Genomic DNA, 56,205 nt, shown 5'->3' on the forward strand with positions numbered 1-56,205 from the left:
GACCCCTTGCTCCCCCATCACCCGCCGTCCGTGAAGGCCTCCTTGCCTACCCTGAAGGTAGTGAAGGAGGCCTTCACGGACTCTGGGTCCCTCAAGGGGGCCTTCACGGCACGGGACCGACTGCACGACCGACCAGAAGACCTCAGTGCGGCACCCAAAGCGTCACCCGAGTCCCGCGCCCCGGATGCGAATCGATCGTCCCCCGCCCGCCGACCTCCGCCAGCCGCGCCATGATCGACTGGCTGATCCCGAAGCCCGGCGGCCGGTCCAGCATGCTGAAGCCGGTCCCCTGATCCCGCGCGATGACCGCGACGCCGCCTTCGCACTCCTCGACGCGAAGCACGACCTGTTTCGTTCCGGCGTGCTTCACGGTGTTTCGGAGCGCTTCGCGGACGGCGTCGCGGATGGCGGTCCGGCGCGCGTGCGAGAGGCGGTAGTTCTCTTCGGTCTCGGCGGCGACGAGCTGGGTGCGGAGGCCGTCGCGCGCCATTTCGGTGGCGACCTCAGCGAGGTCCGCCGCGAGGCCGCGGGCCGACGGCGCGTCGGGGCCGGTCAGCTCGCGCCGTAATTCGGCGGCTTGCGCCCGGGCCGTCGCGCGCATCTCCGCGAGCCGTTGCGCGGCCGCGGAATCGTCGTCCGGTGCCTCGAGACCCATCGCTTCCAGCGTCTGCAGAACGGAATCGTGCATGACCCGCTGGGTCCGCAGGCGTTCGGCGCGCTGCCCCCGGCGCATCCCGATGCCCAGCGCGAACCGGGTCCCGACCCCGAGCAGGATCAGGATCCCGGCCGTGGTCACCATCGCCACCACGAGCGCGACCATGCACCCCACCGACCGGCTCACCGCGAGCGGATGGTCGAGCGGGAGCCCGCCGATCCAGGTCAGGAACGCCCGGAACGGCAACGCCGCGATCAGCAGCAGGCAAGCGGTGGGCAGGCCGAACGACAGCGTCCACAACGCCACCGTCCCGACCATCCACGTCCACGCGACGTCGATGGCGAACGGCTGGATCTCGGCGGGCGCCGCGGCGGCCACGATCGTCGTGAGCACCACGCCCACGGCGAGATCGGCGTACATCAGCCGTCCGGACGTCTTCGCCCGGATCCCGCGGCCCCGCACCACCCACCAGACCGCGAAGACGTTGAGCAGCATCCCGATGATCGCCGTGCTCAGCACCGGCACGATCCCCGTCGACCCGTTCGCGACCAGGAAACCGATGTACACCTTCGGAAACGCGGCCACGCGGTAGAAGATCGGGCCGAGCGCGGAGTAGCGGATCGCGCGCATCAGCAGCGTGTCCGCGGAGTCCTCGCGATAGCGCCAGTCGGGTACGGAATCGGGGTCGGGTGCTTCGTCGGCCGGGCTGGCGCCCAGTACCGAAGAGCCCTTTCGCAACATCGCGCGCACGAAGGCGACCGATTGAGACTCGGACATCCGCCGCCCTCCCCGCGTCCGATGTGTCGAGCCTGGCAAAGCGGACTTCCCGCGTCAAGACGGCCGAATGCGCAGTTCCGCGACGAGAAGTTTGACGAGCGCGCCGAGCCGCTGACGTTCGGGCTGGACGGTCGGTACCCCGGCGGCGTCCAACGGTGCCGCGGTCACCGGTCCGACGCACGCGCACAGCACCGGACCTCGCAGTGCGGCAAGGAGTTCCTCACGGCGCGGACCCGCCAGCGTGAGCAGGTTAGCCGCCGCCGGAGCGGAGGTGAAGGCCAAAGCGTCCACGCGTCCGGCGATCACGCTTTCGACGAGTTCGTGCACAGGTGCGACGTCCGCGGGCGAAAGCCAGCGATACGGCTGTGCCTGGACGACGTCCGCGCCCGCGTCCCGCAGCGACGCGGTGAGTTCGGGCAGCAGGGTTCCGTGCAATTGGACCGCGACCCGTTCGCCACGAACCCCGGCGTCGCGCAATCCTTCGAACAGTTCGGCGTTGCTCTCCTCGGGAGCGGAAAATTCCTCCCGGAGGCCGAAACCACGCACTGCGCCCACCGCCTTCGGCCCGCGCGCGAAGATCCGCGACGCCGCCAGCCGGTCCAGCAGTCGTTCGCGCACTCCCCAGCCTTCGGCCGCCGAAAGCCAGCCGCGGAACCCGGCGCCGGTGGTGACGGCGGTGAACCCGATCGGGCCGGCCAGCACGGCGTCCGTCGCCGCACGCAGTTCGGTGTCGTCGGGCAGCGGGACGATCCTGATGGTGGGCGCGTGCAGCACCGTCGCGCCCTGCCGGGTCAGCGCGCCGATGAAGTCGTCGGCCCGCCGCTCCGCGGTGATCCCGATCGTGATGCCGTCCAGGTCAGCCATAAACCGCGCCCATCTTCCTGATCTCCTCCGCCAGCCGCTCGCGCAGCTCCGGCGGTTCGAGCACTTCGAGGTTCCCGCCGAACCGCAGCAGTTCGCCGACGGCCGATTCTCCCGGTTCCACGGGTAGTTCCATCGTCAGCCAGCCGTTTTCGTCCGGCTCCGCGGCCGCTTCCCGCACCGCCCGCGCTCCGACGGCGCCGAGGTAGAACGGCAGCAGTATGCGGGCGAACTCGTTCAGCCGCACCACCGCCGTCCGCGAGTACATCCGCTTTTCGAACTGCACCGACCATTCCCGCCAATAGCGCGCGAGGTCGAAGTCCGACGGCCGTTCGAAGGTCTCGCCGAGATCTTCGAGCTCTTCGACGCGGGAGACGCGGTAAGTCCGGTCGGTCCCGTCGCACCGCGCGGCGAGATACCAGTTCCCGGCCTTGAGGATCAGGCCCAGCGGATCGAGGACGCGGTCGACCTTCCGCTGCCCCCAGCGTTCGTACCGGACCCGGACGCGCCGCCCGTGCCAGACCGCGTCGGCCAGCTGGGACAGTCGTGGCAGGCTTTCGATCCCGCGATGCCAGCCGGGGACGTCCAGGTAGAACCGTTCGGAGATCTTGCTCGCGCCGGCACGCAGTTCCGCGGGCATGGCCGCGTGCAGTTTGAGCTGCGCGGCGGCGAGGACCGTGCCCAGGCCGAGTTCGGTGGCCGCGCCGGGCAGGCCCGCCAGCGAAAGCGCTTGCGCCTCCTCCTCGGTCAGCCCGGTCAGCCGCGTGCGATAGCCGTCGACCAGCTGATATCCGCCCGTGCGCCCGCGATCGGCGTACACCGGCACGCCGGCCGCGGACAGCGCCTCGACGTCGCGGTAGACCGTCCGGACCGACACCTCCAGCTCGGTCGCCAGCTCTTCGGCCGTCATCCGGCCGCGGTTCTGCAGCAGGAGGAGGACCGACAGGAGTCTGCTCGCGCGCATGATTCCAGTATCCCTTAAAACCTGACACAACCTGACAGGTATGGCTGACAGGGTGAACCCATGAACACGTTCGCCATGAAGAACTGGGAAGAAGCCATCGTCAGCGGCACGGACGGCGCGCCGCGAGTCGCCCACGCGCACGCCACGCTCGCCTACAGCGGGCTGATCGAAGGCGAGTCGGTCATCGACTACCTGCTGTACTACGCGGGTGAGGGCTACGACGGCGGCGACACGACGTCTCCCGGCCTCGAACGGATCGAAGGCAGCGTGGACGGACGCAAGGGAAGCTTCGTGATCAAGCACGACACCGGATTCGACGCGAAGGGCATCACGTCGGCGTTCGAGGTCGCCAAGGGTTCCGGAACGGGTGAACTCGCCGGGATCACCGGCACCGGTACCACCACGGGCGTCCTCGGCGAGCCGACGATGTCGTACACGCTCGAATACGAACTCTGAGGAGGACCAGTGCTCGAGGTCGATCGCGAGCAGGTGCTGGCGTACCGGATCGCGGCGCACGGGCTGCACCGTGAGGAGACCGATCCGGCCGCGGCGGCCGTGTTCGACCTCGGGCTGCAGGATTCCGTGCGGGACACCGCCCTGCTGGGCCTCGCCGCCCGGATCGACGGCGGCATCACACCCGCGGTCTGGGACGACGAGCGTTTCGTGCTCGCGTGGACGCATCGCGGCGCGCCGCATTTCCACCGTCGCGCGGAGCTGGACGGGATCCGGGCCGCCCTCGTGCCGCTCGACGAGAAGGACGCGATGGCCCGGATCCTGTGGCAGCGCAAGCAGGTCGAGGACGCGGGCATGTCCGCGACGGACGCGCTGTTCACCGCGGCGAAGGCGATCCGCGAGGTCGTCACCGGCACACAGACCAAGGGCACGGTGAGCGGCGCGGTCACGAAACTGATCCCCGACGGCTTGTCGTATGCCTGCCGCGGCTGCGCTGTCGTGCACATCTACGAGCAGTTGATGCGGGTCGCGACGATCCACGCCGGGGTCCGGCTGGAGGCGGGCGCGACCCCGGCGACGTTGGCACCGCTGGAAAAGCGCGGCCGGCTCAAGACGTCGCCGGACGCCAAGGCGGCCACCCGGGTCGTCGAGGGTTACCTCCGGATCAACGGTCCCGCCGCTCCTGGCGACGCCGCCGCGTACGTCGGGACGACCCGCTCCGGGGTCGACGCGATGTGGCCCGACGGTCTGGCCGAGGTCCGCGTGGACGGCAGGAAGGCCTTCCTTCCGGAAGACCGGGTACCGCTGCTGGAGAATCCGCCCGAGCCGGACGTGGTGCGTCTGCTGCCGCCGCTGGACCCGTTCGTCCAGGCGCGCGATCGTGCCGTGCTGGTGCCGGACAAGGCCAGGCAGAAGGAGGTCTGGAAGATCCTCGGCAGCCCCGGCGCGCTGCTGGCGGACGGCGAGCTCGCCGGCGTGTGGCGGGCCAAGGCGAGCGGGAAGAAACGGCTCGACTTCACCGTCACCCCGTTCGACGCCCTGCGCCCGGCCGTGCGGAAAGCGGCCGAGGAGGAGGCGGCCCGCGTCGCCGCCGCCCGGGAGTTCCCCGACCACCGCGTCACCTGGTCCTGACCACGGGGGCTGAAGGACGCCTTCACCGCATGTCACGCGGTGAAGGGCGCTTTCACCGCATGACATGCGGTGAAAGTCCCCTTCAGCCCCCGTCGACGGCCAGGCGGTAGCCGCGTTTCACCACCGTCTGGACGAATTTCGGCGACCCCAAAGAGCTCCGCAGGCGGCCGATGGCGGTCTCGACGGCGTGTTCCTCGCCGCCGTCGGGCAACGCGGAGACCAGCTCCCGCCGGGAGAACACGCGCCCCGGCGATTCCGCCAGCGCCCGCAGCACGGCCATCGGCGCGGGCGCGATGTCGCACCACTGCCCGTCGACCAGCGCCGCCTGACCCCGTAGTTCGATGCTCCGCCCGCCCGCGGTCAGTCGCGGCGAACGGGATTCGAGCGCGTCGGACACCGTCCGCGCCAGCGCCCCGATCCGCGACCGCGCGGGCTGGACCGTCGGGATCCCGAGCGCGGCCAGCGGCGCCGCGGTGATCGGCCCGACGCAGGCCGCCACGACCCGCTTCTCCAACGCTCGCACGACTCCCGGCAGCCTTCCGGTCCGCTTCGCCACCGCCAGCATCGACGCCGCCGCGGGTGCGCTGGTGAACGGCAACGCGTCCACCGAACCGTCGATCACACTGTCCAGTAGCCGGTCCAGCGGCCCGGGATCGGCAGGGCCGACCCACCGGTACACCGGCACTTCGATCACCTCGGCACCGGCGCCGCGCAGACTGTCCACAAAGTACGGAAGCGGCTCGCCGTGCAGCTGCACCGCGATCCGTTGACCGTCCACACCGGAATCGAGCAGATGCCGCAGCACCTCGGCGTTGCTCTCCGAGGCGGGCGAGTAGTCCTCCGAAAGCCCGGCCGCGCGGATCGCCCCTTTGGCCTTCGGGCCGCGTGCGAGCAGCGCCGACTTCCCCAGCCTGTCCAGCAGCTCCTCGCCCAGTCCCCAGCCTTCGGCCGCCTCGACCCAGCCGCGGAAGCCGATCCCGGTCGTCGCGACGACCACGTCGACCCGATCTTCGAGGAGACGCTGAGTGGCCGCCCGCAGTTCGGTGTCGTCCGCGAGCGGCACGATCCGGATCGCCGGGCCGTAGCGCACGGTCGCACCCTTACGCACGAACAGCGCGCCGAGCTCGTCAGCCCGTCGCGCCGCCGTGATCCCGATGACGAATCCCGCCAGGGGAAGGACTTCTGTCACGGTGAGAATTCCACCTCCACCACACCCCCGGCGACCCGGACCCGATAGGCCGCGACCGAAACCCCTTCGGCGTCGAGGCAGGCGCCGGTCCGCAGATCGAAGCGCTCCTTGTACACCGGCGAAGCCACCACGGGGACGCCGCCCGCGTCACCGACGATTCCCCGCGAAAGCACCGCCGCACCGCTGATCGGGTCCACATTGGACAGCGCGTACCATCGGTCGCCGGGAAGCCGGAAGATCGCCACCTGCGTCCCGCCTTCGAGCAGGGCCGCGACGCCGGACCATTCGGGGACGGCGCCCGCCGCGCAGACGGCGGTCCAGGTGCGCTCGATCGACGTCGTCACTGTTTCACCTCCGGGATGCCCAGCAGCACGGGCACTTTCTGGTCGCGTTCGGTACGGAACGAGATCGTCGGGTCCGGTGTGCCCGGCGCGTTCACGAACGAGCTGAACTTCGCCAGCTTCTCCGGGTCTTCCAGCACGCCGCGCCATTCGTCCGCGTAGTCGCCGACGTGTTTGGCCATCGCCGCGTCGAGGTCCTCGCAGATACCGAGCTTGTCGTCGACGATCACCGCGCGCAGGTGATCGAGACCGCCCTCCATCTCCTCGACCCACGGCGCGGTGCGCTGCAGGCGGTCGGCCGTACGGACGTAGAACATCAGGAACCGGTCGATCGTGCGGATCAGGGTCTCGGTGTCCACTTCGGGCACCAGCAGATCCGCGTGCCGCGGGGTCGCGCCACCGTTGCCGCCGACGTAAAGGTTCCAGCCCTTGTCGGTGGCGATCACGCCGAAGTCCTTGCTCCGCGCTTCGGCGCATTCCCGCGCGCAGCCCGACACCGCGGACTTCAGCTTGTGCGGCGAGCGCAGGCCGCGATAGCGCAGCTCCAGCTCGATCGCGAGTCCGACACTGTCCTGAACGCCGTAGCGGCACCACGTCGAACCGACACAGGATTTGACCGTGCGCAACGACTTCCCGTACGCGTGCCCCGACTCGAACCCGGCGTCGACGAGCCGCCGCCAGATCAGCGGGAGCTGGTCGACGGTGGCGCCGAACAGGTCGATCCGCTGCCCGCCGGTGATCTTGGTGTACAGCCCGAAGTCCATCGCCACCTGCGCGATCACCATGAGCTTCTCCGGCGTGACCTCGCCGCCGGGGATGCGCGGGACCACCGAGTACGTGCCGTTGCGCTGCAGGTTCGCGAGGAACTTGTCGTTGGTGTCCTGCAGCGTCGCCTGCTCGCCGGCGAGGATATGCCCGTTGCCCAGAGTGGCCAGGATGGACGCGATCGCCGGTTTGCAGATGGCGCAGCCGGTTCCGGTGCCGTAGCGGTCGATCATCTCGCTGAACGTGGTGATCCGGGTGGCCTGGAGGATCTGGAACAGCTCCGCGCGCGACTGCGTGAAGTGCTCGCACAACGCCTTCGACTGCTCGACACCGCAAGCCGTCAGCAGCTTGCCCAGCAGCGGGACACAGGAGCCGCACGCCGTACCCGCCCGGGTGCAGCCCTTGATCTTGGCGACCGAATCGCAGCCCTCTTCGGTGATCGCGTGCGTGATCGCGCCCTTGGAAACCGCGTTGCACGAACAGATCTGCGCCGCGTCGGGCAGCGCGTCGACGCCGACCGCCGCACCGCCACCGGCCGGGGCAAGGATTGCGCCCGGTTCGGCGGGCAGTGGCCTGCCGACCATCGCGCGCAGCGTGTTGAACTCGCTCGCGTCGCCGACCAGCACCCCGCCGAGCAGCGTCTTCGAGTCGTCCGAGACGACGAGCTTCTTGTACGTCCCGGCGACGGCGTCGTTGAACGCGACTTCCAGCGCGCCCTCGGTCGCCGCGTGCGCGTCACCGAAGCTGGCGACGTCGACGCCCATGAGCTTGAGTTTCGTGGACATGTCCGGCTCGGGGAACGTGCCCTCGCCGCCGGTCAGCCGCGCCGCGACGATCTCCGCCATCGCGTAGCCGGGCGCCACGATGCCGTACACCTTGCCGTCCACGGCCGCGCATTCGCCGATCGCGAAGACGTCGGGGTCGGACGTCCGGCAGGTGTCGTCGACCAGGATCCCGCCCCGCGCACCGACTTCCAGCCCGGACGAACGCGCCAGATCGTCGCGCGGCCGGATCCCGGCGGAGAACACGACCAGGTCGACGTCGAGTTCCGTGCCGTTGCCGAGCCGCGCGATGTAGCGTTCGCCGTCCGGCTCGATGGCATCGGTCGACGTTCCCGTGTGGACGGTCACGTCGAGGTCGGTGATCAGCCGCCGGAGCAGACCGCCGCCGCCCTCGTCGACCTGCAGCGGCATCAGGCGCGGCGCCATCTCGACCACGTGCGGTGAAAGACCCATGTCCCGCAACGCCTTCGCGGCTTCCAGGCCCAGGAGACCGCCACCGATGACGACCGCCGAACGACGCCCGCGGCCGGGCCGCTGAGCGGCTTCCCGGATGGCGTCGAGGTCCTCGATCGTCCGATAGACGAAGCAGCCGGCGAGATCGTGGCCCGGCACCGGCGGGACGAAGGGCCGCGACCCGGTGGCCAGGACGAGCGTGTCGTACGGCTGCTCGTGTCCGGCCTCGGTGACGACGACCTTGCGGTCCCGGTCCACCGAAGCGACCGCGTCACCGAGCCGCAGTTCGACCGCCGGGTCGTCCGCGTAATCCGCGCCTTCCAGAGCGAGAGACGCCGGATCCCAGGTGTCCACATAGGACGTCAGCGCGACCCGGTCGTACGCGGGGCGCGCCTCTTCGGCGAGCACCACGACCTGCCACTGGCCGTCCTTGTCCTCCGCGCGCACGGCTTCGACGAGCCGGTGCGCGACCATGCCGTGTCCGACGACGACGAGTTTCCGCATCAGACCTCCGCTCCGGCGAGCGCCAGGCCTCGGGTGCTCGCCACCTCCGACTGCTGTTTGCGCAGGTACACCGCCCACGTGACGGCGAAGCACAGCCCGTAGAAGACCAGGAAGGCGATGAACGCCGGCACCCCGCTCTTGGTGTCCGCGAACGACTGGCGGAAGGCCAGGTTGATGAACAACCCGCCGAGCGCGCCGATCGCCCCGGCCAGCCCGATAAGCGCGCCGGAGAGCTTGCGTGCCTTCAGCAGTTCGAGTGCCTCGTCCGCGCCCTCGCTGATCGCGACCTTCGCCTTGGCACGGAAGATCGCCGGGATCATCTTGTACGTCGAGCCGTTGCCGATGCCGGTGAGCACGAACAACACGATGAACGCGACGGTGAACAGCGCCAGCGAGTTCGACGTCGAGGCGAGGATCAGCACCGCGGTCGCCACGGCCATGCCGACGAAGGTCGCGAAGGTGATCTTCCCGCCGCCGATCCGGTCGGCCAGCCAGCCGCCCGCCGGGCGCGAGAACGAACCGAGCAGCGGCCCGAGGAACGTCACCGCGGCCGCCTGCAGCGGGGTGCGGCCGAACTGGTTCTGCAGCACCAGGCCGAAGGCGAAGCTGTAGCCGATGAACGAACCGAACGTGCCGACGTAGAGGAACGACATCACCCAGGTGTGCGGATCCTTGACGATCTCGCGCATCGCCTTGGTGTCGCCCTTCATCGAGGCGAGGTTGTCCATGTAGAAGTACGCGCAGACCGCCGCGACCACGATCAGCGGGATGTAGATCGAGAGCACCACCCGCGGCGCGGTCGCGCCGACGGTGCCGATCACCAGCAGCCCGATCAGCTGGATCGCCGCCACGCCGAGGTTTCCGCCGCCCGCGTTGAGCCCGAGCGCCCAGCCCTTGTGCTTCTCGGGGTAGAACGCGTTGATGTTGGTCATCGACGACGCGAAGTTGCCGCCGCCGACCCCGCCGAGCGCGGCGATCACCAGGAACGTGCCGAGCGAGGTACCCGGTTGCATCACGATCGCCGCGAGGATCGTCGGCGCCAGCAGCAGCAACGCGCTGACGATCGTCCAGTTCCGGCCGCCGAACCGCGCCACCGCGAAGGTGTACAGCGGCCGCATCAGCGCGCCGATCAGCGTCGGCGTCGAGACCAGCAGGAACTTGTCGGCGGCGGAGAAGCCGCACTGCGGTCCCATGAACAGGACCATGACCGACCACAGTGTCCAGACGGAGAAGCCGATGTGCTCGGCCAGGATGGAGAACCAGAGGTTCCGCCGGGCGATCTTCTTCCCAGTCTCTTCCCAGAACTGCTCGTTCTCGGGATCCCAGTGCTCGATCCAGCGCTTGCCACGAGCGTGCATGAGGTCCTCCTTGGTGGATGCGTTCGGGTTCACTGGGCGGCCAGCCATTTCGCGACCCCGCCGACGGCGTCCTTGCAACCACCGCAGCCGGTCGTCGCGCGGGTCGCCCCGGCGAGGGCGGGGACGTCGGTGGCGCCGGCGCGCCAGGCCTCGACGAGCCGCCCCTTCGTCACCGCGTTGCAGCGGCAGATGACCGCCGACGCGGGCAGATCGGCCGGGCTCGCCGCCGATGGCGCCCCGGGCGGCAGGGAGCGTCCTAAAAGGACCGCCAGCCGATCTTCGGGCACCGGGGTGCCCCGGTCGAAAAGTTGCGTGATCGTCGCGGCCGCGTCGGGCAGGCCGAGCAGGATCGCGCCGGCCACCCGGTTTTCACGGACGACGAGCTTGCCGTAGCGGCAGCCCGCCGGGTCGCTGAAGGTGAGCACCTCGGCGGTCGGGTCGTCCGCGCCGGTCATCGTCTCGCCGAGCGCGGTGAGGTCGATGCCGCGCGCCTTCAGCCGCGTCACCGCCTGGGTACCGCGATACCGCGACGCGGATTTCGTGCCGGTGACCAGATCCGCGACGACGGCGGCCTGTTCCCACGCGGGCTGCACGAGACCGCCGAACGCGCCCGGATGCTTCGCGCAGTCACCGATCGCGTGGATCCGGCCGTCGCTGGTGCGCAGCAGGTCGTCGACGACGATGCCGCCTTCGACGGTCAGCCCGGAGTCCACGGCCAGTTTCGTCTCGGGCCGGACGCCCGTGGAGACGACGATGAGATCGGCCGGCACGTGCGTGCCGTCGTCGAGCTTGAGCCCGTCGCCGCTGACGTACCGCGCGGCCCCGACACCGAGCCGGAAGGCGACGCCGAGTTCTTCGAGCTTCCTGGTCAGCACCCGCGCCGATTCCGCGTCCAGCTGACGTTCCATGATGTGCGGCATCGGATGCACGACGGTGACGAGGTTCCCGCGGCCCGCGAGGCCTCGCGCGGCTTCCAGGCCGAGCAACCCGCCGCCGAGGACGGCCACCGGTGCACCCAGTTTGGCCGCGTCGAGGATGCGGGCGCAGTCGTCGAGAGTGCGGAACGCGACCACGTCCGGGCCGGGTTCGAGCCCTTCGACCGGCGGCATCCACGGGTTGGCGCCGGTGGCGAGCACGAGCGCGTCGTAGTCCACAGTGGACCCGTCGTCCAGGTGGACCCGGCGCGCTTCCCGGTCGATCGACGTCGCGGAGACACCCCGGCGAAGGTCGGCCCCGGTACGGGACGGCCAGTCGTCGTCGTGCAGTCGGACGACCTCGGGCCGCATCGTCCCGGCGACCACCGACGACAGCAGCACACGGTTGTAGGCGGTGTGCGTCTCGGCGCCGACCACGGTGAGCCGGACGCGTTCACCGTCGGGATCACGGCGGCGGATGTCGTCCGCGAGCCGCGCGCCGGCCATCCCGTATCCGGCGATGACCACCGACCGGGGGCTCACGCGGCGGCCTCGGCCGGGGCGAGCGCGACCGCGCACACCTTGAACTCGGGCATCCGGCTCGTCGGGTCGAGCGCGGGGTTGGTCAGCAGATTCGCCCTGCCCGCACCGGGAAAGTGGAACGGCAGGAACACCAGGTCGGGGCGCAACGACGCCACGCAGCGGACCCTGGCGACGGTCTCGCCGCGCCGGGAGCGCACCATGGCGAGGTCGCCCTCGGCCAGCCCCGCGCGGGCAGCGGTGTCGGGATGAACTTCCACGAAGGCCTCCGCCACGACGTCGTTGAGTTCCTTGACCAGCCGGGTCTGCGCCCCGGACTGGTAGTGCTGCAGGACCCGCCCGGTGGTGGCCTGCAAGGGGAATTCGGCATCCGGCACCTCCGCCGGGCCGACGTGGTCCACCGGCACGAACCGCGCGCGGCCGTCCGGGTGGGCGAAGGAATCGAGGAACATCCGCGGTGTGCCGGGATGCGATTCCGCCGGGACGGGCCAGTAAAGGGCCTCGCCGTCGCGGAGCCGGTCGTAGGTGATGCCCGAGTAGTCGGCGACACCGCCCTTGGACGCCCTGCGGAGCTCGGTGAAGACGGTCTCGGCGTCCGTCGGGAACCGGCCGTCGGGCTGGCCGAACCGGCGGGCGAGTTCGGAAAGCACGCAAAGATCGGTCTTCGCGCCGGACGGCGGGTCGATCGCCTTGCGCCGCAGCAGGATCCGGCCTTCGAGGTTGGTCATCGTGCCGTCCTCCTCGGCCCACTGCGTGACCGGCAGGACGACGTCGGCCATCGCGGCCGTCTCGGAGAGGACGAGGTCCGAGACCACCAGGAAGTCCAAAGAGGACACTTTGTCCTGGATACGCCCGGCACCCGGCGCGGAAACGACGAGGTTGCTGCCGAACACCATCAGCGCGCTCGGTCCGGCCTCGGTGCCGAGCGCCTCCAGCAGCTCGACGGCGGAACGGCCCGGCCCCGGCAGGGATTCCGGCGGCACACCCCAGACCCCGGCGACGTACTCGCGGGCGGCGGGGTCGTCGATCTTGCGGTAGCCGGGCAGCTGATCGGCCTTCTGCCCGTGTTCACGACCGCCTTGGCCGTTGCCCTGCCCGGTCAGGCAACCGAAGCCGGAACCCTTGCGCCCCGGCAATCCGAGGGCGAGCGAGAGGTTGATCCAGGCGTTGACCATCGCGGTGCCGTTGGCGTGCTGTTCGGTGCCGCGCGCGGTGAGGACGTAGGCGTTGCGGGCCGCGGCGAGTTTGGCGGCGACGCGGCGCTGATCCGCGGCGGAGACGCCGGTGATCTGCTCGACGCGCTCCGGCCACCAGGCCGCGACCGAACGCCACAGCTCTTCGAAGCCGTTCGTCCTCGCGTCCACATAGGACTGATCGAGCAGGCCGTCGGCGACGACCGCGTGCAGGATGCCTTGCGCCAGCGCGAGATCGGTCCCCGGCGCGGGCTGCAGGTGCAGGCCGGCCAGCTCGGCGGTCGGGGTCCGGCGCGGGTCGACGACGATCAGGTCCGCTCCCCGCAGATGCTGGGTGAACGGCGGCATCGTCTCGGCCGGGTTCGCGCCGATCAGCAGCACCGCGTCGGCGTCGGCGAGATCCGTGACCGGGAACGGCATGCCGCGGTCGGCGCCGAACGCCTTGATCCCGGCGGCGGCCGCGGACGACATGCAGAACCGGCCGTTGTAGTCGATCTGCGAGGTGCCCAGCGCGACGCGGGCGAACTTCCCCAGCAGATAGGCCTTCTCGTTGGTCAGCCCGCCGCCGCCGAAGACGGCGACCGCGTCGGCGCCCTTGGCCGCGCGGATCTCGGTGAGCCGCAGCGCGACGAGGTCGAGCGCTTGTTCCCAGGTCGCGGGCCGGAGTTCGCCGTCGGCCCTGATCAGCGGCGTCGTCAAGCGGGAAGGCGAGGTGAGCAGCTCCCCCGACGTCCAGCCCTTCTGGCACAGGCCGCCGGCGTTGACCGGGAAGTCGCGCGGGGCGACCTTGGCGCCGTCGAGGCTCATCCCGCACTGCAGGGCGCAGTACGGGCAGTGTGTGTCCACCGCGGTCGCGGTGGGGGCGGCGAGCGGCACGGGCACCTCCTCCAGGCGTCGATAGCGCTTGAAGGTAGGTAGGCCGTGTTACCTGAAAACTCCTGAATGTTTCAGGCGTTTGACATTGCCCGCCGCCGATGGACGTCACACCGTGAGGTCGCGGCGGGGCCGAGAACAACTATGCACCCTGTGTATAGATTGTGTGTATAGTCGCCCGCATGTCCATCGGGAACACCCTGCTCGGCCTGCTCGAAGCCGGTCCGAAGCACGGTTACGACCTCAAACAGCTCTACGACAAGCAGTTCCGGCAAGACCGCCCACTGCACTACGGGCAGGTCTACTCGACGCTGAACCGGCTCCTGAAGAACGGTCTGGTCGAGGAGAACGGCGTCGAGGCGGGCGGCGGTCCGGACCGGAAGCGGTACGCGATCACCGACGCCGGCGTCACCAACGTCGAGGAATGGCTGAAGAGCCCGGAAAATCCCTCGGTCTACCTGCAGAACACGCTCTACACCAAGGTCGTGCTCGCGCTCCTGTCCGGCCGGGGCGCCCAGGAGCTGCTCGACGCCCAGCGGAGCTCCCACCTCCGGGCGATGCGCGAGCTCACCGCCCGCAAAACCGGCGGCGACCTCGCCGACCAGCTGATCTGCGACCACGCGCTGTTCCATCTGGAAGCGGATCTGCGGTGGCTGGAACTCACCGCCGCCCGCCTCGACGACCTCGCGCGCCAGCTGGCGCGCTGATCTGGGGACCACACAGTGGAAACACCGTTGTTACACGGGCTCGGCCTGCACAAGGCCTTCGGCCCGAATCAGGCGCTCGCCGGGGCCGGGTTGACGCTCGAAGCCGGCGAGATCGTCGCGATCATGGGCCCCTCCGGCTCCGGGAAGTCGACGCTGCTGCACTGCCTGTCCGGAATCGTCCGGCCCGAGCAAGGCCAGGTGCTGTTCCGCGGGCGAGACCTGGCGAGCATGTCCGACACCGAACGCAGCGCCTTGCGGCGCACCGAATTCGGCTTCGTCTTCCAGTTCGGGCAGCTCGTCCCGGAGCTGACCTGCCTGGAGAACGTCGCGCTGCCGCTGCGCCTCGGCGGGATGAAACGCCGCCCCGCCGAGCGGATCGCGCGGAACTGGCTCGACCGGCTGACGGTCGGCGACGTCGACGACAGCACGCCAGGCCAGGTTTCGGGCGGACAGAGCCAGCGGGTCGCCATGGCCAGGGCGCTGGTCACCGAGCCGTCGGTGATCTTCGCCGACGAACCGACCGGCGCGCTGGACACGCTCAGCGGGGAGCTGGTCATGCGCCTGCTGTCCGAGGCGGCGAAACAGACCGACGCGGCCGTCGTCCTGGTCACCCACGAACCGCGGGTGGCCGCCTACTCCGACCGGGAGGTCATCGTGCGAGACGGCCGGACACGCGAACCGGTGGTCACCCGATGACCGGGCGCGAAGACCTGCTGCTGGGGTTCCGGCTGGCCGTCGGGGGCGGCCGGGGCTCGATCGTCAGGCTCGTCCTGAGCACCGTCGGCATCGGGCTGGCGGTGGCGATCCTCCTGATCGGCGCCTCCGCGGGCACCGTCAAGGAGAACCGCGACCAACGGGCGTACGCCGCTTCCCCGCGGAACGAACCGATCCCGGGTGTCGCACCGCTGAACTACCACGCGACGACGACCGACTTCCGCGGTCAGGCGATCTCGCTCGTCCACCTTCAGGCCACCGGGCCGAACTCGCCGATCCCGCCTGGGGTGGACCGCCTGCCTGCGCCGGGCGAGGTCTTCCTCTCGCCGAAGCTCGACGAACTCGTCTCGGCCGACACCAGTGGCCTCTTGCGGCCCCGTCTGCCCGGCAAGCCGGTCGGGATCATCGACGCGGAAGCCGTACTCAATCCGAACGATCTGGTCGCCTACGCCGGCACGGACAATCCCCGGAACGGCGTCGCGACCTACGCGTTCGGTGTCGACCCCGGTTACGAAACACCGTTCGAACGGGGCATCCTCTCACTGTTGCTGATCGGCCTCTTCGTTCTGCTCACGCCGGTGTTCCTCTTCGTCGGGACGGTCTCCCGGCTCGGCGGCGCGGCCCGTGACCGGCGGCTCGCCGCGCTGCGGCTGGCGGGCTCGTCCCTCAAGCAGCTGCGCCGGATCACCGCGGCGGAATCCCTCGTGGGCGCCGTGACCGGCTTGATCGCCGGTGCCGCGTCGTTCCTGCTCTTCCGTAGCGCGGTGGCGGACTTCCAGGTGTTCCGTTTCGGGGTGTACCCGAAGGATCTGACACCGTCGTGGCCGTGGGTGGTGCTGATCGCGCTCGGAGTCCCGGCCCTGACCGTGACGGCGGCTTGGGCGGCCCAACGGCATACGGTCGTCGAACCACTCGGGGTCGTCCGCGAGACCGCGCCGCCGAAGCGGCGGTTGTGGTGGCGACTGCTGCCGATCGTCGTCGGAATCGCCTTGATAGCCCCGGATTTCAGCGTCGCCAGTGAACTCGGCCGCATGGCGCTGATCGCCGGTGCCGTACTGCTGATGCTCGGGATACCCGCGATGCTGCCGTGGCTGCTGGAGCGCGTCGTCGCCCGGATCAAGGTCGGGCCGCCGTCGTTCCAGCTCGCGATCCGCCGTCTGCGGAGCGACAGCGGGACCCCGGCGAGAGTGGTCGCGGGGCTCTGCGTGGTGCTCGCCGGGGCGATCGCGCTGCAAAGCCTGCTGGCGGGCCAAGTGGCGCTGACGGCCGTTTACCAGGAGAGGACCGACGGCCGGACCACCGTCCACGTCGACGGCTCGGTGGCCGATCAGGCGATCGCCGCGGTCCGCACGGTGCCCGGCGCGGCCGATTTCCAGACCATGCGCTCGATGCTCGTCGACGCGAACCGCGCGGACAGCGCGCTCGTCTCGTTCGCCGTCGCCGACTGCGCCACGATCGAAGCGGTCACCACCGCGACCGGATGCCGCGACGGTGACGTATTCGCCGATCCGAACTCTCTCCACAAAGGACAGTCGGTGAAACTCGCCGACGACGACAAGCGGGAGCAGGCCTGGACCGTTCCGGCCACGCCCCGGCCGCTCGATGTGAAGCCGTCGGGGCTCGGCGAGCAGCTCCAACCGCACGTGCTCGCGACGCCTGCCGCGCTGGCGGGCATCGACCTGGCCGCCGCGCCGGTCACGGTGAGCCTGCGCGGGACCACCGGGGATCCGGACTTCGTCGAGCTGGTGCGGAACTCGGTGGCGCCGTACAGCGGACAGGTCACCGTGGGGTCCTCCAACGGAAAGCGGGCCTCCGACGAGGCCCGGATGTTCGACGACGTGCGGACGATCCTGTTCAGCGGCGCGTTGTTGATCCTGCTGCTCGCCGGGGTGAGCCTGCTGGTGCTCGCCCAGGAACAGGTCCGGGAACGGCGCCGGGCGCTCGGGGCGCTGTCCGCCACCGGTGTCCCGGTGCGGGTGATCGTCCGGTCCCTGTTGTGGCAGAACGGGATTCCGCTGCTGCTGGGCATCGTGGTCGCGACGGTGACCGGGATCGCCGTCGCCGCGCTGGGCAGGCGGCTGTTCTGGGAAGGGTTGTACGTCGACTGGTCCGCCGTCGGGCTGCTCGCCGCGGCGGCGATCGCGATGGTGCTGCTGGTGACGGCGTCGACGGTGCCGTCCGTGCGCGCGGCGGCGAAGACGGAGAACCTGCGCACCGAGTGACCTACAGCACGGCGCTCACGTCCCGGGCGGCGGCACGAAGTCCGTCGTGCGCCGCCCGGGTCGACCGCGGGTCGAGGGCGTTGGCGGCGAGCCGGAAGAGGACCGCCCGCAGGAGAAGCTGTGGCCATTCGGGCAGATGCGCCCAGCGTTCGAGGAGATCGATGGTGGCGCCGCCCCAGGCCAGCGCGTCGACCGCGACGATCGCGGCGCCCCATTCACCGGGCCGGTAGTACGGTACGAAATCGACGATGCCGGGGGCCGCGTCGCCGTCGAAGAGCACGCCGGCGAGAAGTTCCCCGTGGACGACCTGGTCCGGCAGTTTGACCGGTCTTCGCGAACCGGCCAGCACCTCGAACCAGCGGCCGCCCTTGTTCTCGTCGAGAGACATGTCCGCCTCGCCCCAGGCGAGTTTGTCGGCCAGCGCCTCGAGATCGGTGCGCCGTCCCAGGAAATCCGGCCGCGGCAAGCCCGCCGTCGCGCGATGCAGTTTGACCGCCGCGTGCACGACCTCGTCGTACCGATGCTCGGCCGTGCCGGAGACGAACCGGTTCGCCGACCAGCCGCCGACCACCCAACGGCCGTCGCTGGACCGGACCGGCTTCGCGACCCGCAGGCCGGGCTCGTCGACGGCTTCCAGCGCCCGGGCCGTCCACAGGGTCCGCGACTTGTCCGCGACCGGCTTGAGCACGAGATCGTTGTAGCGCCAGGAATCGGTGCCGGGCATCGGTTCCGCGTCACCGTCACGTCCGCCGAACGCCGCGCAGACGTGTTCCGGAGGGCTCTCAAGGGTGGCACGCACGGCTGGGCACGTTACCCCGTCTTCCGCGCCACGAACGAGAAGACGCGCTGGTCTTGAGTAGCGATACTCATGACACGATCGCTTCTGACCTGCCATTCTTCGGTCGTGGTCCCCCGAACGGCGCAGCGCCGCCTCACCGACGGGCAACTCGCCGCCCTCGCGCTCGGCTCACTGTGGCTGCTCGGCACGCTGGGCGCGCTCACCGCGGGCCTGCTGCTCCCGCTCGCCGCGTTCCTGCACGTCCCGTGGATCGCGTCGCCGGTCCCGCTCGTGTCGATCGGCGTGGTCTACCTCGTCGGTTTCGCGGCGCCAGAGGCCTTTCCGGCCGTCGCGAAGCCCTGGCCCCGGCTGGCATGGGCTTTCGTGACCGGGATTTCCGGCGTTTTCGGCGCGATCTTCGTACTGGAGGTGGCGGAGGCGTTCGATCTCTGGTTCGCGTTGCCGTTCCTCGGCGTGCCGGTGCTGCTCGTCGCGGCGCTGTTCACGCGCGGGCTTGGCGTCCGGGTGGGCGCTGGGGTCGTCCTGATCGCGCTGGTCGCGGGCGGGATCGCCGTTCCCGCGTCGCTGCCTCCGGACACCCCCGTACGGCGCCTCGCCGCGACCGGCGTCCCGCGCGACCGCACCCTCGCGGCGGACCTCGGCCCTCAACGACTCCCGACCAAGACGACCGAAGACTCCGGTTCGCTGATCGTCGAATACGCGCCGCAGCTGTGGGTCTCGCCCGTCTGGACCTTCGCGACCGACGTCGTCGAAAGCTGCGAGACATCGGTGAAGACCGCTTGGCGCCTCGAGAACGCGACGTGCACTCAAGTCGGCGACGGCGAGTTCGTGCGGCGCGACGCGGACCGGATCGAGTTCATCCAGCGCCGTGGCGCGCTGTCGGCGCACGTCGCGGGCAACCACAACTGGAAGCCCGAGGAACTGCGCGAACTGGCCGGGAAGACCCATCCGCTGACCGACGCCGAGATCATCGCGGCCGTCCCGAAGTCGCGCGGCGGGAACCGGACCGATGTCGTGGCGGGGTTCACGACTTTCGTGCGCGCGAACTTCGTCCGTTGACGCTCAGGAGAGCAAGGGACCTTTGCTACCACCTCAGTACGTGAAGGCCCCCTTGAGGGACCCAGAGTCCGTGAAGGCCTCCTTCACTACCTTCAGGGTAGGCAAGGAGGCCTTCACGGCACGAAACCTCAGTAGGTCGGCAGGCTCTGGTCGATCTGCCGCGCCCAGGCCAGCACGCCGCCACCGAGGTGGGTCGCGTCCTTGAACCCGGCCTTGTGCAGCGCCGCGAGCGCCTCCGCCGAACGCGCGCCCGACTTGCAGTGCAGCACGATCGGCTTGTCCTGCGGCAGTTCCGACAGCGCCTCGCCCGAGAGGATCTTGTCCTTCGGGATCAGCGTCGCGCCCTTGATGTTCACGATCTCGTACTCGTGCGGCTCACGGACGTCGATGAGGGCGAAGTTGTCGCCGTTGTCGAACTTGGCCTTGAGCTCCGCCGGAGTGATCGTGCTTCCCGAAGCAGCCGAAGCGGCTTCGTCGGACACGACACCACAGAACGCTTCGTAGTCGATGAGCTCGGTGATCTTCGGGGTCTCCGGATCCTTGCGGATCTTGACCTCGCGGTACTTCATCTCGAGCGCGTCGTAGCTGACGAGCCTGCCCAGCAGCGGCTCACCGATACCGGTGATCAGCTTGATCGCCTCGTTGACCATGATCGAGCCGATCGACGCGCACAGCACGCCCAGCACGCCACCCTCGGCGCACGACGGGACCATGCCGGGCGGCGGCGGCTCGGGGTAGAGGTCGCGGTAGTTGAGGCCCTTGCCGTTCGGCGCGTCCTCCCAGAACACGCTCGCCTGGCCCTCGAACCGGTAGATCGAGCCCCACACGTAGGGCTTGCCGGTGAGCACGGCGGCGTCGTTCACCAGGTACCGCGTCGCGAAGTTGTCGGTGCCGTCGAGGATCAGGTCGTACTGCTCGAACAGTTCGAGCGCGTTCGACGACTCGAGCCGGTCCGTGCGCAGGTGCACCTTCACGAACGGGTTGATCTCGGCGATCGTCTCCTGCGCCGACGCGGCCTTGAGCTTGCCGATGTCGGACTGGCCGTGGATGACCTGGCGGTGCAGATTCGATTCGTCGACCTCGTCGAAGTCGACGATGCCGAGCGTGCCGACCCCGGCCGCGGCCAGGTACAGCAGCGCCGGGCTGCCGAGGCCACCGGCACCGATGACCAGAACCTTGGCGTTCTTCAGCCGCTTCTGCCCGGCCATCCCGACGTCCGGGATGATCAGGTGACGGCTGTACCGGGCCACCTCTTCCTTGGTGAGCTCGGCGGCCGGCTCGACGAGCGGCGGCAGCGTGCCTGACATCGGGTCCTCCATCTCGCGCGGATCGCGGGTCGCATCCCAGTATCTACAACACGGGAAGGCGGAAACGACTTCCCCTGTTTCATATCCTGGGAAGTTCCAGCAGGTGAGACGGCGGAGACTAGGGTGCCGGGTTCGGCCAGGAGCCCGGTTTGCAGACCTTGCCGTCGGCGGGCACCCTGCCCCGGTCCCCGCCCGGCAGATCGTTCAGCTGCGCGACGAAGTCGTTGGAGACGCCGAAGGTCTGCTGCATCATGACCGGCGCGATCGCACCGTTCTCCTTGCAGCCCACGTGCTTTCCGCCCAGGGCGTGCCCGACTTCGTGGTTGATGGCGTACTGGCGGTACGAGACCATGTCGCCCTGGAACGCCATCGCTCCGCGCACCCAGCGGGCGAGATTGATGACCACGCGCTTGTCGAAGCTCGCCCGGTAACACGAGGTCTCGTAGGTGATCTGGAACATGCAGACGTCCGCACGGTGCGTCGTCTCCGGTGTGGTGAGACTCACCCGGAAGCTGGGGTTCGGGAAGCTCGCGTCGACACGCTGGAGCGCCTTCTTCCCATCCCACGTCCAGCTCTTGGAATTGGACAGGGTCTCCTCGACCGACCTGGCGAAGCTGTCGTCCCCCATATAGCTCGACGGATCGATGCCGTCCTCGACCTCGACGGTGTAGGTGTACAGCTGCCCTGTCCCGACCTTTTCCCCCTTGCCCGGCACCACGTGATACGTGCCTTTACCGGACGGGGTGAAGTCAGGGCCTTTGGGCAGATCGGCGGTCGGGATCTTGAGGTCCACCGGTTTGGCCGGGTTCTCCGGGAGGACGTCGCCGCCCCCGTCCACACCCGCGCCCGGCTCACCGCCGTTGCCCGCGGAGCCGTCGGCCGCCGCGACGCTCGTCCCGTCGGGGGCGACCGGCTCGGGCGGGCCGGTGGCGGTGTTGAACACGACCAGCGCGGTGATCACCACGAGGATCGGCAGCGCGTACACGCGCCAGCCGTAGGTCTTGGCGAAGTTGCCGATGCCGCCTTTGCTCTTGCGCTTGGCGGATTTCGCGGCGCCGGGCTCGTGCGGCTTCCAGGACGCGCTGAGCGGCTGGGCACTGGTCCGGCGGCCGCCGGGACGGTAGCGGTCCTCGTCGAGCCGCTGCGACGGCGGCGGCGTCGGCCGGTACTGACCTGTGCGCGGCACGTCGGAGGTCCGGGGCTGGGCGCGCGAAGGACGGCGGGCGGAAGCGGAGTACTGAGACCGCCGACCTTCGCCCTGCGCGCCTTGCTTTACCCGATCCACGCGCACCAGGGTGCCATAACCGAACTGTGATGTTGTGAGCGACCGGCGCTACGCGCGGCGTGTCCTGCTCGCCCGAATGGGCTACCACGTGCCCGATTCGACCGATTCCCACATTCCCAAAACGGCCTTCGCTACGACATTCGGGCGTTCCATCTGCGCCACATGGCCGGTTCGGGGGAGAACGAGCAACCGGGCGTGCGGAAGTAGCCGAGCGGTGCGCTCCGCGCGCCGGACGGAGATCACCCGGTCGTGCTGCCCCCACACGACGAGCGTCGGCGCGTCGACCGCCGGCGCGACCGCCCACAGCGACGCGGGCCCGCGGGCGGACCACGTCCGGAAGATGCCGAAGGTGCTGCGAGCCAGAGCGGGCGCCGCCCACTCGAAGGCGGCGCGAGCGCTGTGCTCCTCTTCGAGCTCGTCCAGCCTGCTTTCGGCGAAGCGGCTCGGATCGGCGAAGCACAGCTTGATGACCTGCATGGCGCGTTCGCGCGGGCCGAGCGCCGCGAGCCGGCGGCGCACCCTCGGGCCGATCAGCGGAAGGTACGCGAACGCCATCCGCGGGTCGGACAGCCGCTTCATGCTGGGACGGAGATCCGGCATCGCCGGCGAGATCAGCGTCAGCGTCTTCACCAGCTCCGGGCGGCGGGCCGCGACGAGCAGCGCGACGGCGCCGCCCATCGAGTTGCCGAACAGGTGCACCGGCCCCGCTTCGAGGCTCTCGATGTGGCTCGCCACGATCTCGGCGTGCGCGTCGAGACTGAAGTCGAAGCCGTCGGGCGGCTCCGAATAGCCGAAACCCGGCAGATCGATCGACGTGCCGCCCGCTTGAGGCGCCAAGAGGGCGGCGAGGTCGGTCCAGTTCGTGGACGAACCGCCGAGCCCGTGGACGTAGACGGCCGTCTCGGGGCCGCCCGGCGTCCGGCGGATGTGCAATTTCACCCCGCCGACACCTATTGTTTCCCCGGGCCAAGGGGGCGGCGCCGGGTCCAGCGACGGCAATGACCTGCGCGACAGCGGCACGTGGGTCAGCGGAGGGCGGGCCCCGGCGGCACGGGAAACTGGAGAAGACACAGCATCAAGGATGCCCGACCCTTGGCGGTCCGGCCGTACCGGCGAGTAATCTCGAGCTCACTTCACGCGGCGGTGACCCCGCCCCGCGGAGCCCCGCTCGACTGCGCTGATGCGTTCTCGGCGGAGACGAGTGCCTCGAACTGGAGGAACGATGACAGAAATGGCGCGACTGCAGGCCCGAGGTGTCCGCCTGCCCAGAACGGAACGCCGCGCCCAGCTGCTGGCCGCCGCGCAGCGGGTGTTCGCCGCGAACGGATACCACGCCGCCGCGATGGACGAGATCGCCGAAGAGGCCGGAGTCAGCAAGCCGGTCCTCTATCAGCACTTCCCCGGCAAGCTCGACCTTTACATCGCGCTGCTGGAGAGCCACGTCGACGAACTGGTGCGGCGGGTCAAGGACGCGCTCGACTCGACGACGGACAACAAGCAGCGCGTGCCGGCGACCGTCGGCGCGTTCTTCGACTTCGTCAACAACGACGCGGGCGCGTTCCGCATGGTCTTCGAGTCCGACCTGCGCGGCGAGCCCGCCGTCCAGGAAGCCGTGGACCGGGCGACGTCGGCCAGCGTCGACGCGATCACCGAGACCATCACCGCCGACGCGGGCCTCGACGAGGACAAGGCCCGGCTGCTCGCCGTCGGCCTCGTGGGCCTCTCGCAGGTCAGCGCGCGGTTCTGGCTGGCGCACCACAAGTCGATGAGCCGCGAAGAGGCCGTCGCGCTCACCGCCAACCTCGCCTGGCGGGGTATCGGCGGCGGCTTCCCGCTGCAGCACTGACCTCGCGAACGCGCGTGAAGGCCCTCTTCCCTCGGCTGAGCCGCGTGAGGGGGGCCTTCACGCGCACCCAGGCGAAACCACGCCGGCTCGCCTGACGTCGACGTACTCGCCATCGGGAAGCGCACGACCCCGGACTCTGATGATCACGATGTCCCCCTCGCTCTCGTTTCGAGCAATCCAGCGGCATCGCGACGAGCCGGGTTTCGGCTATGAATCAACCGACCGCGTTGCCGATCCGCGAGGAGTCACCATGCCGCATATCGCGCTCGACGAGAACCTTCCCGGCATCACCGCCTTGTTCGCCTACCGGCCGGAGACGGCGGCGCCGCTCGGGCAACTCGCCGAGGTCCTGCTGCGCGGTCCGAGCAGCCTCAGCGTGGGCGAACGCGAACTGATCGGCGCGGTCGTCTCGCGCGGCAACGACTGCACGTTCTGCTCACGCAGTCACGCCGCCGTCGCCGCCGAAGCGCTCGAAGGCGGCATGCCGGTCGTCGAAGCGGCTTGGAAGGACGTCGACGGTGCCCCCGTGTCCGCGAAGGTGAAGGCGCTCCTGCACGTCGCGCTCGCCGTTCGCGAAAGCGGGAAGTCCGTGGGCGAGGACCTGATCGAGATCGCCCGCGCCGAGGGGGCGACGGACGTCGAGATCCACGACACGGTCCTGATCGCGGCCGCCTTCTGCATGTTCAACCGCTACGTCGACGGGCTGGCCACCCTCGCCGTCGACGACCAGGACGCGTACCGGGAAGCAGGCGTCCGTCTCCTGGAAAACGGCTACACGGACCTCTGAAGAGAGCAAGGGACCTTTGCTACCACTTGTCTCAATGTCGAGAGAAGTGGTAGCAAAGGTCCCTTGCTCCCTTTCAGACCCTCGCGGCGCGGCGGACGAGTGCCGCGATGCGGTCCGAAACCTCCTGCGCCCGCTCCTGCGGAAGCATGTGCCCGGCCCCCGGGTAGCGCACGAATTCGGCTTCCGGCAGCTCGTCGGCGATGACCTTCGCGTGCGGCGGCGGACAGAGCCGGTCCCGCTCCCCCGCGAGCACGATCACCGGTTTGCCCTGCAGTGCGCCCAGCGTGACCCGGCAGTCGTGCCGCGAAATCGCGTCCTGGAATCCCGCGACACTCGCCGGATGGGCGCACAGCAACTGCTCGGCGACCGAGTCCACGTCGGCCCGCGCGGGCCGACGTCCGAAGACGAGCAGCCGCGCGCCCGGTCGCACCACCGACAACGGCAGCGGCAAGGCATCCCGGCGGTTCTTCGCGAGCAGCTTCGCGAGCCTCCGTTCGAACCTCGCCGCGCCGCTGCCCGCGATCCCCGGCAGGCCGAGGGTGATCCGGTCCATCTCACCGGACGACGTGGCGACGAACGCGACCCCTGCGACGCGCCGGGCCACGAGATCGGGATGCCTGCGGGAAAGTTCCATGATCGTCATGCCGCCCATGGAGTGCCCGGCGAGCACGATCGGCCCGTTCGGGACACGCTCCCGGATCAGCTCGGCGAGGTCGTCGGCGAGGGTCGCGATCGTGGCCGTCCCCGGTTTCGCCGGCGCGGAACCACCGTGGCCGCGCAGGTCGTAGCGCAGAGTCCGGACGGAGTCGCCGAGCCGCGACACCACGCCGTCCCAGGTGCGGTGATCCTGCGTCCAGCCGTGCACGAGCACCAGCGTGAGCTCGGAGTCCGCGGGCCCGCTCGCCTCGACGTGCAGGGCGGTGCCGTCGCCGGTCACGAACCGATGTTCCCGCGACGGGTCCCACGAGACGGCGTCGCGCTGCTTGACGCTCCTCATCGCTTCCCCGGCAGCAGGAAGGACTTGCGCCAGAAGTACATGCCCGGTTTGCCGACCAGCCCGGATTCCTGCAGGAACGGCATGATCTTCTCGCCTGCCCACTGGATGCTCTCGCGCCAGTTGGGGTTGTTCAGCGCGGCCTCGACGCCGTCACGCGGACGGATGCCGACGGCCTTGTAGACGTTCGGGTTGATGAAGGCCCGCGTCACGAAATACGAAATGAGCGCGATGATGAACTGCTGGTAGAGGATTTCCTTCTTCGACAGTTTCGCCATCCCGCGAGTCACCTCTTCGCGGGCGAAGGTGACGTGCCGGGCCTCTTCGAGCACGTGGATCCGGTTGACCATGCGCACCAGCGGCTGGATGTCCGGGTCGTTCATCTGCTCGCGCTGAAGCCGGTCGAGAACCTCTTCGGCGACGAGGATCGCGCCGTAGCGCGCGGGGCCGTAGCTGATCGTCGGCATCAGTTTCGCCAGCCGCCGCAACCAAGGCACCGGCCCGTAGTTCGGGCAGCCGATCCGCGAAGCCATCCGCGCGAACATCGTCGAGTGACGGCATTCGTCCGCGATCTCGGTCAACGCGTACTGGGCGTGCGAGCTGGTCGGGTCCTCTTCGTAGACCTCCTTGAGCAGCATCTGCATCAGGAGGATTTCGAACCACAGCCCCGTCGTGGCGACGCTCGCGACCTCGTGCTTGCCGAGTTCGATGCGCTGTTCTTCGGACAGCGAGTCCCACAACTTCGTGCCGTAGAGCGAAGAACGGTGTGCCGGGATGTAGTGCTTCCCGTCCACCAGTGGGGCGTTCCAGTCGATGTCGACGTCGGGGTCATAGAACTTGTTCGCGGAGGACTTGAGCAGCCGCTCGGCCGTCTTCTCCCGGTCTGTTTCCTTCAGCGCCCGCGTCATTGCCGACACACCCCTATCTGTAACTCGTGGTAACAGTTACCTCTGGTAGCATGACTTGGGTGATCGAACGTGTCAAGCGCAACAGCAAGCAGTCGAGCAAGCACCCCACGGCGGGTGAGGCCGACACGGGTGATGCCCGCCGCGACCGCTGGCGCAAACACCGGATCGCGCGCCGCGCGGAGTTCGTCGAGGCCGCCCTGCGCGCGCTCGACACGCACGGCCCGGACCTCGGCATGGAGGACGTCGCCGCCGAAGCGGGCGTCACGAAACCCGTGCTGTACAGGCACTTCGACGACAAGGCCGATCTGTACGTCGCGCTCGGGCAGCGCGGCACGGAGATCCTCTTCCAGCGGTTGATCCCGGCCATCAACTCCGAGCTGGCCCCGGTCCCCCGGATCCGGATGGCACTCGATTCCTTCTTCAGCGTCATCGAGGAGCACCCCAACCTGTACCGCCTGCTCGCGCGCGGCGGCCTGCAGGAGAAGGCGGTCGTCAAAGCCGACGTCGTCGCCGAGGACAAGGAACTGATCGCCACCGCGCTGACCGCACTGCTCGGCGACTACATGCGGATGTTCAACATGGACTCCGGCGCCGCCGAACCGTGGGCGCACGGCATCGTCGGCATGGTGCAGAGCACCGGCGAATGGTGGCTGGACCGGCGCTCGATGGGCCGCGACAGCGTCGTCGAGTACCTGACGCAGATCATCTGGGCCGCGATCGACGGCCTCTCCCGGCAGCAGGGCATCGTCATCGACCCGAACCTGCCGCTCGAAGAGAACAAGGTCGTCCAGATGCGGAAGGAATCGGAGGCGCAATGAGCGAGCACGACGAAGACGGTTACGCCGGCGAAGCGGTCCTCGTGATCGACGGGACCGAGATCGCGACCACGGTCGACCTGCGGGGCTACTTCCAGCCCATCGACGGGTACTACCGCTGGTACGGCCGCGTGGCCACCAACGAGCAGGTGTCCGCGGCCGCCGGCGGCAAGAAGACCGCCGTCGAGATCCGCGCGGGCGAGTACAGCGCGAAGGGTGAACTCTCCGACCCGGACCCGTGGGACCGCTACCGCATCATGGGCACCAGCACGCCGCCCTTCCACGTGCCGACCTCACTGGAAGAACTGAACGAACTCAACGCCTGACCCCAGCGGCTGAAGGGCGCTTTCCCCGCATCTCATGCAGGGAAAGCGCCCTTCGCCGCGTCAGACGAGGGGAAAGTCCCCTTCAGCCCCGCCGTTGCGCGGGCACCCGAGTGCGCGGCACCACGTACTTCGGCCAGCTCGACAGCTTGTTCATCGCCCATTCCAGCGGCCCGCGCCCGACGAATTTCCGCCACAGCACCGCGGCGGTCAGCGCCACCACCGAGAACTCGACGAAGTGCAGCACGCTGAAGATCGCGTCGCCGTCGCTCTCGTCCCACAGCAGCGCGATCGCCACGAAATGCAGCACGTACGCGCTCAGCACCCGCCCGCCCAGATCCGAAAGCGGCCGCAGCACGCGTTCGAACTTCGGCATCAGCAGCTGACAGCCGCCGATCACCGCCGCCGCGATCCCGATCGAGATCAGCAGGTCGAACGGCGTGTACGAGGTCCCCGTCGGCAGCAGTTCCCAAGCCCAGCTCGTGGTCGGCGGCGTGCCGTGGATCCAGGTCTGGTGGAGCCGGAAGAATTCCGGCGGCGTCATCCCCATCTGCGCGGCGGCCGGTTCCAGCGAGCGGTAGACGGCCTGCATGCCACCGAGCGGCCCGGTCGCGAGCCACGACACGAAGTATCCGCCCACCGCGAGCGCAGACCCGCCGAAGAACAGCCGGCGGCACACGCCGCGCGACGTCAGGTCCATCCGCCCGATCGACATCCCGGCGAACACGTACGCCATCAGCGTCAACGCGGGGAAGGTGCCGGTCAGGACGAGAACGGTCGCGGCCTTCAGCAGCCCGGTCGTGGTGACGTCGTCCGCGGTCAGGTCCGGCGCGAAGAAGAGCAGGTCACGGGGCAGTAGTTGCGCCCGGATCAGATGTGAGAGCAGCGGGCCCGCCACGGCGACGGCGACGGCAGCGATCGCGAGTGTCTTCGCGCCCGCGCGCAACCACGGGATCGCGAAGAGGAAACAAGCCCCGTAGTAGGCCAGGATCACCATGTAGCCGGTTTCGAGGCTGGTCAGCCACAGCCCCAGCACCACCAGGAGCGGGGCGCGGGTCGCCAGTTTGAGTGCGACGCGGGTCCGGTCGCGGCCCTCTTTGGGACGGCGTCCGCCGGACATCAACGCGATCGAGACTCCGGCCAGCACCGCGAACAGCGCGGCGGAGTGGCCTTCGAACGGTTTGAACAGCACCCCGAACCCGCCTTTGGCCGGATCGGGGCCGACATGCACCGCGTACATGCCGAGTACGGCCAAGCCGCGGGCGACGTCGATGCCGGTCAGCCGCCCCGCGACCCGTTTGCCTTGTTCGGGAACTGTGCGCACGCCGTCGACCAGCGCGCGGTCCATCACAGTGACGCCGTCCACCTCATTTCTCGGCTAGCCCCCTGCCGTCCCCGCCTTAGCGTGACGATCAAATCTGAGAGCTGGCTGAGACGCGGCGGTGACGCCACTGTGACATCCGACTACAACCCGATCGGGTTAGCCACCAACAGCGAAGCCGACCTTGCGAACGTCCGACGGCGCGATCTCGACGTAGGCGATCCGGTCGGTGGGCACGATGTACTTACGGCCCTTTTCGTCGTCGAGGCGGAAGATCCCGTCGCCGGCCCTCAAGGCGTTCGCGACCAGTTCCTCGACCTCGTCGGGCGACTGGCTGCTGGACACCACGAGCTCCCGCGGCGTGTCCTTGATGCCGATCTTGACCTCCACGTGGGACCTCCGCTTGAAAGTTCGAAAATTACTGGTGCGCCAAGGCTAGCCGAAGTGACCTCAGCCGAGCCCCAGCACCTGCATGCGCTTGGTGTGCCCCTGCTGCAACCGGCGGAACAGCGCGGCGATTCCCGAAAGGTCGCCAGAGCCCTCGACGATCAGCTCGGCGAGCCCGTCCCGCTCCGCGACGACGTACTGGGCCTGCGTCAACGCCTCACCCAGCAGACGACGGCCCCACAGCGCGAGCTTGTCCCGCGCCTTCGGGTCGGCCTCGATACCGGCCGCGACTTCGCGTTCGGCGAACGCGGAATGCCCCGTGTCGGCGAGCACGGTGAGCACCAGATCCTTGGTCTCCGGGTCCAGCCAGCTGGCCATCTCGCGGTAGAGGTCCGCCGCGAGGCCGTCACCGACGTAGGCCTTCACCAGGGACTCGAGCCAGGAACGCGGCGCCGTGGAGGCGTGCCAGGCGTCGATGTGCCCGACGAACGGGCGCATCGCGTCCTCGATCGCGACGCCGTGCCCCGCGAGATGCTTGGTGAGCAGGTCGTAGTGCCCGATCTCGGCGGCCGCCATGGACGCCAGCGCGGCCCGGCCCGGCAGCGTCGGCGCGGTGCGCGCGTCCTCGGCCATGCGATCGAATGCGGACAATTCCCCATAGGCGAGTACGCCGAGCAAATCGACTACGCCCTCACTGATCTGCTTTGCCTCCGTCACGGCGGAAAGGGTATCGCCGAACACACCCGCCCGGACGGGAAGAGACCGATCCCACCCTCCCCGGCGCGGCGGGGGCTATGCGAAAACCGCAGATCAGGTAGACTGGCCGACGGAAACGACGGATCTTCCGTCCGGACCGGAACGCCGCTGCGGCTGAAGGACAGCCGGTGTGGCCCCGGTCAGCACAAGAATGATGTGCGTGCACGCCATCCTGCGGCATTCCCACGAAGGGCCGCTTCAGCGCCAGTAGCGCGGAGCCGAGCGAATTTTCGTGGTCGAGTGTCGATCGGTGACCAGGGCAGTGCGCGCTGGTCACGAGAGAGGCGAGCACCCTGACCACGAACGAATCCACAACCGAAGAGCACGTCACCACCGGTCTGCCGGAGGCCGTCGCGCTGGAGCACAGCGAGACAGGCCCGGCGGCGTTGGACACGTCGCACCCGCTTCAGGCGGGCGCACCGGTGGAACCCGAATCCCCCACCTTCGCATCCTTCGGCGTCAAGCCGGAGATCGTGAAGGCGCTGGGTGAGGCCGGGATCGAGCGCACCTTCGCCATCCAGGCGCTGACGCTGCCGCTGGCCATGGCCGGCGACGACCTGATCGGCCAGGCCCGCACCGGTATGGGCAAGACGCTGGGTTTCGGCGTCCCGCTGCTGCACCGGGTCGAGGTCCCCGGCGACGGCACCCCGCAGGTGCTGGTCGTCGTCCCGACCCGTGAGCTGTGCATCCAGGTCGCGAACGACCTCAAGGGGGCCGGCAAGCACCTCGGCATCCGCACGCTGGCCATCTACGGTGGCCGCCCGTACGAGCCGCAGATCGCGGCGCTCCGCAACGGCGTCGACGTCGTCATCGGCACCCCCGGCCGCCTGCTGGACCTGGCCGAGCAGAAGCACCTGGTCCTGGGCAAGGTCCGCGGTCTGGTGCTGGACGAGGCCGACGAGATGCTCGACCTGGGCTTCCTGCCCGACATCGAGCGCATCCTGCGGATGGTCCCGGACAAGCGCCAGACGATGCTGTTCTCGGCGACCATGCCGGGCCCGATCATCACGCTGGCCCGCACGTTCCTGACCCAGCCGACGCATATCCGCGCCGAGGAGAACGACGCCGGCGCGATCCACGAGCGCACCACCCAGTTCGTCTACCGGGCGCACTCGATGGACAAGCCCGAGCTGATCGCCCGCGCGCTGCAGGCCGAAGGCCGCGGCCTGACGATGATCTTCACCCGCACCAAGCGCACCGCGCAGAAGGTCGCCGACGAGCTCGTCGAGCGCGGTTTCGCGGCCGCCGCCGTACACGGTGACCTTGGCCAGGGCGCCCGCGAGCAGGCGCTGCGCGCGTTCCGCTCCGGCAAGGTCGACGTGCTGGTCGCCACCGACGTCGCCGCCCGCGGTATCGACATCGACGACGTCACGCACGTGATCAACTACCAGACGCCGGAGGACGAGAAGACCTACGTCCACCGCATCGGCCGCACCGGCCGCGCCGGGCGCACCGGTGTCGCGATCACCCTCGTCGATTGGGACGAGGAGCCGCGCTGGAAGATGATCTCGGACATCCTCGGGCTCGACATGCCCGAGCCCGCCGAGACGTATTCGTCGTCGAAGCACCTGTTCAGCGACCTGGGCATCCCCGAGGGGACCACCGGCCGCCTGCCGCTGTCCAAGCGGACCCGCGCGGGCCTTTCGGCCGAGGTCGAAGAGGATCTCGGCGGCAAGCGCCGGGGCCGTGGCCACGGTCCGGCCTCGAAGGACAAGGACGAAGAGGCTCCTCGCAAGCGGAATCGCGCACCGCGCAAGCGGACTCGCGGTGGCGCCGACGCGGCCGCCAAGATCGAGGCGGCGGACGCCGCCGCGGCTTCGGCGGAAGGCACCGAGGGCGACGCATCGGCGGAGGGCCGCACGCGGACCCGTCGCCGCAGCCGCGGTGCCGCGAAGCCGAGCCCGGAGGTCAGCGGCCCGGCGGTCGAAAAGGAGTCCGGCGACAGCGCCGAGCGTCCGGCTCGCCGACGCCGCCGTCGCCGTCCGTCGGCGACTTCTGATACACCTGCGTCGGCAGACTGAGCTTTCATACTGCGGACATGGGGAGCTAGGGGCACGTGAGCGAACGCTGGGACGCCGCGCCGGACAACGAACCGGCGCGGCCCGTGCCCGCCGATCCCGAGCAGCCGGACGGCAGCGAGCCGGAGACGGCTGAAAACGCGATCGGCACCGAAGACGTGCTGGACGCCGAACCCGCTCAGCCGGTGGCCACCGAGCCGCCGCTGGGCGGGAAACGCGCCCGGCGCTCGCCGTGGAATCGCAAACGGGATCGGGTGCTCGCCGCGGCGATCGTGGTGGTCGTCGCGGTCACCGGCGTCGTCATCGGCGTGACCAGCGACAACGCGGCGACGGTCGCACAGGTCGCCACCACTCTGCCGCCGGGGCTCCCGCCCGCGCCCGCGCAGGTTCCCGGCTCCTTGAGCGAACTGTGGCAGGCGCCGAGCTCGTCGACGCCCGTCCCGATCGGCGAAGCCAACAGCGTCGTCACCGCCGACAAGGGCGAAGTACTCGGCCGGGATCCGAACACCGGCGAAATCCGCTGGCGCTACTCGCGCGATCTCGAACTGTGCACCGTCGCGCTCGCCGGGATCAAGGTGGACGCGGTGTACCGCAAGGACACCAACTGCAGCGAGGTCACCCAGCTCGACGCGGGCACCGGACGCCGGACGGCGCAACGCAACGGCGACGCCGAGCTCGGCACGAGGCTGGTCGTCGACGGGTCGCATGTCACCACGACCGGCAAGAAACTGCTGAACACCTGGCGCGACGACCTGGTCAAGAGCATGGAGTACGGCCAGGTCCCCGCCATCGTGAACCCGGGCAAGCAGCCGAGGACTGGCTGCACCTACGGGACGGTGGCCGCCGCGGCGGGCAAGATCGGCGTGATCGAACGCTGCCCCGGCGACCCTGCCGACCGCTTCACCGTCTTCCGCGCGACCAACGACGAGGCCGACGACCCGAAAGTCGAGTACAGCACCGTTCTCGCCGGCAAGAACGCGAAGGTCGTCGCGATGTCCGGCGATCTCGCGCTGATCGTGCTGCCCGAACAGAAACTGCTGGTCATCTACGGCGGCGACGGCCTGCAGAAGTCGGCATACCCGCTCGACGCGTCCGAAGCGGACATCACGCAGGATCCGGTGGGCGGCGTCATGACGACCTCGTGGACCGCGCAGGGCGTCTACTGGTTCACCGGCTCGAAGACCATGGCGTTCTCACGGGACGACCTCACGCCGCGTTGGACGCTGAACAACTCCACCGGTCCGGGCGTGACCTTCGGGGAACAGCTGGTCGTGCCCATCCAGGGCGGGCTGGCCGTGCTCGACGAGACGACCGGCGCCACCATCCGCACCGTCGGCGTCGACAGGCGCGGCTACACCGGCCCGGTGCTGCTTTCCTCGGTCGGGCCGGTGCTGCTGGAGCAGCGCGGCCCCACCGTCGTCGCCCTCAAGTGACCGGCAGGCGGCAGCAAAGGTCCCTTGCTACCGCTCGCCCCTCATCGCGTGGTCGTCGAGGTCTTGCTGCGAAGCCGTCCGATTTCCTGCCAGCACCATTTGCCGGCCTCGGAGGCGAGCGTGCCGGAGCCGGTCCGGGATCGCCCTTCGACGTTCACCGTGACCGTCACCGTGTACTCGGTTTCGGAGACCTTCGTGACCCCGTCGAGCGTGGCGCTCGAAACGTCGGTGACCCGCTCGATGGACTGCTCGACGTCCCTCTCCGCGTTGCTGCACTTGAGCGCCGTCAACGCGGCCCGGTCGTGGGCGTTGATGCCGTCGACGATCGCCTGCGCGGTGCCCTCGGGGCCCGCCGCCTTGTCGGCCTTGTCGTCGCCCAGGAAGAACCCGGGAGCGACGAATCCGGTGATGCCCAGCGTCACCACCACCACGGCCGCGGCGGCGATACCCACGATCAGGCCGGTCTTGTTGTTCTTCGGCGGCGCGGGCGGCCCGCCGAAGCCCTGGGGGTATTGCTGGTGCTGACCATAGGGCTGCTGGCCGTAGCCGGGGTACTGCTGCTGCGGATACGCGCCGCTCTGGTCGTAACCGCCGCCCTGCTGGGGTTGCTGCGCCGGGTATTGCTGCTGCTGTCCCGGATACTGCTCTCCCGGATACTGCTGACCGCCTTGGCCGTGGTCGGGCTGTCCTGGCTGGGGTGGATAGGTCATCGACGGTGCCCTTCGTCCTCGCTGCGGGGCAGCGCGTTCATCTACGACGTGCTCGGTGAGTCACAGTTTCGCAGGGACAGAAGGGATTTTCGGTCGAAGTGGCACTTTCCTGCCGCGGTCAGCTCCACCAGAACAGGCTCAGCGCGGCCGTCACGCTCACCACGACACCGAGACCCGCGAAGCCCGCCACGCGGCCATTTCGCGTATCGGCGACCCGTTGTGCCAGCAAGGCGACGACCGCCGCCACCGGATGACCGATCAGCATCAGCGGCCCCGGCCCGAGCGCACCGGTGAGCAGACAGATCCCGCCGATCGCGAGAACGCACACCGCGAGCACGACCATCCCGGCGGCGAGCGATCCGGTCAGCCCACGCCAGAACCGGCCGCTTTCGCGCGTCGTGGGCTCGTCCGCGGGCGGTGGGGTGATCGCGAGCTCCTCGGTGTCCGGTGACGACACGTCCTCGCCTGTCCAATCGTCGGGTCTCGGGAATCTAGGGCGCCAGCAACTCCCACGGCTGAGCCGCGGGCCCGGCCTCCTGGCCCGCCGCGCAACTGGGCCGGAAGTCGCACCATGAGCAACGGCGGCCCGGGCGCGCGGGGAACAGCACGTCCTCGTCGCCGCCGGCGTCCAGGGTATCCGTTGCCAGCCGCAGGTCCCCGGCGGTCTCGTCGGCGCGTTGGAGATGCCTTTTGAGGCTCTCCTCGGTGTGCTCGGCGGCCGCGATCGTCCCGGTGGGCACATGGTGCAGCTCGACCTGGTAGCACGGCGTCCGCAGCGTCCTGGCGGCCGCGACCGCGTACAGCGCCAACGCCTGCGACGAGCGCGCCTCGTACTCGTCCGGCTCACGGCGGCCGGTCTTGTAGTCGATGATCACCAACTCCCGGCCACGCTGGTCGATCCGGTCGGCGCGGCCCTCGATGATGAGGCTGGGCCCGCTGCCCGGCTCGAGCGTGACCGGCGCCGAAACCCAGCGCTCCAGCCCGACCGGATCGACGCTGACGTCGTTGTGCTCGACGTACTCCGCGACCCAGCCCTTGGCCCTTGCCCGGTACCGGGCGGCCTGATCGGCGTCCTCGAACCCGGCGTCCTTCCAGTGTTCGGCGACGAGCGCCATCGCCCGCTGCGGCACGCGTTTGACCACCGGCAGGTCGAACAACGCCCGCAAAGCGTTGTGCACCACCGCACCCAGCGTGCTGTGCGCCCACGCGCCGGCGCGTACCGGGGACGGGCGGTCCAGATACGACATGCGGTAGCGGCGCGGGCAATCTTCGAACGTCGCGAGGCGCGCGGGCGAGACCTTCGTCAGCTTGCGCGGCGCTTCGACGCCGAAGTCGAAACCAATCTGCTCCATCGGATCACCCCGCCCGCAACGCTACGCACCCCCACCGACACTTTTCGAGGGGATCCCCAGGAAGGGAGCAAGGGACCTTTGCTACCACCCGCGGCAGGGCGGCGGTCCGTGAAGGTCGCCTTGAGGGACCCAGAGTCCGTGAAGGCCTCCTTCCCTACCCTGAAGGTAGTGAAGGAGGCCTTCACGGCACGCCTGCGAAGCCGGAAGGGAGCAAGGGACCTTTGCTACCACCGGTCAGGTGCCCGCGATGAAGCCCTTCACCGAGTTCGCCACCAGCTCGACCGCGATCGCGGCCAGCAGCAGACCGGCGATCTTCGCCAGCAGCGTGATCCCGCTTTCCTTGATCAGCCGGATGACCACACCCGAGTACCGCATGCACAGGTACAGCACGAAGTGCACCGTCACGATCGAAAGCGCGAGTGCGACGTACGCGCCGACGTGCCCATCGGCCTGCCGCACGAAGACGATGGTCGCGGCGATCGCGCCCGGGCCGGCGAGCAGCGGCGTCCCGAGCGGTACGAGGGCGACGTTGACGTCGTCGCCCGCCGCCTCGGCCTCGCCGCCGGTCTTGCCGGTCAGCAGCTGCAGCGCGATGAGCAGCAGCAACAGCCCGCCCGCGCCCTGCAACGCCGGGATCCCGATGCCGAGGTAGGACAGGATCGCCTGTCCCGCCACGGCGAACAGCGAGATCACCAGCAACGACACCAGTACCGCCTGCCGCGCGGCCTTGGCGCGGAACGCCACCGGCTTGCGGCCGGTCAGGCTCAGGAACACCGGCACCGTGCCGGGCGGGTCCATGATGACGATCAGCGTGATCGTCGCGCTCATGAACAGGCGCGCGTCGAAGAAGTCCGTGATCGTCACCGCGTCACGACCTGATGGCCGGTGGAACGCGCGACGAGTTCTTCGAGCGCGAGCGGATCGGTGGTCTCGTCGCCGAGGTCGATGGTCTTGTTCGTGCCGTGGTAGTCGCTCGACCCGGTGCGCACGAGCCCCAGCTCACCCGCCAGCCCGTGCAGCCGGACGCGGGTCTCCTCGTCGTGGTTCGGGTGGTCGACCTCGACGCCGGTGAGCCCGTGCTCCGCCAGTCCGGCGAGCACGTCGACGGTGATGGTCGCGCCGCGCGTGTAGGCGAAAGGATGCGCGATGACGGTGACCCCGCCCGCCTCCGCGATCATGTCGATCGCGTCTTCCACGAGCGTGTCCTGCCGCGCCACGAAGTACCCGCTGCCGTTGCCGAGGTAGGTCCCGAACGCCTCGTTCACCGACGAGACGACACCGGCGCGCACCAGTGCCTGCGCGAGATGCGGCCGTCCGGCTGAACCGTCCTCGGGCAGCAGCCCCATGACCTCGTCGGGATCCACCGGGAGACCGTCTGCGGCCATCCGTTCGGCCATCACCCGCAGCCGCCACCGCCGCTCCGACCGCAGCCGGGTCTGCTCGGCGACGACCGCCGGCGACGCCGGATCGAAGAGGTACGCGAGCAGGTGGACGCTGATGTGCCGCCCGGTCACCGGGTCGATGGAGATCGTGGACAGCTCCGCGCCGGGCACCAGGGTGAGCCCTGGCGGAAGTGCCTCGGCGGCCGGGGCCCAGCCGGCCGTGGTGTCGTGATCGGTGATCGCGACTACGTCGAGGCCCGCCTTCGCGGCAGCGGCGACCAGCCCGGCAGGGCTGTCGGTGCCGTCGGAGGCGGTGGAGTGGGCGTGCAGGTCGATGCGCATCGACTGCATTGTCTATCGCGCTGATCAGGGCCGCGCTGCCAGGGCGCGCCAAAGTGCCCTGCGTCGCCATCGCGGTGAAGGCGCCCTGCCATCGCGCCCCTGAGGCCTGGCGGCCGAAAGGCGCGCGACTCCAAAGATCGAACGACCTGGGTCACCGCCGAGGCGGGACCTGCGCTAACCGACCTTCTTCTTGCCGCGTGCCGCACGCTGCGCCTTGATCATCGAAAAGCGCTCGGCCTGCTTCTGCTTGTCGCCGAAGACGAGCTCGGAAATCGTGTCGTAGAACTCTTCCGGCTTCGGCAGGTAGTCGATGCGGTTCAGCGCCTGGATCTGACCGGCGGACTCGACCACCATGGTCCCGTACCCCATCATCCGGCCCCACGCCGAACGTTCGTAGGTGAGGTCGGTGACCTTGGTGATCGGCATCATCAGCACCTTGGTGGTGTAGACGCCGGTCGTCATCACGAAACGTTTGTCCGTGACGACCAGTCGCTCGACCCACCACTCCATCACCACGTACGCGAAGCGCAGGATGACGAGCAACGCGGCATACCAGAGAATGTTCTGGATGACCCACGCGGCGGGCGGCAGCAGGTACGACACCAGGACGCAGATGGCCAGCAAGGCCACCGCCTCGAAGGTGTCCCACAGCAGCACCGCCCAGTGACGGCGGATCCTGATGACCCGCCGCTCGGTGTCGAGGAGATACTCGTCTGGATCGCGTGGGGCGAACATACCGATAGAGTATCCGCTCCCCCGCTAGCTGAAGACGTTGCTGACGAAGGTGATCACCGATTCGGCCGAGTCACGCAGGAAGCCGATGATGTTTCCCACGAGGCCCGCGGCCTGACCTGGCTGCGCGATCACGAAGAACAGCACCAACGCGATTCCTGCGAAAGTGAGGAGCTTTTTCGCGTTCACAGCGATCAATCCTGTCTCTTACGGTGACTGACTGCGGATACTGACATTCATTTTGTACCGCACCTTCCACCGGCGCGGGAGAGAAGTCCCGCGCTTGGGTCAGCCGGCAGGGGGAAGTGTACCGTACGGCTACTCTCCGTGTACAGGACAGTCATTGTCAGGAAGCCCGCGTCTACCATTCGGGAATGAACACCGTTTCGGACGGCACCGTCCGCTGTGTTGGCGGCATCGTCCACGACGAACTCGGCCGGATTCTGCTGATCCGACGGGCGAATGAACCCGGACGTGGACTGTGGTCCGTCCCCGGCGGACGTGTTGAACCAGGCGAAACGGACGAAGCGGCCGTCATTCGCGAGATGCGGGAGGAGACCGGGCTCGACGTGATACCGGGCACACACGTCGGCAGCGCCCGCCGCGGCCCGTACGACATCCACGACTACGCCTGCACGGTCACCGGCGGCACTCTCCGTGCCGGGGACGACGCGACCGACGCCCGGTGGATCGACGCCGAAACGTTGATCGAACTCGACAAAGGCGGCCGCTTGGCCGAGCTCCTGTTCGTCACTCTCCGCGACTGGAAGGTGCTGCCGACCGGGTAGACACGGGCCGCTCGACACCCGCTGTGCCCGATTCGGCGAAAGCCGCGGCGATAAAGCGGCTCAAGAGGTGAAAATTATCCTCACCGATGCTTTCCCGTCATCTCCGGCGGGCTCTCGGTGCAGGTGGTGGGGGGGGGGGGGGGGGGGGGGGGGGGGGGGGCCGCCCCCCCCCCCCCCCCCCCCACCCACGACCCGCGTGAGGCTAAACCGGCAGCCAGGTCATCCGTTGCCCGTGCGGGGCCGTCCTGGCCAGCGCTCGCACGTCCGGGACGCCGGAGTCCCAGCGGACGAGCCCGAGCACGGCCTGGTCCACCGGTTCGGCCAGCTCGGTCCTGCCGGGCACCAGCGACTCCAGCGCGGCGGCGTAGAACTCCTCGCTGACCCACCACAGCGGCCGGTCCGCGGCGAGCTGCCGCAACGCCTCGATGAAGTCCGCCCGCCGCTCCCCCAGATACGCCAGCACGTGGCTCGTCAGCACGACGAGAGGCGCGTCGGCGGGCAGGGTGGCGGCCGCCGAGGCGAGATCGTCGACTGCGTCGCCGGCGATCAGCTCCGGCCGCTGCTTGCCCTGCGCCGCCGCGGCCGTGCGCAGGAGCCGGATCCGGTCCGGCTGGTCGGCCCAGACGCAGGCTTCGAGCCAGGCCAGTTCGTCTTCGTCGGCCAGGTCCACCGGGGCGCGGTCGAGGCCGGCGCGGGCGGTGATCGTCAGCTTCTTCGGCACCTTCGGCGTGACGGCGCCGGGCGCGAGGTCCAGCGCGCAGTGCAGGCCGACCGCGGTCTTCGCGGGCCCGGCGGTGAGCTGCTCGCCGCCGTCGCACTGGTAGCGGTAGGCGTACTTGTCCAGGCCGAGGAGCAGCCCGGCGCTACAGCCGACCTCGAGCAGCGCGATCTTGCCGCCCGCCTCCTTCGCCGCCGCCGTCACCGCGGGGTAGAGCAGCGCGGCGCGGCGGACCTCGTTGGTCTGCGTGTACCGCGACGAGATGATCGCGCGCGCCTTGTCCGCCCGTTCCAGCAGGAACGAGCGGAACAACGGCCACGTCTCCGAGTCCACGCCGTCGAAACCGCCGACCGACGGGTAGTACCGCGAAAGCGGGTGGATGGGGTCGGCCTGGATGAGGCGGTGCGCCGTCGCCATGAGCAGCGTCCCGCGTGCTTCACCGCCGCGGGCGTCGGTCAGCAACCCGGCGACGTCGTCGTCCTCGGACGCCTTCGCCGACAGGTGCTCGTACAGCGGCGAAACACCGGCCGCCTCGACCGTCGCGAACTTCCGCAGGCGGCTCTTGATCTCATCCAGCCCGATGGGCATCGACGCGCTCCCTTTTCCCGTTCGTGACACCCATTATTCGTGCGGAACGGGACGGCCGGGCTGTTCACCGCCCCTGGTGTCACCGTAAGACCGCTTCGGCACCATCACCTTGCGACGGAACACACAAACGATCGTGCCGTCCTGTTTGTAGCCGCGGGTCTCGACGTAGACGACACCCCGGTCGTCCTTCGACTTCGACGGCGTCTTGTCGAGCACTTCGGTCTCGCCGTAGATCGTGTCACCGTGGAAGGTCGGCTTCACGTGTTTGAGCGATTCGACCTCGAGGTTGGCGATCGCCTTGCCGGACACGTCCGGCACCGACATCCCCAGCAACAGCGAGTAGATGTAGTTGCCGACCACGACGTTCTTGCCGAAGTCGGTGGTCTCCTCGGCGTAATGCGCGTCGAGGTGCAGCGGATGGTGGTTCATGGTGATGAGGCAGAACAGGTGGTCGTCGTACTCGGTGACCGTTTTGCCCGGCCAGTGCTTGTAGACCGCACCGACCTCGAACTCTTCGTAATAGCGACCGAACTGCACCCATTCCTCCTGCACGAGTAACGCGGCGTGAGCCTGGAACGACAGGCCATCGTGTTGAGGAGTACCCTCGACCATTGGTGTCGGGTCGTCAACGCGACCCACACCACTGCGTAACCGTCCGCCGAGCCGAAGGAGGTGAGGAACCCGATGTCCAGTGGCGATAGTCCGCTTCCTAGTAGTCGCAGCGTTTCCGCCTTCACATCTCGCCGGATCCCCACCTGGCAGGGCTGACGAAACCGGGAACGCTGGCCTAGCCGAGCGGCCCCCCGACCGCTTGGCCCGTCGTCTTCGCGCACCAACGCACGACGTCTGCCCAGGAGATCCCATGCCTGCCATTCCCTCGCTCGGCGGCCTTCGCGGCCGGAGCAACGGCCGCGCCAAGAGCGTCCCCGCACGCCCGCTGCCCGTCCCCCTTTCGGCGTACGTCGTCGACTGCGCGGTGTACGTGGAGGGCAAGCGCCTGCCCGGCCGCTGGACGCACGCCGAGGCCATCAAAGAGGTGCGCAAGCGGCACGCCGGGTTCGTCTGGATCGGCCTGCACGAGCCCGACGCGGTCCAGATCCAGGGCATCGCGGACACCTTCGGCCTGCACGAACTGGCCGTCGAAGACGCGCTCGAAGCACACCAGCGGCCCAAGCTGGAGCGCTACGACGACACGCTGTTCATGGTGCTGAAGACCGTCCGGTACGTAGAGCACGAGTCGCCCGCGACGGCGAACGAGATCGTCGAGACCGGCGAGCTGATGGCCTTCCTCGGCCGCGACTTCGTGATCACCGTGCGGCACGGGAACCACTCGGGGCTCGCGAGGCTGCGCCGCGAACTCGACCAGGATCCGGAGCGGCTCGACCTCGGGCCGTCCGCGGTGCTGCACGCGATCGCGGACCACGTCGTCGACCACTACCTCGACGTCACGACGGCGATCGAGTCGGACATCGACGAGATGGAGACGCACGTCTTCGCGCCGCGCTCCAAGGTGAGCGCCGAGCAGATCTACTTCATGAAGCGCGAGGTGCTGGAGCTGCGCCGCGCGGTCATGCCGCTGGGGACGCCGCTGCAGCGGCTCGCGGAGGGCTACACGCGGCTGATCCCGGACGAGGTGCGGTCCTACTTCCGCGACGTCTCCGACCACTTGACGACCGTGGCGGAACGGGTCGCGAACTTCGACGAGCTGCTGACCACCCTGGTGGATGCCACACTGGCGAAGATCACGCTCCAGCAGAACACCGACATGCGCAAGATCACCGCGTGGGCGGCGATCATCGCGGTCCCGACGGCGCTGGCCGGCATCTACGGGATGAACTTCGACTACATGCCGGAACTGCATTGGCGCTTCGGCTACCCGGTGGCGATGACGGTCATCTTCGGCGTCTGCATCCTGCTCTACCGAATATTCCGGAAGAACCGCTGGCTCTGACCTTTCTTCCCCTTTCGGTAGTTCTGGAGTTCCCTCATGCCAAGGATCCTGACCAACCTCAAGTTCTGGGCGCTGGCCTTCTGCCTCGTCTGGCTGGGCATCGTGATCGCGATCATCGCCAAGGACCCCGCGTTCGCGCACGGCCCGAAGTAGCGTCTCCGGGATTACCCTGGAGCGCATGAAAGCGCTGGTGGTCGCGGACGAGGTCGAAGAGCGGTTGTGGACGTCGGCCGTCCTCGGCCACCGGGCCGACCTCGTTATCGGCGCCGGCGACCTGCCGTACGACTACCTCGAGTTCCTGGCGGGCGCGCTCGACGTCCCGTGCGTTTTCGTCCCCGGCAACCACGACCCCGACCTGTCCGGTTACACGCGCTACGGCGGACTGTCCATGAAGGACGGTTTCCCGGCGGTGTGGCCCGGGCCGGCGGGCGGGGTGAACGCGGACGGCCGGATCGTCGACGTCGGCGGGCTCCGCTTCGCCGGGCTCGGCGGCTCGGTCCGCTACAACGACGGCCCCAACCAGTGGACGCAACGCCAGCAGGCGCGGCGTGCCCGGAGGTTGGTGCGCCGGGCCCGGTTCCGTCGCTGGCGGGACGGGCGGGACGTCGACGTCCTGCTCACGCACGCGCCGCCGCGGCACTGCGGCGACCGCGAGGATCCACCGCACCGCGGGTTCGACTGTCTCCATCGCACGATCGAGTCGCTGCGGCCGAAATGGTTGCTGCACGGGCATATCCACCCGCACGGTGAACCCGTGCCGGACCGGGTGGTCGGCAGGACCACGGTACGCAACGTGGTCGGGCACCGGATCATGGAGTTCTTATGAAGGACACCGGTTTTCCCCGTGCGGACGCGGAGCACGACTTCCTCCGCGCGCGACGGCGTCAGGTGTTGTCCCGGCTGGCGAACTGGCTGCGCCGCGAGCCCGACGACGTCAACATCATGCTGCCGTTCCACGAGGTGGTCGACGCGCTCGGCTATCTCGGCGAGCGGAAGATCGGGGCGCGGGTGATCCGGCTCGACTCGATCGTCGGCAGCGTCGACCGCGGGCGCGACTTCGACCGCCGCTTCCGCCCGACGTCCGGGCGCGTGCGCGAACGCTGGGAACGGCTGGCGCTCGCCACCCGGCGTGGCGAGTCGATCCCGCCGATCGAGGTCTACCGCGTCGGTGAGCTGCATTTCATCATCGACGGGCACCACCGCGTTTCGGTGGCGCACGCGATGCGACTGTCCACAATAGAGGCGATGGTCACCGAGGTGCGGACCAAACTGGACCCGAGCGGGATCCGCTATCGCGGCGACCTGATCGTGAAGGACTACCGGCGGCTGTTCCTGGAACGCGTCCCGCTTTCGGGGCACGCGCGGGCTTCGGTGGTGTTCACGGATCCTTGGGATTACGCGCGGCTCGGCGAGCACGTGGAGGCGTGGGGCTTCCGGCTGATGCAGGACGAAGGCGCGTACTCGGATCGCGCGACGCTGGCGCAGCGGTGGTTCGACGAGGAGTTCGTGCCGGTGGTGGCGATGCTGCGGCAGGCGGACCTGATCGGCGATCGCACCGACGCCGAGGCGTATCTGTGGGTCGCGTGCGAACGGTACCGGCTGATCCGGACGCACCGGTGGGACGACGAGGTCTTCGAAGCGGTGCGGTCTCAGTCCCGCGGGGGGGGGGGGGGGGGGGGGGGGGGGGGTGCAGCCACCCCCCCCCCCCCCCCCCCCCCCCCCCCCCCCCCCCACCCCGCGAGCTACATGTGCACGGCGACCGGCGTTGCCTCCGAAGCACCTTCAGGCGCCTTCGCCGGGGCACCGGACCGCAGCAGCAGCCCGCAGATCACCGCGCCGATGACGAAGATCCACCCACCCCACACGAAAGCGGTCGTGTAACTGTGGACAGCCGCTTCGGCCGCGAGCTGCGGCGAAGCGACCTTCCCGACCATGAACGACGTCGCCGCGTTCCCGGCCAGCGTGCTCAGCAGCGCGGTCCCGATCGAGCCGCCGACCTGCTGCGCGGTGTTGACCGCGGCCGACGCGACACCGGCGTCGTGCGTGTCGACGCCGAAGGTCGCGACGCTCATCGCGGGCGCCATCGCGAGGCCGATGCCGACGCCCATGACCATCAGCGGGAACAGCACCCCGCTTGCGTACGTGCTGGTGGTGTCGATGGCCGAGAGCCAGAACAGCCCCGCTCCGGCGATCAGCATTCCCAGTGACACCAACGGTTTCGCGCCGAACTTCGGCAGCAGCACGGCCGTCGCCGACGTCGCGCTGGCCATCAGGGTGGCCACCATCGGCAGGAACGCGACCCCGCTCTGCACCGGCGTGAACCCGAGGTTCAGCTGGATGTAGAAGGTGAGGAACAGGAAGATCGAGAACATCCCGATGGCGAGCAGGAACATCGCGAGGTACGAGCCGCCGCGGTCGCGGTCGAGCAGCACGCGCAGCGGCAGGAGCGGATGTTCGGCCCGCTGCTGGATCGCCACGAAAGCGGCCAGCAGCACGACTCCGGCGGCGAGGAAACCCCACACCGAGATCGAGGACCACGAGTCACGCTCGGCGTTCGCGAAACCGTAGACGAGCGCGAAAAGGCCGGCCGACGCGGTGATCGTGCCGGGGATGTCGAGCTTCGGACGCGGCCCGTCGGTCTCGGAGTTCTTCAGCAGCACGAACGAACCCGCGAACGCGATCACCGCGAAGATGATGTTGACGTACATCGACCAGCGCCAGTCGAGGTACTCGGTCAGCACGCCGCCGAGCAGCAGGCCGATCGCCGCGCCGCCACCACCGATGGCGCCGAAGACACCGAACGCCTTACCGCGCTCCTTCGGATCGGTGAAGGTCGTGGTCAGCAGCGAGAGGGCGGCCGGAGCGAGAAGCGCGCCGAAGACACCCTGTGCCGCACGGGCGACGAGCAGCATTTCGATACTGCCGGCGGCGCCACCGATCGCGGACACGATGGCGAAGCCGGCGAGCCCGACGAGGAACGCGCGTTTGCGGCCGAAGAGGTCCGCGAGCCGCCCGCCCAGCAGGAGCAGGCTGCCGAACGCGAGCGCGTAGGCGGTGACGACCCATTGGCGGGCGTCGTTCGAGAAGCCGAGGTCCTGCTGCGCCGACGGGAGCGCGATGTTCACGACGGTGGCGTCGAGCACCACCATCAGCTGGGCGAGACCGATCATCACCAGGATCAGCCATCTCCTGGCGTGGTGCGGGTTGGTGTGCTGCGCGGCCGCGTCCCCCGGCGGCATGGCGACAGCGGTGGATGAGTCAGGCATACGGGCGGTTTCCTCACCGATAGTGACGAAGAAGCTATGTGGAGTAGGTATCTCCCCTTTCGGCGCCCAAGGTACACAAGAAGTGGAGAACTGTCCTCTACTTCGTTTGTTAAGCTGGACGAATGGCTCGGGACCTCGCTCCCGCCGCACCGGCGCGGCCGTTGCGGCGCGACGCTGAACTCAATCGGCAGCGCATCATCGCGGCGGCACACACCGTCTTCGGCGAGCGCGGGCTCGAAGCGACGCTCGACGACGTCGCGCATCACGCCGGCGTCGGCGTCGGCACCGTCTATCGCCGTTTCCCCAGTAAGGAACACCTGGTCGAGGCGATGTTCGTCGACCAGTTCGAGACGATCCGCGAGCTCGCCGAAGAGGCGCTTCGCGCCGAAGACCCCTGGGAAGGCTTCACGAGCTTCACCTGGCGCGCGGCCGAACTGCACGCCGGTGACCGCGGGTTACGCGAAGTGATGCTCTCGAACGTCTTCGGCCAGGAGCGCGTCGCCGAGGCGAAATCCCGCATGGTGCCGTTGATCACACAGCTCGTCGAACGGGCTCAGGCCGCCGGTGCCCTCCGCGCCGATTTCGTGCCGACGGACATACCGCTCCTGCATCAGATGCTCGGCTCGGTCATCGAGTTCACGCACGGTATCCAGCCGGACCTGTGGCGCCGGTGCCTCGCGATGCTGCTGGACGGCCTGCGCGCCGAACCCGGCCGCGCCACCCCGCTGCCGCATCCGCCGCTGGACTTCGAGACCTTGGACGAGGCGATGTGCTCTTTCCGGCTACCGAGGCTGCGCTAGCCCGCGTTTAGTCCTCTGGATGCGGTCCTTGCGCGTGCAAGGACCGCATCCAGAGGACTAAACGCTCAGGGGAGCTTCGGGAACACGGAGGCGGCGACCTCCCGTGCCGCCGTGCAGGTGGCGTCCTCCGGCGCACCGTCGACACCGACCACGGAAAGCGCGGCCTGCTCGACGCGGTCCGGGGTGCCCGGGATCGGCCGATGCGTGGTCACCTGGCAGAACGCGCCGGAAGTGGCGACCTGGGCCTGCCGCCCGCCCAGCGCCTCCGTCGCGCCCGGCGTGGTGTCCGCGCTGACCGAGAGCGAGAAGCTGACCTTGCCGCGGATGCAGTTGTGCCCGGAGAGCGCCGGGGCCGGTTTGGTCTCGGCTCCGGCGGCGGCGTCGAGTTCGTGCTGGTCGAGCAGCGCGCACGGAGCGACGCGGCCCCACGAGCGCTGGTCGAGGTTCAGCCGCCCGACCTTGCGCGCGGCGATCACGCCCGCCGCGCTGCCGACCGTCGCGTCGGCGGTCCGGCAGCGGTCGGCCTGGTCGGCCGGGGCCTTGTCGTCGGAGGTGACGGCGATGGGCAGCCGGATCCCGTCGGCGAAGGTGAGCAGCCGCGTGCAGGCGGTGTCCTCGTTGAACGTCGACTGCTGGACGCTGAGGCCCTCCGGCAACGGCCCGCCGTATTCGTACGGCTGATTGTTCGGATCCTGCCCGGAAGTGATCGGGCCGGTGGTCACCGTGTAGCGATTGGCCCCCTCGACGAATTCGAGGCGGCAGAACTCGAAAGAGGTCAACGGCGGTTTGACCGCGTTTCCGCCGCCGATCACTTTCCGCTGGTCGACGAGGCTGCAGTAATCGAGCGACGAGTATTCGCCGAGCGCCTCGGAAGCGGTCAAGGCCTCGTCGCCCGCCGTGGTCGGCGACGGCGTCACCGCCGGTTCCGGCGTGGCACAGGCCGCGGCCAGGAACAGGCCGCAGAGTACTGCGCTCAGTCTCTTCGGGGGCACCGGAGCAGTATCGTCAAAAGATCCGGGAACACCACCCCCTACGGGCGAAGAACACAGGGCCCGCCGCGTTTTCCCAGGTGAGTCCTTTACGCCGATTTCACGCCCTTAGGGGTGCGTTTCGTTCCGCGGTGGGATGCGGCCGGGCCGCCGGGCGACGAAAATGGGTTTCACACAGAGTGATGACAGAGAGGGAAGACCCGTGACGAACCCCGTAGCCGCCCGCTTGACCCGACCGCGCCAGGGCCGCATGATCGGCGGCGTCTGCGCCGGGATCGCCAAACGTTTCGGCACCACGCCGGGCAAGGTCCGCCTGCTCGCCGTGCTGTCCTGCCTGCTGCCCGGCCCTCAGTTCATCGTCTACCTCGTGCTGTGGCTCGCCCTGCCCGAGAGCGAGTACTGAGCCGGCCTCAGGCGTTGGGATCGAAGGGGATGCCCGCCGGTTTGGCCTTGCTCAGGTTGCCCGCGAAGGAGCCGTCCTTGATCGCCAGGCTCGCGCTGCCGAAATCGGCGCGGACGAGCGTGTCACGGATCCCGGGCGGGAACCGGTCCCAGCTGACGAGATCCGGGTACTGCCAGGCGTTGTAGTGGTTCTCCGGCGGTTCGGTCGCGCTCGCGATGCGGAAGCAGTGGGTGCTCGCGCCGTCCTTGTGATAAACGATCTTCGGGTGGGTCCCCTCCCAGGAGACCTTGGAGCGGTCGTACGTGGAGTAGTTGCCGTGCGCCGACGTCGAGACGTACCGGGCCTGCCCCTCGTTGACCCAGACCACGACGTGCTCGATGTCGTGCCGGTGCCCGCAGCAGTCGATCCCCGGGACGGCCTGGTCCTTTTCGAAGTAGAGGTCGTAGAGGTGGGCGCACCAGCCGTTGTTGCACTTCGACCGCGCGTAGGAATTGGTGTTGTCGAGGTCCGACTGGTCGCGGCACTGACCGTTGAGGGCTCCGGAGTTCTTGAGCCCGGTGGCGATCGCGCCGGTCGGCGAGATCGCGGGCGTCGGGTAGCAGCCGTCGGTGTCGTAGTCGAACGCGGGCTGCCACGTGCTGTCGGCCTCGGTCGCGTTCGTCGGCAAAGCCTGTGGGGGTTCGGCCCAGGCGACGGCCGGCGCGAGCGTGGTGATGAGGACCGCGCCGACCAGGCCCTGCAGGAGACGGCGTGACAGCTTCTTCGGCAAGACAGGCGCCCTTCTCTCGGTACCCCGGAGGATTCCCGATCACCTCAGGTGACGTAAACCGCCGAAGGTGGGAAATTCACGATGTCCGAAGTGGACACCTAGCGCGTGAAGGCCCCCTTCCCTCGACTGAGCCGAGGGAAGGGGGCCTTCACGCGAGAACGAGCTAGTCGGTGTAGGTCAGGTTCTTGCCGCTGGCCCCGTCGAACAGCTTGATCTTGTCCGCGTCGAACCACAGCTCGACGTTCTGGTTCTCCGCAGCCGAAGACGCCGCCGAGAGACGGGCGACGATCTGCGACTCGGAGCCCGGAACGTCGGAGGATCCGCTGTCCGCGGCGAGATCCGCGAGGTCGGACGACGACGCGGCCTCACCCTCGACCGAAAAGTGCGCGAACTTCTCCGATCCCATCGACTCGAGGACGTCCACGTGGGCGGTGAACGTCGCACCCTGGCGGGCGGCGGCGTCCACCAGCGCGGCGTCCTCGAAATGCTCCGGCCGGATGCCGACGATGACCTCACGCGGCGCGTCGGCGGCTTCCACCAGTCGCCGCACCCGGTCGGTGAGCGGGATGTCGCCCAGCGCGCTGCGGGCGGTCCCGTTCTCCAGCGTGGCCGGCACGAAGTTCATCGACGGACTGCCGATGAAACCGGCCACGAACAGGTTCGCCGGGTTGTCGTAGAGGAACTGCGGCGACCCGATCTGCTGCACGTAGCCCGCCCGCAGCACGACGACCCGGTCGCCGAGGGTCATGGCCTCGGTCTGGTCGTGCGTGACGTAGAGCGTCGTCGTGCCCAGCTGTTTCTGGATCTTCGACACCGAGGTCCGCATCTGGCCGCGGAGCTTCGCGTCCAAGTTGGACAGTGGCTCGTCCATCAGGAACGCCTTGGGGTTGCGGACGATCGCGCGCCCCATCGCGACGCGCTGCCGCTGCCCGCCGGAGAGGTTCGCCGGCTTGCGGTCGAGATGCCCGGTCAGGTCGAGGATCTGCGCCGCCTCCTCGACCTTCGCCCGCACCGTCCGGTCGTCGACCTTGGCCAGCCGCAACGGGAACGCCATGTTCTCCCGCACGCTCATATGCGGGTACAGGGCGTAGGACTGGAACACCATCGCGATGTCACGGTCCTTCGGCGCCTTTTCGTTGACGCGCTGTCCGTCGATGCGCAGTTCGCCGGACGAGATGTCCTCCAGGCCCGCGACCATGTTCAGCGTGGTCGACTTACCGCAGCCGGACGGGCCGACCAGGATGATGAACTCACCGTCGGCGATCGTGATGTCCACTTCGGACACCGCGAGGGCGCCGTCGGGGTACTTCTTGGACACTTTTTCGAGAACGATTTCAGCCATGGGTCAGCCCTTCACCGCACCGGACGTCAGCCCCGCCACGATGCGACGCTGGAAGAACAACACGAACAGGATGATCGGGACGGTGATCACCACGGCGGCCGCGGCGATCGTCCCGGTGGGGTCTTCGAACTGCGAGGACCCCGTGAAGAACGACAACGCCGCCGGGACCGTGCGCGAGGCCTCGGTCGAGGTCAGCGAGATCGCGAACAGGAAGTCGTTCCAGCAGAAGATGAACACCAGGATCGCGGTGGTGAACACCCCTGGTGCCGCCAGGGGCGCGATCACCTTCCGGAACGCCTGCGCCGGGGTCGCGCCGTCCATCTTCGCCGCTTTTTCCAGCTCCCACGGGATTTCCCGGAAGAACGCGGACAGCGTGTAGATCGACAGCGGCAGCGCGAACGTGATGTACGGCAGGATCAGCCCCGGCCAGGTGTCGAACAACCCCAGCTCGCGTTCGATATTGAACAGCGGCGTCACCAGCGAGACCTGCGGGAACATCGCGATCAGCAGCGACATCCCGACCAGCACCTGCTTGCCGGGGAAGTCCAGCCGCGCGATCGCGTACGCCGCCATCGTGCCGAGGACGACCGCGATCACCGTCGCGATGATCGCGATCCCGATCGAGTTCACCAGTGCCCGGATGAACTCCGTGGTCGCGAAGATGTCCGCGTAGTTCTGCAACGTCCATTCCTGCGGGAGGAAATAGCCGTCGTCCAAGGTCTCCTTGGTCTTGAACGAAAGCGAGATCACCCACAGCACCGGGAACAACGCGAAGACCAGGACCAGGATGTCGACGAGGCCCCATTTGAGTTTGCGGCCGGGAGTGACCGCTCCACCGATGGCCATCAGCGCTTACCCCCATTGTCACTGCCTGGTGCGGCCGTGCCGAACACCTTGATGAAGATGAACGCGATGATCGCCACCGTGAGGAAGATCAGCACCGCCATCGTCGACCCGATCCCGAGGTTCAACCCCTTGACCAGGTTGTTGTAGGTCTGCATCGACACCGACGACGTGTCCTGCGCACCGTTGGTGAGCACGAAGATGTTGTCGAAGATGCGGAACGCGTCCAGGGTGCGGAACAGCAACGCCACCAGGATCGCCGGTTTCATCACCGGCAGCATCACCTTGGTGAACCGCTGCCACGCGGTCGCGCCGTCCATCGCCGCGGCCTTGAGCAGGTCGTCCGGCACCAGTGCCAGGCCAGCCATCAACAGCAGCGCCATGAACGGCGTCGTCTTCCACACCTCGGCCAGCACGATGGCCGCCAGCGACGGCCAGTACTCGGTCAGCGGCGCGGTGTCGGGGAAGAACAGATTGGCGAGGTAGCCCGTGTCCGGTTTCCAGGCGTAGTACCAGGAGAACGCCGCGGCCACGGTCACGATGCCGTACGGGATCAAGGCGACCGTCCGCACGAGACCCCGGCCGACCAGCGTCCGATGCATGATCAGCGCGAGGCCCATCCCGAGGACGAGCTCGATCGCGACCGAGACGATGGTCAAGCCCATCGTCGTCCCGAACGCGGTCCACCAGTATTCGTTGGACAGCACCGAGATGTAGTTCTCGAGACCGACGAACTCCTGCTGCGCCGGGAACCTGAGGTCGTAGCGCTGCAACGAGAGCCAGATCGAGTAGATGATCGGGTACCCGGTGACCGCGATCATCACGAACGCCGCCGGGGCGCACAGCCAGAGCCCGAGCCGGCGCTCGGCCTTCTTTCCTTCACTGAGCGCGGGTTTCTTCTTCTTGCCCGATTCGCTCGCGGTCGCCGAACCGGCGGTTTCCTGCACGGTCACGGGATCACCCCCTTCGACTGGAGCGCGTCGGCGAGCTGTTCTTTCAGCTTCTCCGCCGTCTTCTGCGGATCGATGCCGGATGGCGGGGAAAGCACCTTCGACAACACGGTCGACGCGTTCTGGTACGCCGGGGTCAGCGGGCGCACCGCGGCGGCCTTGAGCGCGTCCAGGATCGTCTCCCGCATCGGGTACTTCGTGTCCATGCTCGGGTTGTCGTCACCGACGGCCGCGGTCGGGTCGAGCGGGGCCGTGTCGGTGTAGAGCGATTCGAGCGTCGGCGGGACACCGTCCTTGAGCGCGGAGAACTTCTGGTTCTTCTCGTTGCGCAGGCACAGTGCGACTTCGTAGGCCTCGGCCTTGTGCTTCGAGGCCGAGCTGACCGCCAAGTTGTAGCCACCGATCGTGGTCTTGGCCGGCTTCCCCGCTTCGAACCGCGGATAGGTGGTCCACTTGAAATGCTTCAGCTCGTCCTTCTTCTCCTTGGCGTAGGAGGCGTAGACGAACGGCCAGTTCAGTTCGAAGGCGGCGTTTCCGCGCTGGAACGCCAGACGGACCTCGTCCTCCTTCGAGTTGGTCAGCGACGGGTCGGTGACCCCGGCCGTGGTGACCTTCTTCAGCATCTCCAGCGCCTTGACCGCGCCCGCGTCCATCACGACCGACTTGCCGTCGTCGGACAGGATCTTGCCGCCCGCCGATTCGACGAGCGTGTTGTAGATGACGACGAGGCCTTCGTACTGCGCGCCGGTGAACACGACGTTCCCCGGTTTGCCCTGCGCCTTGAGCGCCTTCCCCTGTTCGATCATCTCGTCCCAGGTCTTCGGCGGCGTCGGCGTCAGCCGGTCGTCGTACCAGAGCAGCTGGACGTTGGTGTTCTTGGTCGCCGCGTAGAGCTTTCCGTTCCACGTGGCGGTTTCGAGCGGTCCCGGCAGGACACCCGCGGTCGCCTCGGCCTTGGCCTCGCCCGTCCATTCGTCGACCCAGCCCGCCTCGGCGAACTCGGAGACCCACGTGACGTCCAGCCCCAGCACGTCGAGCGAATCGTCTCCGGCGGCCAGCCGGCGCACCATCTGTTCCCGCTGGCCGTCGGCCGGCCGCGGGAGTTTGTTGTAGACGACCTCGTACCGCCCGTTCGAGGCCTTCGTGCAATCGTCCACAACGGACTGGAAATTGTCTTCGGGCGCGTAGTAGACGTTGATCTTCAGCCCGGCATCCGAACCGCAGCCCGCCAGCAGGCCGACCGTCAGCGCTGTCGCGCCGAGTAGCGAGCCGGTGCGGCCTGGTGAGCGGCCCCTCCGGCTCGCGCTCATCCTCTTCCCCATGAGGCCTCCTCACCCGCGCACGCTCGGGGAGCGGCGGCACTAGGACGCGTTGAAGAAGCCCGCGCGCCAGCACCCCGACGTGCTAGTGCTCAGGCGGACACGCTGGAGGACATGACCGCCCGACTGGTGTTGTGCAACCTATTCCGGGCGATCACCGCCCGCAAGCAGTATCGGTAACGATTCAGCGGACTGCACGGCGAACAGGTGAACGAGTACCGCCGAATGTCAGTGGTCCGGCCCCCGCGTCATCCGGCCGGGCGGCCACCCAACGCCAATTGGGCCAAGAGCTCGCGGCCCTGTTCGGCCGAACGCGGCTGGCAGAGCACGTCGTAGCGGCCGGCGACCAGCTGGCTCGCGGAGGAGAAGTCGCGGCGGGACATGCTGTAGCTGATCGCCGCGAAGACCGTCCACGCCAGGATGCCGAGCACGAGCCCGCCGATCATGGGCTGCCAGGCGAAACCCTGGTTGTTGAACATGCCCAGCAGCAGCCCGATGATCAGGCCGAACCACGCGCCGGACACCGCGCCGGTGCCCAGCACCCGGCCCCAGCTCAGCCTGCCGACGACGCGCTCCACGAGCATCAGGTCGACGCCGACGATGGTCACGTCGCTGACCCCGAACTCCTTCTCCGCGAGGAATCCGACGGCTTGCTGGGCTTCGCCGTACGTCGCGTAGGAACCGATCGGCCAGCCGGAAGGCGGTGTCGGCAGCCTGGGCAGCCCACCCGCGGCCCGGCCGCCTCCGCCAAAGGGAGCACTCACGTAATCACCTCTCGCCCGTCCCGGTCCATCTTCTCAAGGACGGGCGAAAGGCGCGAACGTTCAGGAACGGGATTTGTACTCGCGGAGCAGGCCGCGGCTGATGATGGTCTTTTGGATCTCGCTGGTGCCCTCGCCGATGAGCAGGAACGGCGCCTCGCGCATGAGGCGCTCGATCTCGTACTCCTTGGAGTAGCCGTAGCCGCCGTGGATGCGGAACGAGTCCTGGGTGACCTCGGCGCAGTACTCGCTCGCGATCAGCTTCGCCATGCCGGCCTCGACGTCGTTGCGCGCGCCGGAGTCCTTGAGGCGGGCGGCGTTGACCATCATCAGGTGCGCGGCCTCGACCTTGGTGGCCATCTCGGCGAGTTTGAACGCGATCGCCTGGTGCTCGGCGATGGCCTTGCCGAAGGTCTTGCGCTGCTGGGCGTACTCGACGGCGAGTTCGAACGCGCGGATCGCGATACCGCAGGCGCGGGCGGCGACGTTGACCCGGCCGACCTCGACACCGTCCATCATGTACGCGAAACCCTTGCCCGGCGCTTCGCCGAGGACCTTGTCGGCACCGATCTTGTAGCCGTCGAACACGGCTTCGGTGGTGTCGACGCCCTTGTAGCCCATCTTGTCGATCTTGCCGGGGATGGTGAGGCCGGGCGCGACCTCGCCGAAGCCCTCGGGCTTCTCGACCAGGAACGTGGTGAGGTTCTGGTGGGCCTTCGCCGCGCCTTCGTCGGTCTTGACGAGCAGCGCGATCAGGTTGGAGCTGCCGCCGTTGGTCAGCCACATCTTCGAACCGTCGATGACGTAACCGTCGTCGGTCTTGCGGGCGCGGGTCTTGATCGCGGCGACGTCGGAGCCGAGGTCGGGCTCGGACATCGAGAACGAGCCGCGGACCTCACCGGTCGCCATCCGCGGCAGGAAGTGCTGCTTCTGCTCCGGCGTCCCGTGTTGCTTGATCATGTGCGCCACGATGAAGTGCGTGTTGATCACGCCGGAGACGCTCATCCAGCCGCGCGCGATCTCCTCGACCACGAGCGCGTAGGTCAGCAGCGATTCGCCGAGGCCGCCGTACTCCTCCGGGATGGTGAGCCCGAACAGGCCCATCTCCTTCATCCCCTCGACGATGTCGGCGGGATAGGTGTCGGAATGCTCGAGCTCCTGCGCGCGCGGGATGACCTCCTTGTCCACGAACTGGCGGACCGTGGCCAGGATTTCGGACTGCACGTCGGTCAAGCCGGCGGTCTGGGCGAGGCGAGCCATCGCTGCTCCTAAATTCGCGCGCACCGGGCTCCCGGCGCTGGGTTACCGGTGAGTATGACGCCTGCGCAGAGACCTCGCTATGAGCGCAGTCACGCGTACGCCATCCGTGACCATGCCAGTACAGTGACAAGCCGATCACAGTCCGAGGGGGACGAACGTGGCTCAGCAGCCCTTTGGTGGATTCCCACCGCAACAGCAGTACGCCTTTCCGAACCAGGCCCCGGCGCGGAGCAAGGACTCCGGCCTGGCGACGGCCGCCCTGATCTTTTCACTCTTCGGGCTGATCGGGCTGGTGTCCGTGATCCCGGGGATCGTCATGGGCCACGTCGCCTTCGCGAAGGCCCGGCGCGGCGAAGTGGGCGGCAAGGGCATGGCGCTCGCCGCGTTCGTCGTCGGCTACCTGATGATCATCCTGTACGCCATCGCGATCCCGGTACTGCTGAACGTCGCCGCGAAACACGGGGCTTTCCGGTAGCGATACGGTTCCTCGTCGACGAGGGGACCAGCATGACGAATCCGCACGACCCGTACGGTCAGCAGCCGTCCGGGCAGTTCCAGCAGCCCTACGGTCTCCAGCCGTACCAGCCGCCGCAGCAGTACTACGTCCAGCAGGCCTATGTGCGGCCGCCGGACCAGGGCATGGCGGTGGCGTCGCTGGTCTGCTCGCTGATCGGGCTGATCATGTGCTTCCCCGCGATCCTGGGGATCATCTTCGGGCACATCGCGCTGTCGAAGGCCAAGCGCGGCGAAGCCGGCGGCCAGGGCATGGCGCAGGCGGGCATGATCATCGGCTACGTCGTCACCGCGCTGTGGCTGATCCCGGTCATCCTGTGGTTCATCTTCGTGGTGCTCGCGATCGGTGCCGCGGGCGTCTCGTGACGCGTTCGAAGATACGGTGGTGTCCCGCACGAACCAGGGGGCCAACCGGATGAGCAGTCCCGACTCGAAGGACACACCGTCGACGTCGTCCTACACCGACTCGAACACCTTCTCGGACCCGACTTCCGCGTCGTCCGAAACGGTGTCGAGCCCGGCACCCGCGGAACCGCAGCAGTTCCAGCCGCCGGCGCCCTTCACGCCGCCTCCGCCGTTCGAGCCGCCCGCGCCCTTCGAGGCGCCTTCCGCCGCTGTTCCCGCTCCGGATCCGGCTCCGCTCGAGACGTACGGGCAGGCCATCGATCCGCTGACCGCCGAGCCCGTCCCGCCGTCCTTCGCGGCTCCGGACGCTTCGGCTCCTCCGGTGTATTCGCCCGTGCCGCTGCCGGCCGCGTACCCGCCGCCGCAGCCGTACAACCCGTACGCGGCGGCCGCTCCCCCGCGATCGCAGGACAACGGGATGGCGATCGCGGGGCTGGTGTGCTCGCTCATCGGGATCTGCTCGTGCGTGACGGTGATCGTCGGGCTGATCCTGGGGCATATCGGGCTGGCGAAGGCGAACCGCGGCGAGGCCGGCGGGCGCGGCATGGCGCTCGCGGCGGTGGTCATCGCGTACGTCGTCATCGCGCT

Annotated in this window: 56 protein-coding genes and 1 pseudogene (1 of these 57 cut by a window edge); 21 read left to right on the forward strand and 36 right to left on the reverse strand. The window is 68.8% G+C overall.

All coding sequences use genetic code 11. The annotated features are described in order from the left end of the window. Nucleotides 1-142: 142 nt before the first annotated feature. The 3 genes from ACIRGA_RS25920 to ACIRGA_RS25930 are packed head-to-tail and all read right to left on the reverse strand — an operon-like array spanning nt 143 to nt 3,257. Nucleotides 143-1,432 carry a sensor histidine kinase gene (locus ACIRGA_RS25920; protein WP_400945294.1) on the reverse strand — a complete coding sequence of 430 codons (1,290 nt, stop codon included), beginning with the start codon at nt 1,430-1,432 and terminating at the stop codon, nt 143-145. Nucleotides 1,433-1,486: 54 nt separating this feature from the next. Further along, complete coding sequence (locus tag ACIRGA_RS25925; RefSeq protein WP_400945296.1) at nt 1,487-2,296, reverse strand: uroporphyrinogen-III synthase; 810 nt, start codon at nt 2,294-2,296, stop codon at nt 1,487-1,489. Further along, nucleotides 2,289-3,257 carry a helix-turn-helix transcriptional regulator gene (locus ACIRGA_RS25930; RefSeq protein WP_400945298.1) on the reverse strand — a complete coding sequence of 323 codons (969 nt, stop codon included), beginning with the start codon at nt 3,255-3,257 and terminating at the stop codon, nt 2,289-2,291. Before ACIRGA_RS25930 ends, ACIRGA_RS25925 begins: the two co-directional genes overlap by 8 nt. 60 nt (nt 3,258-3,317) lie before the next feature. Between ACIRGA_RS25930 and ACIRGA_RS25935 the strand changes: the two genes are divergently transcribed. Then, nucleotides 3,318-3,713, forward strand: coding sequence for a DUF3224 domain-containing protein (locus tag ACIRGA_RS25935; protein ID WP_400945300.1), 396 nt, complete (start codon nt 3,318-3,320; stop codon nt 3,711-3,713). Nucleotides 3,714-3,722: 9 nt separating this feature from the next. Continuing rightward, nucleotides 3,723-4,841, forward strand: coding sequence for a DNA glycosylase AlkZ-like family protein (locus ACIRGA_RS25940; RefSeq protein WP_400945302.1), 1,119 nt, complete (start codon nt 3,723-3,725; stop codon nt 4,839-4,841). Between the two features lie 82 nt (nt 4,842-4,923). On the opposite strand, the gene ACIRGA_RS25945 is transcribed toward ACIRGA_RS25940, so the two are convergent. Genes ACIRGA_RS25945 through ACIRGA_RS25970 form a run of 6 tightly spaced genes read right to left on the reverse strand, consistent with a single transcriptional unit; the run spans nt 4,924 to nt 13,756 of the window. Continuing rightward, nucleotides 4,924-6,030 carry a uroporphyrinogen-III synthase gene (locus tag ACIRGA_RS25945; RefSeq protein ID WP_400945304.1) on the reverse strand — a complete coding sequence of 369 codons (1,107 nt, stop codon included), beginning with the start codon at nt 6,028-6,030 and terminating at the stop codon, nt 4,924-4,926. Further along, nucleotides 6,027-6,374 (reverse strand): nitrite reductase small subunit NirD, encoded by a 348-nt coding sequence (gene nirD / locus ACIRGA_RS25950; protein WP_400945306.1) that lies wholly within the window; start codon nt 6,372-6,374, stop codon nt 6,027-6,029. Before nirD ends, ACIRGA_RS25945 begins: the two co-directional genes overlap by 4 nt. Further along, nucleotides 6,371-8,875: a nitrite reductase large subunit NirB gene (gene nirB / locus ACIRGA_RS25955; protein ID WP_400945308.1), complete on the reverse strand. Its 2,505-nt coding sequence runs from the start codon at nt 8,873-8,875 to the stop codon at nt 6,371-6,373. The genes nirD and nirB overlap by 4 nt, the downstream gene beginning before the upstream one ends. Then, a complete protein-coding gene (locus ACIRGA_RS25960; RefSeq protein WP_400945310.1) occupies nt 8,875-10,233 on the reverse strand; it encodes a nitrate/nitrite transporter in 1,359 nt (452 codons plus the stop codon). Before ACIRGA_RS25960 ends, nirB begins: the two co-directional genes overlap by 1 nt. 29 nt (nt 10,234-10,262) lie before the next feature. Further along, nucleotides 10,263-11,690: an FAD-dependent oxidoreductase gene (locus ACIRGA_RS25965; protein WP_400945312.1), complete on the reverse strand. Its 1,428-nt coding sequence runs from the start codon at nt 11,688-11,690 to the stop codon at nt 10,263-10,265. Further along, nucleotides 11,687-13,756 (reverse strand): molybdopterin oxidoreductase family protein, encoded by a 2,070-nt coding sequence (locus tag ACIRGA_RS25970; RefSeq protein ID WP_400945314.1) that lies wholly within the window; start codon nt 13,754-13,756, stop codon nt 11,687-11,689. The genes ACIRGA_RS25965 and ACIRGA_RS25970 overlap by 4 nt, the downstream gene beginning before the upstream one ends. Before the next feature lie 179 nt (nt 13,757-13,935). On the opposite strand from ACIRGA_RS25970, the gene ACIRGA_RS25975 reads away from it, so the two are divergent. Genes ACIRGA_RS25975 through ACIRGA_RS25985 form a run of 3 tightly spaced genes read left to right on the forward strand, consistent with a single transcriptional unit; the run spans nt 13,936 to nt 17,396 of the window. Beyond that, nucleotides 13,936-14,460: a PadR family transcriptional regulator gene (locus tag ACIRGA_RS25975; RefSeq protein ID WP_400945316.1), complete on the forward strand. Its 525-nt coding sequence runs from the start codon at nt 13,936-13,938 to the stop codon at nt 14,458-14,460. Between the two features lie 15 nt (nt 14,461-14,475). Continuing rightward, nucleotides 14,476-15,156 (forward strand): ABC transporter ATP-binding protein, encoded by a 681-nt coding sequence (locus tag ACIRGA_RS25980; protein ID WP_400945318.1) that lies wholly within the window; start codon nt 14,476-14,478, stop codon nt 15,154-15,156. Then, nucleotides 15,153-17,396: an FtsX-like permease family protein gene (locus tag ACIRGA_RS25985; protein WP_400945320.1), complete on the forward strand. Its 2,244-nt coding sequence runs from the start codon at nt 15,153-15,155 to the stop codon at nt 17,394-17,396. The genes ACIRGA_RS25980 and ACIRGA_RS25985 overlap by 4 nt, the downstream gene beginning before the upstream one ends. A gap of 1 nt (nt 17,397) precedes the next feature. Here the strand turns inward: ACIRGA_RS25985 and ACIRGA_RS25990 are convergent, their stop codons facing one another. Next, on the reverse strand, nt 17,398-18,195 hold the full coding sequence (locus ACIRGA_RS25990; protein ID WP_400945322.1) for a TIGR02569 family protein: 798 nt from the start codon (nt 18,193-18,195) through the stop codon (nt 17,398-17,400). 105 nt (nt 18,196-18,300) lie between these two features. Here ACIRGA_RS25990 and ACIRGA_RS25995 point away from each other — a divergent pair, with 105 nt between their 5' ends. Next, nucleotides 18,301-19,254: a hypothetical protein gene (locus ACIRGA_RS25995; protein ID WP_400945324.1), complete on the forward strand. Its 954-nt coding sequence runs from the start codon at nt 18,301-18,303 to the stop codon at nt 19,252-19,254. 128 nt (nt 19,255-19,382) lie between these two features. Here the strand turns inward: ACIRGA_RS25995 and moeZ are convergent, their stop codons facing one another. From moeZ to ACIRGA_RS26010, 3 genes are all read right to left on the reverse strand, one after another. Further along, nucleotides 19,383-20,561 carry an adenylyltransferase/sulfurtransferase MoeZ gene (gene moeZ / locus ACIRGA_RS26000; RefSeq protein ID WP_400945326.1) on the reverse strand — a complete coding sequence of 393 codons (1,179 nt, stop codon included), beginning with the start codon at nt 20,559-20,561 and terminating at the stop codon, nt 19,383-19,385. Between the two features lie 118 nt (nt 20,562-20,679). Further along, nucleotides 20,680-21,846 carry a DUF3152 domain-containing protein gene (locus ACIRGA_RS26005; protein WP_400945328.1) on the reverse strand — a complete coding sequence of 389 codons (1,167 nt, stop codon included), beginning with the start codon at nt 21,844-21,846 and terminating at the stop codon, nt 20,680-20,682. 81 nt (nt 21,847-21,927) lie between these two features. Further along, entirely contained in the window at nt 21,928-22,785 is an 858-nt protein-coding gene (locus ACIRGA_RS26010) for an alpha/beta fold hydrolase (RefSeq protein ID WP_400945330.1), read from the reverse strand. 283 nt (nt 22,786-23,068) lie between these two features. Here ACIRGA_RS26010 and ACIRGA_RS26015 point away from each other — a divergent pair, with 283 nt between their 5' ends. Together ACIRGA_RS26015 and ACIRGA_RS26020 are read left to right on the forward strand one after the other, a co-directional pair. After that, entirely contained in the window at nt 23,069-23,692 is a 624-nt protein-coding gene (locus ACIRGA_RS26015; RefSeq protein WP_039922912.1) for a TetR/AcrR family transcriptional regulator, read from the forward strand. Between the two features lie 250 nt (nt 23,693-23,942). Beyond that, on the forward strand, nt 23,943-24,479 hold the full coding sequence (locus ACIRGA_RS26020) for a carboxymuconolactone decarboxylase family protein (protein WP_400945332.1): 537 nt from the start codon (nt 23,943-23,945) through the stop codon (nt 24,477-24,479). Nucleotides 24,480-24,552: 73 nt separating this feature from the next. Here the strand turns inward: ACIRGA_RS26020 and ACIRGA_RS26025 are convergent, their stop codons facing one another. Together ACIRGA_RS26025 and ACIRGA_RS26030 are read right to left on the reverse strand one after the other, a co-directional pair. Then, nucleotides 24,553-25,476, reverse strand: coding sequence for an alpha/beta fold hydrolase (locus tag ACIRGA_RS26025; protein WP_400945334.1), 924 nt, complete (start codon nt 25,474-25,476; stop codon nt 24,553-24,555). After that, nucleotides 25,473-26,381, reverse strand: a complete 909-nt coding sequence (locus ACIRGA_RS26030) for a diiron oxygenase (RefSeq protein WP_400945336.1) — start codon at nt 26,379-26,381, stop codon at nt 25,473-25,475. Before ACIRGA_RS26030 ends, ACIRGA_RS26025 begins: the two co-directional genes overlap by 4 nt. 50 nt (nt 26,382-26,431) lie before the next feature. On the opposite strand from ACIRGA_RS26030, the gene ACIRGA_RS26035 reads away from it, so the two are divergent. Together ACIRGA_RS26035 and ACIRGA_RS26040 are read left to right on the forward strand one after the other, a co-directional pair. Then, nucleotides 26,432-27,199 carry a TetR/AcrR family transcriptional regulator gene (locus ACIRGA_RS26035; protein ID WP_400945338.1) on the forward strand — a complete coding sequence of 256 codons (768 nt, stop codon included), beginning with the start codon at nt 26,432-26,434 and terminating at the stop codon, nt 27,197-27,199. Continuing rightward, nucleotides 27,196-27,522: a DUF4873 domain-containing protein gene (locus tag ACIRGA_RS26040; RefSeq protein ID WP_016331491.1), complete on the forward strand. Its 327-nt coding sequence runs from the start codon at nt 27,196-27,198 to the stop codon at nt 27,520-27,522. The genes ACIRGA_RS26035 and ACIRGA_RS26040 overlap by 4 nt, the downstream gene beginning before the upstream one ends. Before the next feature lie 82 nt (nt 27,523-27,604). Here the strand turns inward: ACIRGA_RS26040 and ACIRGA_RS26045 are convergent, their stop codons facing one another. The 3 genes from ACIRGA_RS26045 to ACIRGA_RS26055 form a co-directional block, all read right to left on the reverse strand. After that, a complete protein-coding gene (locus tag ACIRGA_RS26045) occupies nt 27,605-28,885 on the reverse strand; it encodes a heparan-alpha-glucosaminide N-acetyltransferase domain-containing protein (RefSeq protein ID WP_400945340.1) in 1,281 nt (426 codons plus the stop codon). A 114-nt stretch (nt 28,886-28,999) separates the two neighbouring features. Next, complete coding sequence (locus ACIRGA_RS26050; RefSeq protein ID WP_005167610.1) at nt 29,000-29,230, reverse strand: DUF3107 domain-containing protein; 231 nt, start codon at nt 29,228-29,230, stop codon at nt 29,000-29,002. Between the two features lie 60 nt (nt 29,231-29,290). After that, nucleotides 29,291-29,944, reverse strand: coding sequence for a ferritin-like fold-containing protein (locus ACIRGA_RS26055; RefSeq protein ID WP_400945342.1), 654 nt, complete (start codon nt 29,942-29,944; stop codon nt 29,291-29,293). 461 nt (nt 29,945-30,405) lie between these two features. Here ACIRGA_RS26055 and ACIRGA_RS26060 point away from each other — a divergent pair, with 461 nt between their 5' ends. Beyond that, entirely contained in the window at nt 30,406-32,004 is a 1,599-nt protein-coding gene (locus ACIRGA_RS26060) for a DEAD/DEAH box helicase (RefSeq protein WP_400945344.1), read from the forward strand. A 35-nt stretch (nt 32,005-32,039) separates the two neighbouring features. After that, entirely contained in the window at nt 32,040-33,434 is a 1,395-nt protein-coding gene (locus ACIRGA_RS26065; protein WP_400945346.1) for a hypothetical protein, read from the forward strand. A gap of 41 nt (nt 33,435-33,475) precedes the next feature. Here ACIRGA_RS26065 and ACIRGA_RS26070 read toward each other — a convergent pair whose 3' ends face one another. The 7 genes from ACIRGA_RS26070 to ACIRGA_RS26100 form a co-directional block, all read right to left on the reverse strand. Next, nucleotides 33,476-34,144: a heavy-metal-associated domain-containing protein gene (locus ACIRGA_RS26070; protein ID WP_400945348.1), complete on the reverse strand. Its 669-nt coding sequence runs from the start codon at nt 34,142-34,144 to the stop codon at nt 33,476-33,478. Between the two features lie 118 nt (nt 34,145-34,262). Further along, the gene (locus tag ACIRGA_RS26075) at nt 34,263-34,601 is read right to left on the reverse strand and encodes a hypothetical protein (RefSeq protein WP_400945350.1); all 339 of its coding nucleotides are present in this window, start codon (nt 34,599-34,601) and stop codon (nt 34,263-34,265) included. A 34-nt stretch (nt 34,602-34,635) separates the two neighbouring features. Continuing rightward, complete coding sequence (locus ACIRGA_RS26080; RefSeq protein ID WP_400945352.1) at nt 34,636-35,496, reverse strand: RecB family exonuclease; 861 nt, start codon at nt 35,494-35,496, stop codon at nt 34,636-34,638. 234 nt (nt 35,497-35,730) lie between these two features. Next, entirely contained in the window at nt 35,731-36,360 is a 630-nt protein-coding gene (locus tag ACIRGA_RS26085; RefSeq protein WP_005167594.1) for a MarC family protein, read from the reverse strand. Continuing rightward, nucleotides 36,357-37,220 (reverse strand): PHP domain-containing protein, encoded by an 864-nt coding sequence (locus tag ACIRGA_RS26090; protein ID WP_400945354.1) that lies wholly within the window; start codon nt 37,218-37,220, stop codon nt 36,357-36,359. Before ACIRGA_RS26090 ends, ACIRGA_RS26085 begins: the two co-directional genes overlap by 4 nt. 174 nt (nt 37,221-37,394) lie before the next feature. Further along, entirely contained in the window at nt 37,395-37,955 is a 561-nt protein-coding gene (locus ACIRGA_RS26095; protein WP_016331479.1) for a PH domain-containing protein, read from the reverse strand. 24 nt (nt 37,956-37,979) lie between these two features. Further along, nucleotides 37,980-38,141 carry a hypothetical protein gene (locus ACIRGA_RS26100; RefSeq protein ID WP_005167589.1) on the reverse strand — a complete coding sequence of 54 codons (162 nt, stop codon included), beginning with the start codon at nt 38,139-38,141 and terminating at the stop codon, nt 37,980-37,982. A gap of 185 nt (nt 38,142-38,326) precedes the next feature. Here ACIRGA_RS26100 and ACIRGA_RS26105 point away from each other — a divergent pair, with 185 nt between their 5' ends. Beyond that, on the forward strand, nt 38,327-38,740 hold the full coding sequence (locus tag ACIRGA_RS26105; RefSeq protein ID WP_400945357.1) for an NUDIX hydrolase: 414 nt from the start codon (nt 38,327-38,329) through the stop codon (nt 38,738-38,740). Nucleotides 38,741-38,942: 202 nt separating this feature from the next. Here ACIRGA_RS26105 and ACIRGA_RS26110 read toward each other — a convergent pair whose 3' ends face one another. Continuing rightward, complete coding sequence (locus ACIRGA_RS26110) at nt 38,943-40,046, reverse strand: DUF2332 domain-containing protein (protein ID WP_400945359.1); 1,104 nt, start codon at nt 40,044-40,046, stop codon at nt 38,943-38,945. Between the two features lie 33 nt (nt 40,047-40,079). After that, nucleotides 40,080-40,658, reverse strand: a complete 579-nt coding sequence (locus tag ACIRGA_RS26115; RefSeq protein WP_400945361.1) for a MaoC family dehydratase — start codon at nt 40,656-40,658, stop codon at nt 40,080-40,082. Nucleotides 40,659-40,908: 250 nt separating this feature from the next. Here ACIRGA_RS26115 and corA point away from each other — a divergent pair, with 250 nt between their 5' ends. From corA to ACIRGA_RS26130, 3 genes and pseudogenes are all read left to right on the forward strand, one after another. After that, on the forward strand, nt 40,909-41,997 hold the full coding sequence (corA, locus tag ACIRGA_RS26120; RefSeq protein ID WP_125680271.1) for a magnesium/cobalt transporter CorA: 1,089 nt from the start codon (nt 40,909-40,911) through the stop codon (nt 41,995-41,997). A gap of 178 nt (nt 41,998-42,175) precedes the next feature. Next, nucleotides 42,176-42,823, forward strand: coding sequence for a metallophosphoesterase (locus ACIRGA_RS26125; protein WP_400945363.1), 648 nt, complete (start codon nt 42,176-42,178; stop codon nt 42,821-42,823). Then, nucleotides 42,820-43,653 (forward strand): annotated as a pseudogene (locus ACIRGA_RS26130) (chromosome partitioning protein ParB); the annotation flags it as partial. The gene ACIRGA_RS26125 and the pseudogene ACIRGA_RS26130, both read left to right, overlap by 4 nt. 86 nt (nt 43,654-43,739) lie before the next feature. Here the strand turns inward: ACIRGA_RS26130 and ACIRGA_RS26135 are convergent. Beyond that, entirely contained in the window at nt 43,740-45,263 is a 1,524-nt protein-coding gene (locus ACIRGA_RS26135; RefSeq protein WP_400945365.1) for an MFS transporter, read from the reverse strand. 122 nt (nt 45,264-45,385) lie between these two features. Between ACIRGA_RS26135 and ACIRGA_RS26140 the strand changes: the two genes are divergently transcribed. After that, nucleotides 45,386-46,063 (forward strand): TetR/AcrR family transcriptional regulator, encoded by a 678-nt coding sequence (locus ACIRGA_RS26140; protein WP_400945367.1) that lies wholly within the window; start codon nt 45,386-45,388, stop codon nt 46,061-46,063. Nucleotides 46,064-46,128: 65 nt separating this feature from the next. Here ACIRGA_RS26140 and ACIRGA_RS26145 read toward each other — a convergent pair whose 3' ends face one another. Continuing rightward, complete coding sequence (locus tag ACIRGA_RS26145) at nt 46,129-47,055, reverse strand: hypothetical protein (RefSeq protein ID WP_400945369.1); 927 nt, start codon at nt 47,053-47,055, stop codon at nt 46,129-46,131. Between the two features lie 199 nt (nt 47,056-47,254). On the opposite strand from ACIRGA_RS26145, the gene ACIRGA_RS26150 reads away from it, so the two are divergent. Further along, nucleotides 47,255-47,455: a PspC domain-containing protein gene (locus tag ACIRGA_RS26150; protein ID WP_063774594.1), complete on the forward strand. Its 201-nt coding sequence runs from the start codon at nt 47,255-47,257 to the stop codon at nt 47,453-47,455. 7 nt (nt 47,456-47,462) lie between these two features. Here the strand turns inward: ACIRGA_RS26150 and ACIRGA_RS26155 are convergent, their stop codons facing one another. From ACIRGA_RS26155 to ACIRGA_RS26185, 7 genes are all read right to left on the reverse strand, one after another. Further along, nucleotides 47,463-48,224 carry an NPP1 family protein gene (locus ACIRGA_RS26155; RefSeq protein ID WP_400945371.1) on the reverse strand — a complete coding sequence of 254 codons (762 nt, stop codon included), beginning with the start codon at nt 48,222-48,224 and terminating at the stop codon, nt 47,463-47,465. 163 nt (nt 48,225-48,387) lie between these two features. Beyond that, nucleotides 48,388-49,566, reverse strand: a complete 1,179-nt coding sequence (locus tag ACIRGA_RS26160; protein WP_400945373.1) for an ABC transporter ATP-binding protein — start codon at nt 49,564-49,566, stop codon at nt 48,388-48,390. Nucleotides 49,567-49,569: 3 nt separating this feature from the next. After that, the gene (locus ACIRGA_RS26165; protein ID WP_400945375.1) at nt 49,570-50,412 is read right to left on the reverse strand and encodes a carbohydrate ABC transporter permease; all 843 of its coding nucleotides are present in this window, start codon (nt 50,410-50,412) and stop codon (nt 49,570-49,572) included. Continuing rightward, nucleotides 50,412-51,362 carry a carbohydrate ABC transporter permease gene (locus ACIRGA_RS26170; RefSeq protein ID WP_400945377.1) on the reverse strand — a complete coding sequence of 317 codons (951 nt, stop codon included), beginning with the start codon at nt 51,360-51,362 and terminating at the stop codon, nt 50,412-50,414. Before ACIRGA_RS26170 ends, ACIRGA_RS26165 begins: the two co-directional genes overlap by 1 nt. Next, on the reverse strand, nt 51,359-52,681 hold the full coding sequence (locus ACIRGA_RS26175) for an ABC transporter substrate-binding protein (RefSeq protein WP_400945379.1): 1,323 nt from the start codon (nt 52,679-52,681) through the stop codon (nt 51,359-51,361). The genes ACIRGA_RS26170 and ACIRGA_RS26175 overlap by 4 nt, the downstream gene beginning before the upstream one ends. 245 nt (nt 52,682-52,926) lie before the next feature. Then, nucleotides 52,927-53,442, reverse strand: coding sequence for a general stress protein (locus tag ACIRGA_RS26180; RefSeq protein WP_400945381.1), 516 nt, complete (start codon nt 53,440-53,442; stop codon nt 52,927-52,929). A gap of 60 nt (nt 53,443-53,502) precedes the next feature. Continuing rightward, the gene (locus ACIRGA_RS26185) at nt 53,503-54,699 is read right to left on the reverse strand and encodes an acyl-CoA dehydrogenase family protein (protein WP_400945383.1); all 1,197 of its coding nucleotides are present in this window, start codon (nt 54,697-54,699) and stop codon (nt 53,503-53,505) included. Nucleotides 54,700-54,856: 157 nt separating this feature from the next. On the opposite strand from ACIRGA_RS26185, the gene ACIRGA_RS26190 reads away from it, so the two are divergent. The 3 genes in view from ACIRGA_RS26190 to ACIRGA_RS26200 are tightly spaced (at most 49 nt apart) and all read left to right on the forward strand, a layout consistent with a single transcriptional unit that may run on beyond the window. Beyond that, nucleotides 54,857-55,174 (forward strand): DUF4190 domain-containing protein, encoded by a 318-nt coding sequence (locus ACIRGA_RS26190; protein ID WP_400945385.1) that lies wholly within the window; start codon nt 54,857-54,859, stop codon nt 55,172-55,174. Between the two features lie 32 nt (nt 55,175-55,206). Further along, nucleotides 55,207-55,578 carry a DUF4190 domain-containing protein gene (locus ACIRGA_RS26195; protein WP_400945387.1) on the forward strand — a complete coding sequence of 124 codons (372 nt, stop codon included), beginning with the start codon at nt 55,207-55,209 and terminating at the stop codon, nt 55,576-55,578. 49 nt (nt 55,579-55,627) lie between these two features. Then, nucleotides 55,628-56,205 carry the 5' portion of a DUF4190 domain-containing protein gene (locus ACIRGA_RS26200; RefSeq protein ID WP_400945389.1) on the forward strand. 58 nt of this gene lie beyond the right edge of the window, so only the first 578 of its 636 coding nucleotides appear in the window; the start codon lies at nt 55,628-55,630; the stop codon falls past the right edge of the window.

It is taken from the genome of Amycolatopsis sp. NPDC102389, assembly GCF_044765885.1.
Lineage (GTDB): Bacteria > Actinomycetota > Actinomycetes > Mycobacteriales > Pseudonocardiaceae > Amycolatopsis.

Coding starts and splice junctions, on each gene's coding strand:
- ACIRGA_RS25920 (WP_400945294.1), bottom strand. CDS start 1,432: ATGTCCGAGTCTCAATCGGTCGCCTTCGTGCGCGCGATGTTGCGAAAG.
- ACIRGA_RS25925 (WP_400945296.1), bottom strand. CDS start 2,296: ATGGCTGACCTGGACGGCATCACGATCGGGATCACCGCGGAGCGGCGG.
- ACIRGA_RS25930 (WP_400945298.1), bottom strand. CDS start 3,257: ATGCGCGCGAGCAGACTCCTGTCGGTCCTCCTCCTGCTGCAGAACCGC.
- ACIRGA_RS25935 (WP_400945300.1), top strand. CDS start 3,318: ATGAACACGTTCGCCATGAAGAACTGGGAAGAAGCCATCGTCAGCGGC.
- nirB (WP_400945308.1), bottom strand. CDS start 8,875: ATGCGGAAACTCGTCGTCGTCGGACACGGCATGGTCGCGCACCGGCTC.
- ACIRGA_RS25960 (WP_400945310.1), bottom strand. CDS start 10,233: ATGCACGCTCGTGGCAAGCGCTGGATCGAGCACTGGGATCCCGAGAAC.
- ACIRGA_RS25975 (WP_400945316.1), top strand. CDS start 13,936: ATGTCCATCGGGAACACCCTGCTCGGCCTGCTCGAAGCCGGTCCGAAG.
- ACIRGA_RS25985 (WP_400945320.1), top strand. CDS start 15,153: ATGACCGGGCGCGAAGACCTGCTGCTGGGGTTCCGGCTGGCCGTCGGG.
- moeZ (WP_400945326.1), bottom strand. CDS start 20,561: ATGTCAGGCACGCTGCCGCCGCTCGTCGAGCCGGCCGCCGAGCTCACC.
- ACIRGA_RS26015 (WP_039922912.1), top strand. CDS start 23,069: ATGACAGAAATGGCGCGACTGCAGGCCCGAGGTGTCCGCCTGCCCAGA.
- ACIRGA_RS26020 (WP_400945332.1), top strand. CDS start 23,943: ATGCCGCATATCGCGCTCGACGAGAACCTTCCCGGCATCACCGCCTTG.
- ACIRGA_RS26025 (WP_400945334.1), bottom strand. CDS start 25,476: ATGAGGAGCGTCAAGCAGCGCGACGCCGTCTCGTGGGACCCGTCGCGG.
- ACIRGA_RS26030 (WP_400945336.1), bottom strand. CDS start 26,381: ATGACGCGGGCGCTGAAGGAAACAGACCGGGAGAAGACGGCCGAGCGG.
- ACIRGA_RS26035 (WP_400945338.1), top strand. CDS start 26,432: ATGACTTGGGTGATCGAACGTGTCAAGCGCAACAGCAAGCAGTCGAGC.
- ACIRGA_RS26040 (WP_016331491.1), top strand. CDS start 27,196: ATGAGCGAGCACGACGAAGACGGTTACGCCGGCGAAGCGGTCCTCGTG.
- ACIRGA_RS26070 (WP_400945348.1), bottom strand. CDS start 34,144: ATGACCTATCCACCCCAGCCAGGACAGCCCGACCACGGCCAAGGCGGT.
- ACIRGA_RS26080 (WP_400945352.1), bottom strand. CDS start 35,496: ATGGAGCAGATTGGTTTCGACTTCGGCGTCGAAGCGCCGCGCAAGCTG.
- ACIRGA_RS26090 (WP_400945354.1), bottom strand. CDS start 37,220: ATGCGCATCGACCTGCACGCCCACTCCACCGCCTCCGACGGCACCGAC.
- ACIRGA_RS26095 (WP_016331479.1), bottom strand. CDS start 37,955: ATGTTCGCCCCACGCGATCCAGACGAGTATCTCCTCGACACCGAGCGG.
- ACIRGA_RS26105 (WP_400945357.1), top strand. CDS start 38,327: ATGAACACCGTTTCGGACGGCACCGTCCGCTGTGTTGGCGGCATCGTC.
- ACIRGA_RS26110 (WP_400945359.1), bottom strand. CDS start 40,046: ATGCCCATCGGGCTGGATGAGATCAAGAGCCGCCTGCGGAAGTTCGCG.
- ACIRGA_RS26115 (WP_400945361.1), bottom strand. CDS start 40,658: ATGGTCGAGGGTACTCCTCAACACGATGGCCTGTCGTTCCAGGCTCAC.
- corA (WP_125680271.1), top strand. CDS start 40,909: ATGCCTGCCATTCCCTCGCTCGGCGGCCTTCGCGGCCGGAGCAACGGC.
- ACIRGA_RS26125 (WP_400945363.1), top strand. CDS start 42,176: ATGAAAGCGCTGGTGGTCGCGGACGAGGTCGAAGAGCGGTTGTGGACG.
- ACIRGA_RS26135 (WP_400945365.1), bottom strand. CDS start 45,263: ATGCCTGACTCATCCACCGCTGTCGCCATGCCGCCGGGGGACGCGGCC.
- ACIRGA_RS26140 (WP_400945367.1), top strand. CDS start 45,386: ATGGCTCGGGACCTCGCTCCCGCCGCACCGGCGCGGCCGTTGCGGCGC.
- ACIRGA_RS26160 (WP_400945373.1), bottom strand. CDS start 49,566: ATGGCTGAAATCGTTCTCGAAAAAGTGTCCAAGAAGTACCCCGACGGC.
- ACIRGA_RS26165 (WP_400945375.1), bottom strand. CDS start 50,412: ATGGCCATCGGTGGAGCGGTCACTCCCGGCCGCAAACTCAAATGGGGC.
- ACIRGA_RS26175 (WP_400945379.1), bottom strand. CDS start 52,681: ATGGGGAAGAGGATGAGCGCGAGCCGGAGGGGCCGCTCACCAGGCCGC.
- ACIRGA_RS26185 (WP_400945383.1), bottom strand. CDS start 54,699: ATGGCTCGCCTCGCCCAGACCGCCGGCTTGACCGACGTGCAGTCCGAA.
- ACIRGA_RS26195 (WP_400945387.1), top strand. CDS start 55,207: ATGACGAATCCGCACGACCCGTACGGTCAGCAGCCGTCCGGGCAGTTC.